The sequence below is a fragment of the Variovorax sp. W1I1 genome (assembly GCF_030815625.1).
In the GTDB taxonomy this organism is placed as follows: Bacteria; Pseudomonadota; Gammaproteobacteria; order Burkholderiales; family Burkholderiaceae_C; genus Variovorax; species Variovorax paradoxus_C.
Map to the genome: position 1 here is coordinate 2,980,191 of NZ_JAUSWZ010000001.1, position 56,724 is coordinate 3,036,914.

55 protein-coding genes and 1 pseudogene (2 of these 56 running past the window's edge) are annotated in these 56,724 nt (G+C 65.7%); 24 read left to right on the top strand and 32 right to left on the bottom strand.

Features of this window, described 5'->3' with window-relative positions:
* The 8 genes in view from QFZ83_RS13895 to QFZ83_RS13930 are tightly spaced (at most 16 nt apart) and all read right to left on the bottom strand, a layout consistent with a single transcriptional unit that may run on beyond the window.
* On the bottom strand, positions 1-142 hold the beginning of the coding sequence (locus QFZ83_RS13895) for a class I SAM-dependent methyltransferase (RefSeq protein ID WP_013541646.1). It extends 614 nt beyond the left edge of the window; the window shows 142 of its 756 coding nt (coding positions 1-142); the start codon lies at positions 140-142; its stop codon lies beyond the left edge, outside the window.
* 8 nt (positions 143-150) lie between these two features.
* Positions 151-993, bottom strand: a complete 843-nt coding sequence (locus QFZ83_RS13900) for a polysaccharide deacetylase family protein (protein ID WP_307507331.1) — start codon at positions 991-993, stop codon at positions 151-153.
* Positions 993-3,395 carry an MMPL family transporter gene (locus tag QFZ83_RS13905; protein WP_307507334.1) on the bottom strand — a complete coding sequence of 801 codons (2,403 nt, stop codon included), beginning with the start codon at positions 3,393-3,395 and terminating at the stop codon, positions 993-995. The genes QFZ83_RS13900 and QFZ83_RS13905 overlap by 1 nt, the downstream gene beginning before the upstream one ends.
* The gene (locus tag QFZ83_RS13910; RefSeq protein WP_307507337.1) at positions 3,392-4,018 is read right to left on the bottom strand and encodes a LolA-related protein; all 627 of its coding nucleotides are present in this window, start codon (positions 4,016-4,018) and stop codon (positions 3,392-3,394) included. The genes QFZ83_RS13905 and QFZ83_RS13910 overlap by 4 nt, the downstream gene beginning before the upstream one ends.
* Positions 3,990-4,994 (bottom strand): acyl-CoA synthetase, encoded by a 1,005-nt coding sequence (locus tag QFZ83_RS13915; RefSeq protein ID WP_307507339.1) that lies wholly within the window; start codon positions 4,992-4,994, stop codon positions 3,990-3,992. Before QFZ83_RS13915 ends, QFZ83_RS13910 begins: the two co-directional genes overlap by 29 nt.
* Positions 4,994-6,703 carry an AMP-binding protein gene (locus QFZ83_RS13920; RefSeq protein ID WP_307507342.1) on the bottom strand — a complete coding sequence of 570 codons (1,710 nt, stop codon included), beginning with the start codon at positions 6,701-6,703 and terminating at the stop codon, positions 4,994-4,996. The genes QFZ83_RS13915 and QFZ83_RS13920 overlap by 1 nt, the downstream gene beginning before the upstream one ends.
* A 16-nt stretch (positions 6,704-6,719) precedes the next feature.
* Entirely contained in the window at positions 6,720-7,364 is a 645-nt protein-coding gene (locus QFZ83_RS13925; RefSeq protein WP_041942929.1) for a membrane protein, read from the bottom strand.
* 5 nt (positions 7,365-7,369) lie between these two features.
* A complete protein-coding gene (locus QFZ83_RS13930) occupies positions 7,370-7,681 on the bottom strand; it encodes a phosphopantetheine-binding protein (protein ID WP_013541653.1) in 312 nt (103 codons plus the stop codon).
* A gap of 126 nt (positions 7,682-7,807) precedes the next feature.
* Here QFZ83_RS13930 and QFZ83_RS13935 point away from each other — a divergent pair.
* Positions 7,808-9,326 (top strand): annotated as a pseudogene (locus QFZ83_RS13935) (helicase HerA-like C-terminal domain-containing protein).
* Between the two features lie 15 nt (positions 9,327-9,341).
* Here the strand turns inward: QFZ83_RS13935 and QFZ83_RS13940 are convergent.
* Together QFZ83_RS13940 and QFZ83_RS13945 are read right to left on the bottom strand one after the other, a co-directional pair.
* Positions 9,342-9,983, bottom strand: a complete 642-nt coding sequence (locus QFZ83_RS13940) for a DUF1109 domain-containing protein (RefSeq protein WP_307507345.1) — start codon at positions 9,981-9,983, stop codon at positions 9,342-9,344.
* Positions 9,980-10,537, bottom strand: a complete 558-nt coding sequence (locus tag QFZ83_RS13945; RefSeq protein WP_307512708.1) for a sigma-70 family RNA polymerase sigma factor — start codon at positions 10,535-10,537, stop codon at positions 9,980-9,982. The genes QFZ83_RS13940 and QFZ83_RS13945 overlap by 4 nt, the downstream gene beginning before the upstream one ends.
* 145 nt (positions 10,538-10,682) lie before the next feature.
* On the opposite strand from QFZ83_RS13945, the gene QFZ83_RS13950 reads away from it, so the two are divergent.
* The 14 genes from QFZ83_RS13950 (at position 10,683) to QFZ83_RS14015 (ending at position 23,768) form a co-directional block, all read left to right on the top strand.
* A complete protein-coding gene (locus QFZ83_RS13950; protein WP_307507348.1) occupies positions 10,683-11,102 on the top strand; it encodes a hypothetical protein in 420 nt (139 codons plus the stop codon).
* A 25-nt stretch (positions 11,103-11,127) separates the two neighbouring features.
* Positions 11,128-11,595 (top strand): DUF6152 family protein, encoded by a 468-nt coding sequence (locus QFZ83_RS13955; RefSeq protein WP_307507351.1) that lies wholly within the window; start codon positions 11,128-11,130, stop codon positions 11,593-11,595.
* Positions 11,596-11,675: 80 nt separating this feature from the next.
* A complete protein-coding gene (locus QFZ83_RS13960; protein ID WP_307507352.1) occupies positions 11,676-13,025 on the top strand; it encodes a GTP cyclohydrolase II in 1,350 nt (449 codons plus the stop codon).
* Positions 13,022-14,443, top strand: coding sequence for a URC4/urg3 family protein (locus QFZ83_RS13965; RefSeq protein WP_307507355.1), 1,422 nt, complete (start codon positions 13,022-13,024; stop codon positions 14,441-14,443). Before QFZ83_RS13960 ends, QFZ83_RS13965 begins: the two co-directional genes overlap by 4 nt.
* 41 nt (positions 14,444-14,484) lie before the next feature.
* Positions 14,485-15,114: a uracil phosphoribosyltransferase gene (gene upp / locus QFZ83_RS13970; protein ID WP_013541661.1), complete on the top strand. Its 630-nt coding sequence runs from the start codon at positions 14,485-14,487 to the stop codon at positions 15,112-15,114.
* 190 nt (positions 15,115-15,304) lie between these two features.
* Positions 15,305-16,306, top strand: a complete 1,002-nt coding sequence (locus tag QFZ83_RS13975) for a BMP family protein (RefSeq protein WP_307507358.1) — start codon at positions 15,305-15,307, stop codon at positions 16,304-16,306.
* 8 nt (positions 16,307-16,314) lie between these two features.
* Positions 16,315-17,265, top strand: a complete 951-nt coding sequence (locus QFZ83_RS13980) for a 5'-methylthioadenosine/S-adenosylhomocysteine nucleosidase (protein ID WP_307507361.1) — start codon at positions 16,315-16,317, stop codon at positions 17,263-17,265.
* Positions 17,262-17,987: an alpha/beta fold hydrolase gene (locus QFZ83_RS13985; protein ID WP_307507364.1), complete on the top strand. Its 726-nt coding sequence runs from the start codon at positions 17,262-17,264 to the stop codon at positions 17,985-17,987. The genes QFZ83_RS13980 and QFZ83_RS13985 overlap by 4 nt, the downstream gene beginning before the upstream one ends.
* On the top strand, positions 17,984-19,558 hold the full coding sequence (locus QFZ83_RS13990) for an ABC transporter ATP-binding protein (protein WP_307507367.1): 1,575 nt from the start codon (positions 17,984-17,986) through the stop codon (positions 19,556-19,558). The genes QFZ83_RS13985 and QFZ83_RS13990 overlap by 4 nt, the downstream gene beginning before the upstream one ends.
* Complete coding sequence (locus tag QFZ83_RS13995) at positions 19,558-20,622, top strand: ABC transporter permease (RefSeq protein WP_307512711.1); 1,065 nt, start codon at positions 19,558-19,560, stop codon at positions 20,620-20,622. Before QFZ83_RS13990 ends, QFZ83_RS13995 begins: the two co-directional genes overlap by 1 nt.
* On the top strand, positions 20,623-21,546 hold the full coding sequence (locus QFZ83_RS14000) for an ABC transporter permease (protein WP_307507370.1): 924 nt from the start codon (positions 20,623-20,625) through the stop codon (positions 21,544-21,546).
* A gap of 1 nt (position 21,547) precedes the next feature.
* Positions 21,548-22,000, top strand: coding sequence for a hypothetical protein (locus tag QFZ83_RS14005; RefSeq protein WP_307507373.1), 453 nt, complete (start codon positions 21,548-21,550; stop codon positions 21,998-22,000).
* 26 nt (positions 22,001-22,026) lie between these two features.
* On the top strand, positions 22,027-23,307 hold the full coding sequence (locus QFZ83_RS14010; protein ID WP_307507376.1) for an amidohydrolase family protein: 1,281 nt from the start codon (positions 22,027-22,029) through the stop codon (positions 23,305-23,307).
* Positions 23,308-23,363: 56 nt separating this feature from the next.
* The gene (locus tag QFZ83_RS14015) at positions 23,364-23,768 is read left to right on the top strand and encodes a GFA family protein (RefSeq protein WP_307507379.1); all 405 of its coding nucleotides are present in this window, start codon (positions 23,364-23,366) and stop codon (positions 23,766-23,768) included.
* Between the two features lie 3 nt (positions 23,769-23,771).
* Here the strand turns inward: QFZ83_RS14015 and QFZ83_RS14020 are convergent, their stop codons facing one another.
* The 20 genes from QFZ83_RS14020 to icd form a co-directional block, all read right to left on the bottom strand.
* Positions 23,772-24,311: a GNAT family N-acetyltransferase gene (locus tag QFZ83_RS14020; RefSeq protein WP_307507382.1), complete on the bottom strand. Its 540-nt coding sequence runs from the start codon at positions 24,309-24,311 to the stop codon at positions 23,772-23,774.
* Positions 24,312-24,321: 10 nt separating this feature from the next.
* A complete protein-coding gene (locus tag QFZ83_RS14025) occupies positions 24,322-24,762 on the bottom strand; it encodes a DUF3574 domain-containing protein (protein ID WP_306879656.1) in 441 nt (146 codons plus the stop codon).
* 4 nt (positions 24,763-24,766) lie between these two features.
* The gene (sbcB, locus tag QFZ83_RS14030) at positions 24,767-26,206 is read right to left on the bottom strand and encodes an exodeoxyribonuclease I (protein WP_307507384.1); all 1,440 of its coding nucleotides are present in this window, start codon (positions 26,204-26,206) and stop codon (positions 24,767-24,769) included.
* A complete protein-coding gene (cls, locus tag QFZ83_RS14035; protein ID WP_307507387.1) occupies positions 26,207-27,652 on the bottom strand; it encodes a cardiolipin synthase in 1,446 nt (481 codons plus the stop codon).
* Between the two features lie 114 nt (positions 27,653-27,766).
* On the bottom strand, positions 27,767-30,088 hold the full coding sequence (gene clpA, locus QFZ83_RS14040) for an ATP-dependent Clp protease ATP-binding subunit ClpA (RefSeq protein ID WP_013541677.1): 2,322 nt from the start codon (positions 30,086-30,088) through the stop codon (positions 27,767-27,769).
* A 67-nt stretch (positions 30,089-30,155) separates the two neighbouring features.
* On the bottom strand, positions 30,156-30,515 hold the full coding sequence (clpS, locus tag QFZ83_RS14045) for an ATP-dependent Clp protease adapter ClpS (RefSeq protein WP_013541678.1): 360 nt from the start codon (positions 30,513-30,515) through the stop codon (positions 30,156-30,158).
* A 134-nt stretch (positions 30,516-30,649) separates the two neighbouring features.
* The gene (locus QFZ83_RS14050) at positions 30,650-31,252 is read right to left on the bottom strand and encodes a hypothetical protein (protein WP_307507390.1); all 603 of its coding nucleotides are present in this window, start codon (positions 31,250-31,252) and stop codon (positions 30,650-30,652) included.
* A gap of 11 nt (positions 31,253-31,263) precedes the next feature.
* Positions 31,264-32,250: an ImpA family type VI secretion system protein gene (locus QFZ83_RS14055; RefSeq protein WP_307507393.1), complete on the bottom strand. Its 987-nt coding sequence runs from the start codon at positions 32,248-32,250 to the stop codon at positions 31,264-31,266.
* A gap of 19 nt (positions 32,251-32,269) precedes the next feature.
* Positions 32,270-33,373 (bottom strand): type VI secretion system baseplate subunit TssG, encoded by a 1,104-nt coding sequence (gene tssG, locus QFZ83_RS14060; RefSeq protein WP_307507395.1) that lies wholly within the window; start codon positions 33,371-33,373, stop codon positions 32,270-32,272.
* A 32-nt stretch (positions 33,374-33,405) separates the two neighbouring features.
* Positions 33,406-34,380, bottom strand: coding sequence for a TagK domain-containing protein (locus QFZ83_RS14065; RefSeq protein WP_307507399.1), 975 nt, complete (start codon positions 34,378-34,380; stop codon positions 33,406-33,408).
* A 119-nt stretch (positions 34,381-34,499) separates the two neighbouring features.
* Entirely contained in the window at positions 34,500-35,216 is a 717-nt protein-coding gene (locus tag QFZ83_RS14070; RefSeq protein ID WP_307507401.1) for a TagF domain-containing protein, read from the bottom strand.
* A 12-nt stretch (positions 35,217-35,228) separates the two neighbouring features.
* Complete coding sequence (tssM, locus tag QFZ83_RS14075) at positions 35,229-39,227, bottom strand: type VI secretion system membrane subunit TssM (RefSeq protein WP_307507403.1); 3,999 nt, start codon at positions 39,225-39,227, stop codon at positions 35,229-35,231.
* Between the two features lie 20 nt (positions 39,228-39,247).
* Positions 39,248-40,612 carry a type VI secretion system protein TssL, long form gene (gene tssL / locus QFZ83_RS14080; protein ID WP_307507408.1) on the bottom strand — a complete coding sequence of 455 codons (1,365 nt, stop codon included), beginning with the start codon at positions 40,610-40,612 and terminating at the stop codon, positions 39,248-39,250.
* On the bottom strand, positions 40,609-41,964 hold the full coding sequence (tssK, locus tag QFZ83_RS14085; protein ID WP_307512713.1) for a type VI secretion system baseplate subunit TssK: 1,356 nt from the start codon (positions 41,962-41,964) through the stop codon (positions 40,609-40,611). Before tssK ends, tssL begins: the two co-directional genes overlap by 4 nt.
* Before the next feature lie 32 nt (positions 41,965-41,996).
* Positions 41,997-42,596, bottom strand: a complete 600-nt coding sequence (gene tssJ, locus QFZ83_RS14090) for a type VI secretion system lipoprotein TssJ (protein WP_307507411.1) — start codon at positions 42,594-42,596, stop codon at positions 41,997-41,999.
* 79 nt (positions 42,597-42,675) lie between these two features.
* Entirely contained in the window at positions 42,676-43,161 is a 486-nt protein-coding gene (locus QFZ83_RS14095) for a type VI secretion system tube protein Hcp (protein ID WP_307507414.1), read from the bottom strand.
* 135 nt (positions 43,162-43,296) lie between these two features.
* Positions 43,297-44,799 carry a type VI secretion system contractile sheath large subunit gene (tssC, locus tag QFZ83_RS14100; RefSeq protein WP_307507417.1) on the bottom strand — a complete coding sequence of 501 codons (1,503 nt, stop codon included), beginning with the start codon at positions 44,797-44,799 and terminating at the stop codon, positions 43,297-43,299.
* A 21-nt stretch (positions 44,800-44,820) separates the two neighbouring features.
* Positions 44,821-45,366, bottom strand: a complete 546-nt coding sequence (tssB, locus tag QFZ83_RS14105) for a type VI secretion system contractile sheath small subunit (RefSeq protein WP_307507421.1) — start codon at positions 45,364-45,366, stop codon at positions 44,821-44,823.
* A gap of 58 nt (positions 45,367-45,424) precedes the next feature.
* A complete protein-coding gene (tssH, locus tag QFZ83_RS14110; protein WP_307507424.1) occupies positions 45,425-48,124 on the bottom strand; it encodes a type VI secretion system ATPase TssH in 2,700 nt (899 codons plus the stop codon).
* A 363-nt stretch (positions 48,125-48,487) separates the two neighbouring features.
* A complete protein-coding gene (gene icd / locus QFZ83_RS14115) occupies positions 48,488-49,747 on the bottom strand; it encodes an NADP-dependent isocitrate dehydrogenase (protein WP_013541691.1) in 1,260 nt (419 codons plus the stop codon).
* Between the two features lie 219 nt (positions 49,748-49,966).
* Here icd and QFZ83_RS14120 point away from each other — a divergent pair, with 219 nt between their 5' ends.
* From QFZ83_RS14120 to QFZ83_RS14130, 3 genes are all read left to right on the top strand, one after another.
* The gene (locus QFZ83_RS14120) at positions 49,967-50,290 is read left to right on the top strand and encodes a cell envelope biogenesis protein TolA (RefSeq protein ID WP_306876652.1); all 324 of its coding nucleotides are present in this window, start codon (positions 49,967-49,969) and stop codon (positions 50,288-50,290) included.
* 151 nt (positions 50,291-50,441) lie between these two features.
* Complete coding sequence (locus tag QFZ83_RS14125; RefSeq protein ID WP_041942932.1) at positions 50,442-50,630, top strand: hypothetical protein; 189 nt, start codon at positions 50,442-50,444, stop codon at positions 50,628-50,630.
* 94 nt (positions 50,631-50,724) lie between these two features.
* Entirely contained in the window at positions 50,725-51,195 is a 471-nt protein-coding gene (locus tag QFZ83_RS14130) for a DUF192 domain-containing protein (RefSeq protein ID WP_306876654.1), read from the top strand.
* Between the two features lie 69 nt (positions 51,196-51,264).
* Here QFZ83_RS14130 and QFZ83_RS14135 read toward each other — a convergent pair whose 3' ends face one another.
* Positions 51,265-51,846 (bottom strand): superoxide dismutase, encoded by a 582-nt coding sequence (locus QFZ83_RS14135; protein WP_013541695.1) that lies wholly within the window; start codon positions 51,844-51,846, stop codon positions 51,265-51,267.
* Between the two features lie 39 nt (positions 51,847-51,885).
* The gene (gene xseA, locus QFZ83_RS14140) at positions 51,886-53,214 is read right to left on the bottom strand and encodes an exodeoxyribonuclease VII large subunit (RefSeq protein ID WP_306878043.1); all 1,329 of its coding nucleotides are present in this window, start codon (positions 53,212-53,214) and stop codon (positions 51,886-51,888) included.
* A gap of 313 nt (positions 53,215-53,527) precedes the next feature.
* Here xseA and QFZ83_RS14145 point away from each other — a divergent pair, with 313 nt between their 5' ends.
* The 6 genes from QFZ83_RS14145 to adk all read left to right on the top strand — a co-directional run.
* Positions 53,528-54,160 carry a MotA/TolQ/ExbB proton channel family protein gene (locus QFZ83_RS14145; protein WP_013541697.1) on the top strand — a complete coding sequence of 211 codons (633 nt, stop codon included), beginning with the start codon at positions 53,528-53,530 and terminating at the stop codon, positions 54,158-54,160.
* A gap of 11 nt (positions 54,161-54,171) precedes the next feature.
* Positions 54,172-54,597, top strand: a complete 426-nt coding sequence (locus QFZ83_RS14150; RefSeq protein ID WP_041943708.1) for a biopolymer transporter ExbD — start codon at positions 54,172-54,174, stop codon at positions 54,595-54,597.
* A complete protein-coding gene (gene lpxK, locus QFZ83_RS14155; protein WP_307507429.1) occupies positions 54,598-55,617 on the top strand; it encodes a tetraacyldisaccharide 4'-kinase in 1,020 nt (339 codons plus the stop codon).
* Positions 55,598-55,780 carry a Trm112 family protein gene (locus QFZ83_RS14160; protein ID WP_013541700.1) on the top strand — a complete coding sequence of 61 codons (183 nt, stop codon included), beginning with the start codon at positions 55,598-55,600 and terminating at the stop codon, positions 55,778-55,780. The genes lpxK and QFZ83_RS14160 overlap by 20 nt, the downstream gene beginning before the upstream one ends.
* Positions 55,781-55,788: 8 nt before the next feature.
* Positions 55,789-56,562 (top strand): 3-deoxy-manno-octulosonate cytidylyltransferase, encoded by a 774-nt coding sequence (gene kdsB / locus QFZ83_RS14165; RefSeq protein ID WP_307512715.1) that lies wholly within the window; start codon positions 55,789-55,791, stop codon positions 56,560-56,562.
* 124 nt (positions 56,563-56,686) lie between these two features.
* Positions 56,687-56,724: the 5' end (the start) of an adenylate kinase gene (adk, locus tag QFZ83_RS14170; protein WP_306876662.1), read on the top strand. It continues 619 nt past the right edge of the window; only the first 38 of its 657 coding nucleotides appear in the window; its start codon is at positions 56,687-56,689; the stop codon falls past the right edge of the window.

The following is a 56,724-nucleotide window of genomic DNA, read 5'->3' on the forward strand; positions in this document are numbered from 1 at the left end:
GTTCGAGCAGGCCACGGAACACCGGGTCGCGCCCCAGCTTCCCGCGTGCGAACTGCCAGGCGAAGGTGCCGCCCTTCTTGTAGGGAACGGTCGCGGCTTCGTGCAACTCGCGCCATGCGTTGTCGGTCGACAGCGACGACATCACGGCACTCACAGCTTCATCCCTTCAGGCAGGGTCACGGCGCGCAATCCATCGGCGCGCAGGCGTTCGAGCAACAAGGGCAATACCTCCAGCAAAACGGGTTTTCCTTCGGCGGTGCGCGCGGCGTTGCCGTCGTGCAGCAACAGGATGTCGCGGGCCTGCAGGTTGCGGGCGAGGCGCGCCATCACCTTGGCGGGGTCGCCTTCGCGCGTGTCGAAACCGCGCCGCGTCCAGCTCACGAGCGAAAGGCCCAGGCGGTGCAGCACGGGTTCGAGAAAGGGATTCCGCAGCCCGGCGGGCGCGCGGAAACAGGTCGGGCGCTGGCCGGTGACCTCGGTCAGGATGTCCTGCGCCCGTGCGATCTCGCTCGCGAAGCCACGCGGTCCGAGGAACGAGAAGTTGTGCCGGTGCTGCGCCGTGTGGTTCTGGATGCTGTGGCCGCGCGCCACGATCTCGCGCGCCAGTTCCGGATGCGCCAGCACACGCTCGGCGATGCAGAAGAAGGTGGCGCGCTGGCCGTGCGCGTCCAGCAGGTCGAGCACGCGCGGTGTGACTTCGGGCTCGGGCCCGTCGTCGATGGTGATCGCCACTTCGCGCCGGGCCGCCGCCGCTTCGGGCAGCCGCGTGACGTTGGGCCCCAGCAGGTTGCTGCGCGGCGTGAGGCCGGCGCCGGTGATCAAGGCGTGGTTGAGCACGATCGCGCCGACTGCCCAGGGCCAGGCGCCCGGCACCAGCACGCCCGCGCCGATGGCGGCCACATGCAAGGCCGCGCTGGCGCGCATGGCCGGCGGCCAGGGCCAGGATTCGGAAGCGGTGACGGCTGCGGAAGACATGGCGGCGGATTTTCCCATCAGGTACGCCGCACGGACGGCGCCACACGCCGGGCAAACGCCGCCGACAGCAGCAGCGCCAGCAACGCCCCCGGGGCCACCACGCGACCGATCGACGACAGTGCCGGGATATCCGATATCGCGATCAAGCCAAATGAAACCACCGTCGTGAGGTTCGCCAGCATCAGCGAGGCCAGCGTGTCTTCATCCGCCCGCCCTGTCGTGCGCAGCTGGTCGAAGAACAGCGCGTAGTTCGAACCCACCGCCACGATCAGCAGCAGCCCCACCAAATGGAGGATGCCGAGCGCAGCCTGCGCCAGCGCCATGCCGCCGAGCGTGAGCATCACCGCGAACACCAGCGGCTGGCACACGGCCAGAAGGCGGCGCCACGACCGCAGGTAGATGCCCAGAAGCACCACGACCGCCAGCGCGCCGAGCAGCACCTGCACGAAGGCTTCGTGCAGATAACGCTGGTAGAGGCTCGCGAGTTCGCGGCCGACATCGACCACCTGCACGTCGGTCGTGCCCGCGAGCGCGGCTTCGAGCCGGCCCTGGTCGAATTTCGTTCCGGGATGCAGCACCAGCAGCGTCGCCCATCCGCCACCCGGGCGCTGGTACATCAGCGTGTTCAGCACCGAGCCGAGCGGCCCGCCAGCCAAGTCAGCGCGCTGCACGGGCGATTGCTTGCGCGCAGCCTCGACGTCGGCCAAGAACGGCCCGAGCCGCGAAGCCGGCAGCGGCAGGCCCTTCGTCGCTTCGGCCAGGCTGGCTTGCAGCGTGGCCGCATCGGGCAGGCTCGCGATGCGCGCACGCTGCGTGGCCGCGCTGGGCAGCACGCGCGTGACGGCCTCGTAGCCGACGAGTTCGCCTGTGTCGACCAGCGCATCGAGCTTCGCCGCCGCCGCTTCGGTGTTCTGCAGCGCCGCCTGGTCGTCATCGCCGTAGGCCACGACCAGCACGCCGCCATCGCTCGCGCCGATGTCGTTGCGCAGCATCTCGTCGAGCTGCTGGGCCGACTTGGGCACCGGACTCATCGCGCCCAGGTCGGCGCGCCAGAGGTGCCCGCCCTGCCACAGCACCAGCCCCAGCGCAGCCACGCCGAGTGCGGCCAGCGGCCAGCGCAGGCGCGGCAGGCCGCGCACCAGCATGCCGGCGAGCTGTGCCATGTACTTGCGCATGCCCATGCCGGTCGCACCGTCGGGTGCGAGCATCGGCAGCACATAGCGCGTGGCCAGCGCGGCGGAGACCAGCCCAGCGATGGAGAACACGCCCAATTGCGCGAGCCCGGGGAAGCCCGAAAACACCAGCGCCGCGAAGCCGCACACCGACGTCAGCAACCCGAGTCGCACGGTGGGCCAGTTCAGGTCGCGCCAGCGCTGCCAGCCGGTGCCGGCCACGTTGGCGCCGCGCGCCTGGATCAGGTAATAGATGGCGTAGTCCACCGTCTCGCCGATCAGCGTGCTGCCGAACCCCAGCGTGAGGCCGTGCACCGAGCCGAACACCAGGCTCACGCTCGCGGTGCCGATCACCACGCCCGTCGCCACCGGCAGGAAGGCGATGAGGAGCGCGCGCGGCGAGGCGAAGGCCAGCAGCAGCAAGACGCCCATCACGATGCCGCCGACGATCGCGAGATGAATGGCTTCGGTCTTGATCTTGTCGCGGCTCATGACCGAGAACACCGGCGGACCGCTCAGCAGCAGCTTGGGCCTGGCCTCGCCCATCTCGCGCGTGGCGGCGTCGAACGCAGCATGCACCTTCGCGATGGCCACGGCCTGGGCGTCGAGGTCGCTGCCGGCGGCGCGCGTGGTGGCGATCATCAGCGCGCGCGGCGCGGTGCGCGACATCCATACGCCGTCTTCGCTGCGCGGCGAGCTCGCCGGCACCAGTTCCATGGCGATGCGCTGGGTCTCGCCGGTCGGATCGCGGTCGAGAAATGGCTTGATCACGTTGCCGGCCGGCGTGCCCAGCATCGACAGCGTCTCGTTGATCGCGTCGCGCAGGCCCTCGGCCGTGAAGTGCCCCGGCACGGCCGCGGGCGAGAGTTGATAGCGGTGCTGGAACACCCAGGTGCCCGCCTCGCTCCAGTCGCCGACGTCGCCGTTCTGGATCAGGTCGAAGAGCTGGCTTTCGCGCATGACCTTCGCCGTGGCACGCGAGGCCGCGGCGCGCTGCTCGGCGCTGCCGCCCTCGATGCCCAGCATCAGCGTGCGCGAGGCGACGCCGCTTTGCAGTTGCTCGATCAGCACGCGCTGGCGCAGGTCCGGGCTCTTGGGCAGGAAGGCCGAGAGATCGGCGCCGATCTGCGTGCGCGCAATGACGACGGCACCGCACAAGAGCACCAGCAGCCACGCGATCAACACGACGGCCCTCTGCCGCCAGCCCGGCGGGCCGCCGGCCTGCGGCGCCGCATTCACGGTGGTCACGGTGTGGTGCGTCCGGCCGCGCCGGACGGGGCCGCGGGCGCGTTCGGCGAGATGGTCATGACCGAGCGATCACCGCCGATGAACTCCATCTCCAGCCCCAGCACGTCGCTCGCGCGGCCGCTGATGCGGATGCTGCGCACCTGCGCGGCCAGGCGGCTGTCCATGGGCGTGAGGTCGAGCGTCCACTTGCCCGGCGCGCCCGTCACCGTGCTTTTGAAATAGCGCTGCAGCGTGGCGCCGTCGCCGCTCAGCGTGCCGCGCATGGCTTCGACCAGGCCGAGCAGCTCGGGCATGCTGTCCAGCGCCAGCGTGCGGTTGCGCCCGCCGCGCGAGAGCGTGAGCGTGTTGCCGTCGACGGCCATGGTCTCGGTGCGCGGCGACAGCGTGCGGCGCACGAGCTTGTCGGGCGCCTCGAAGCTCAGCGTGCCGCTCGCATCGAGCGGGCCTTCCAGGCCGTGCACGAAGCGTTGTTCGGTGAAGCGGGCCTCGCCGCTCTTCTGCTTGGCCAGGAGGCCCATCAGCTCGGGCAGGTCGAACGCCCACGCCGGCGCGGCACAGAAAGCCACCGCCAGCACCAACACCTTGCAAAGCCGGTCAAGCCGCATCTTCGAGCCAGAAATCATGAAAGTTGAACCAGTTGTACGGATAAGCGCGGCACAGCGCCTCCAGGCGTGCGGCGTAGGCCTCGACCGCGGCGCGGATGCGCCGCTCGCGGTCCGCGGCGTCGACAGCCGGCTCGGCAAAGTCGGCCAGCGGATCGAAACGGACATCGTAGCGAGCGCCGCCGCCATAGAGGCCGGCCATGAAGAACACCTTGCGGCGCAGCAACGCTGCCAGGCGGAACGGCCCGTCGTTGAAGGAGGCCGGCTGGCCAAGGAACGGCAGCACGATGCTGTTGCCGCGATGGTGCGAGGGCTGGTCTTCGCTGCCCGGCAGCGTGCGGTCGGCCAGCATGCCGCCCAGGCCGCCGTCGTCGAGCCAGTCGCGCAGCGCGAGCATCGAATTCGGCCGGCCGAGCGCGATCACGTGGGGCCGCATCTCGGGCACCGCGATGTGGTTGAGGATGGCCGTGATGCGCTGTGCGTTGTCGGGGTACATCAGCATCGCGAGGCGCAGGCCCTGTTGCTGCGTGCGGTGCTTGCAGGCCCCCATCACCTCGAAGCTGCCCACGTGCGCACCGAGCAGAAAGGCGCCCCGCCCTTCGGCCGCTTCGGTTTCGAGCGGTTCGTTGCCTTCGATCGTGATCTTGAAAAGATCCATGCGGCCGCGCAGGAAATACACCCGGTCGAGCACCGTCGAGGAGAACGCGTGCAGCAGCCGGTAGCCGTCGATCCAGCCCGCATGCGGGCCGATGGCCCGGAACAAATAGCGCTTGATCTGCCGGCGCGGCGCGGGCGCGAACAACAGGAAGTAAAGACTGATCGGCGGCAGCAGCAGCCGCGTGATGTGGCGCCCGCACACCAGCGCCATGAAGCAGATGAAGCGCAGCGCCAGCATGTTGCTGCGCTCGGGCGCCTGGGTCCAGCCGCCCTTCTGCGTGGTCTGCGCAGACTGGGCAGCCTCGTTGAGGGCGCGCGTTTCGGCGTCGGTGTGCTTCATCACGCGGACTCTTGCACGGCAGTCCAACGGCCGGTGACAGCCACCACGCCGTCGCAGCGCACGTCGAAGCGCACGCCGCGGCCGGCACCGGCTTCCGGTTGCAGTTCGATGGAGAGCGTGCTGCCGGGCCGCACCGGCGCCAGGAACTTGGCCGCAGCGAGCGTAGGACTCACCCCAAGGCGCGCGACCAGCGCCGGCACGCGCTGGATCGCTTCCATGACCTCGGCCAGCACCAGCGCGCCGGGCAGCAGCGGCTGGCCGGGGAAATGGCCGGCGAAAGAAGGATGGTCGACGGGCACGGTGTGGGCGATCTTCACCGGCGTGTCGTCTTCCGCGAGCTGCGCCAGCGCGAATTCGCGCAGCGCCCTGACCGTGAGCTTGCCGGTCCCTTCGCGCGGAAAAGACTTCACCTGCACCACGCGCCGCGGCACGAACACCGGCTCGAGGCGCTGGCGCAGCGCGGCGATGATCTCGCCCGCCGCCAGCGTGGGTGCCACCACGAAGGCCACCGGACGCACCACGCCGTCGGCCACCTCGTCGGGCAGCCAGAACGCGCCGTCGTCGATGCCGGGAATGCTGTTCAGGTGGTAGTTCAGGTGCGCGAGAGAACTGCGCCGGCCCGCCACATGGATCAGGTCATTGGCGCGGCCGAACAGGCGAAAACGCCGGTCGTCCAGGAGCTCGAGCACGTCCGCCATGGGCGTCGGCTCGGGAATGAAGTCGCCCTCGAAGATGAAGCGCTCGGGCCCGTCGCCCTCGCCCGGCTCCGCACGCACGCGGATCTGGCCGAAGTTTTCCCAGATCTCGCTTTCGGTCGTGCGGCGCGTGGCGACCTGGCCCGACTCGGTGCTGCCGTAGATTTCGAGCAGCACCGCGCCCATGGCCTGTTCGGCCTGCAGTGCGAGCTGCGGCGACAGCGGCGCGGTGGCCGAGAGGATCAGGTCCACCGGCGGCAGGTCGATGCCCGACAGCAGCAGTGTCTTCAGATGGAACGGCGTGGTCACCAGCGCGCGCGGGCGCGGCACCGAAGCCAGCGTCTGCGCCACGTCGGCCGGGAAAAAGGGCCGTCCGCTTTCGAACATGGCACCGCCCAGCATCGCGAGCAACACCGACGATTCGAGGCCGTAGCTGTGCTGCACCGGCACGGTCGCAACCAGCGTCAGGCCTTCGAGCGACGGACGGCCGAGGACGCGGCTGAGCCGCTCGACCGCGACGGCCACGTCGCCCACCAGCGTGCGCCAATTCTTGGCATGCGGTTGCGGCGCGCCGGTGGAGCCCGAGGTGAGCAGGCTGGCCGCGTGCATCGCGCCGTCGAATGCGGGCACCGTCGCGTCCGCGTCGCCTTCGAGGCTGGAGCGGTCCTCGATCAGCACGCGCTGCATGCCGGGCGTCTGCTGCTTCGTGTCGTCGGTGAGCGCGAAAAGGCGGGTGCCGTGGCTTTCGACCAGGCGCGCCAGCGTGTCGGGGCGCGCGTCGGGCGGCAGCAAGCTCGCGTGGCCGCGCATCAGCGCGGCACCCAGGCTCACCGCGAAGGCGTAGCGGTCGACGCACAGGTTGACTGCGGGGCCTTCGGCCGGCAGCACCGGCGCGAAGCGAGCCACGTCGGCCAGGAACTGGCGAGTGCTCACGGGCACGCCCGCGCGCCAGGCCAGAGGGGCGTCGGGGTCGCGGTCCGCGAGCAGGGGCAGGAAGGGGTTGTCTGTCGTCACGCGGGCTGCGCCTGTGTCACCGGGGGCCGGCGCCATTGTCGATCGTCGAAGTGCCGTAGAAGGCACGCACCGCATCGACAAGCCGGGTGCGCTCGAACTCGGGATGCAGCCTGTAGCGCACCAGGTGCTCGCCGACGAACAACAGGGCCACCGACACCGGCGACAGCACATTGGCCAGCAGCGACCAGGCCGAGAACGGCATCGTCAGGTAGACCACGATCGACGACACGACCACCACCGCGAAATACACGGTCCAGACCTGTGTGAGATGTGTCGTGTAGGACAGCATGTGCCCCTTGAGCGGATGCACGCGCTGCGCGAATTGCGTGATCAGCGGCAGCCCGCGGCCGCGCAGCGTGGAGCCGAACCAGCCGCAGAGCGCGCCGTTGATGCCGACGTGCTGCAGCACATAGAGACGGTTCGGATCGCCCGCTTCACCCAGGAAGACCAGCGAGAAGCCGCCGATGCCCAATGCCATTGCGGCCGCAAAGCCCCAGCGGCCGAACCAGCTGGCGGCGAAACCCATGGCCGCAAGCCACAGCGGGCCGAGCAACACCACCACCGCCCACGGCTCGGTGGCGTGGAACAAGGTCATCCAGTGGGAAAGGCCGGCATAGGCCACTCCCACCATCAGCAGGAGCGCTATTCGCCATCGTGACATGGGATTCAGGGAGCGGCGCGGTGCTGGGCGACGTGCGTCGCGAGCGTGCGCAGCGACTGGAAGATCTGCTGGTTGCGTTCGTCGTCCGAACGCAGCTGGAAGCCATAGCGCCGCGAGACTTCGAGCGCGACTTCGAGGATGTCGATGGAGTCAAGGCCCAAACCTTCGCCGTACAGCGGCTCGGTGGGAACGATGTCCTCGGGCGCAACCTCGAGATTGAGGGCGTTCACGAGCAGCACGGCGAGTTCTTTTTCGATCGGCGACTGTTCTGACGCATCGCCAGTGGCGGGAATGGGGGGCTGAGCAGTCGATGACAAAAAAACCTCCTGAAAACTTTTTCCTGAACCTATCGTGCGGCCGTGGATTATAGGAGTGCGGCCCAGGGCCTGTTCACCCTGTGCGAGGGCCCTAGACTACCCGCTTCGATACGACCGGAGCCTCTCATGGCAGACCCCCTTCTGATCGCCCGCCACGACAGCATCGAGTGCGCCCTCCTCCCCAGTCTTGCCAACCGCCACGGTCTCATCACCGGTGCCACCGGCACCGGCAAGACAGTCACCCTCCAGACCATCGCCGAGAAGCTCTCCAGCATCGGTGTTCCGGTGTTCATGGCCGACGTCAAGGGCGACCTGACCGGCATCAGCCAGAAAGGCACCATCGGCGACAAGCTGGCCGCCACGCTGAAGGAACGCGGCATCGACGTGCCCGAGCCCTCCGCCTGCCCCGTGACGCTGTGGGACGTGTTCGGCGAACAGGGCCACCCTGTGCGCGCCACCGTCTCCGACATGGGCCCGCTGCTGCTGGGCCGCATGCTCGACGTGAACGAAACCCAGGCCGGCGTGCTGAACCTGGTGTTCAAGATCGCCGACGACAACGGCATGCTGCTGCTCGACCTGAAGGACCTGCGCGCCATGCTGCAGTACGTGGGCGAGAACGCCAGCCAGTTCACCACCCAGTACGGCAACATCAGCGCCGCCAGCGTGGGCGCCATCCAGCGCGGCCTGCTGCAGATCGAAACCCAGGGCGGCGACAAGTTCTTCGGCGAGCCGATGCTCAACATCGCCGATTTCATGCAGACCGTGGGTGGCAAGGGCGTGGTCAACGTGCTGGCGGCCGACAAGCTGATGAATTCGCCGCGCCTGTACGCGACCTTCTTGCTCTGGATGCTGTCGGAACTGTTCGAGCAACTGCCCGAAATCGGCGACCCCGACCAGCCCAAGCTCGCCTTCTTCTTCGACGAGGCGCACCTGCTCTTCAACGAGGCGCCCAAGGCGCTGGTGGAGCGCATCGAACTCGTGGTGCGGCTCGTGCGCTCCAAGGGCGTGGGCGTGTATTTCGTCACCCAGAACCCGCTGGACATTCCCGACGCGGTGCTGGCCCAGCTCGGCAACCGCGTGCAGCATGCGCTGCGCGCCTTCACCCCGCGCGACCAGAAGGCCGTGAAAGGCAGCCGCCAGCACCATGCGCCAGAAGCCCGGCCTCGACATCGAAACCGCCATCACCGAACTCGCTGTCGGCGAGGCGCTCGTGAGCTTCCTCGATGAAAAGGGCCGCCCGAGCGTGACCGAGCGCGTGTTCGTGCTGCCGCCCGGCAGCCAGCTCGGGCCGATCACGCCCGACCAGCGCAAGGCATTGATCGCCAACTCGCTCGTTGCCGGTGTGTACGAGAAGACGGTGGACCGCGAATCGGCCTACGAAAAGCTCAAGGGCCGCGCCGAGTCCGCGCCCGACGCGTCCGCGGCCAAGGGCCCAGCCGGCAAGGCCGGCACCGAGGAAGCGGGCTCCGGCATGGGCGGCATGCTCAACGACATGATCTTCGGCAGCACCGGCCCGCGCGGCGGCAAGCGCGACGGCCTGGTGCAGACCATGGCCAAGTCGGCGGTGCGCACCATGGGCACGTCGGTGGGCAAGGAGATTTTGCGGGGCGTGCTCGGCGGCATCTTCGGCAGCAAGAAGCGCTGAAGCCCGCGGGCAGGCTTACCAGCGCAACAGGCGCGGCCCGAGCGCAGCGCCGACCAGCACCGGCACGGCAATGCCGCTCACATACCAGACCGCCAGGAACGGCGCGGTGAGCTCCATGCAGTGCAGCGCATAGACCGCGGCTCCGACACCGCCCGCAAGCGCACCCGCCGCGGCGCCCGCCAGCGCAGGCTGCGTGGGCGCGAGCCCCTTGAGCGCCACCAGCGTGGCCGCGAAAACCGGCAGTGCCATCAGCCCAATGCTGAGCGCGCAGATGCGCCACGACTGCCCCATGAGCGACGGCATCTTGTCCTCGGCCGGCAGGGTGAACCAGGCGATGACAGCCAGTGTCCAGACGCCGAGCACCGGCAGCACCGCACCAAGCCAGGCATGCCGCACCGCAACACCCGGCCGCGCAAGCCGCTGCACCATCACGAAGCCGGCCGCCGCAATGCACAGCGGAAACAGCACCTTGACCCAGAACATCGGCCAGAACATGGCCTGCACCAGATCGCGCCTGGGGCCGTACTCGGCGAACAGGATCACGAACGACAGCGGCATGCCGACCAGCAGCGCCAGCCACAGCCGCCGGCTCGTCGCGCGGCGCGGCACCGCGACGGGACCGTTCGCGAGCATCGCGACCAGGTCGTCGGTCTTCATGCGGCAGCGCTCCACTCATGGCCGAAGCGCGCGGCCAGCGCCTTGAGTCCGCGGTGGATGCCGACCTTCACCGCCGACTCCGACATGCCCGTGAGGCTCGCGGTCTCGGCGACCGAGAGGCCCTCGATCTTCACGTGCACGATCGGCAGGCGCTGGCGCTCGGGCAGCGTCTCGAGCAGGCCGCCCAGGTCGCGCCTCGCGTCGCTGGCCTCGGTGGCCGACTCGGCGAACACGGCGAGGTCGTCGTCCAGCGGGTCATGCAGGTCTTCTCGGACCGACTTGGCGCGCAAGAGGTCGATCATCTTGTAGCGCGCAATCGCGTGCACCCAGGCCGTCAGCGGCTGGTCGCTCTGGTAGGTGTGGCGCTGGTTGTGCATGGCGAGCAGGCATTCCTGGACAAGGTCTTCCACTTCATCGGGCCAGCCAAAGAGGCGCTTGCCCAGAAAGGCGCGCAGGTGCGCGCTGAGTTTCTGCAGGAATTCGCGGTAGGCGTTCGCATCGCCATCGAGCCCCCGAAGGAACAGGCTCCGCAGCGCCGCTTCCGCGTCGCCCATCTGCATCCTGCTGCTTATAGGGGTTCGTGCCATCGGGCTGGCTGGTTACAGCCGGGTCGAAAAATAGTGCGTTGGATTGTGCCGCGACACGCAAAGTGCCCGCGCCCGCAGGCCCTTCGCCCGCACCTTGGGCTAAGCTGCGCCGATGTTCCGCGGACTCGTCTCGCATCCCTGGGCCTACCCGGCGCTGGAGGTGGTGCATATCGTCGGCATCGCGCTGCTGTTCGGCGGGCTGCTGGTATTCGAGTTGCGCGCGCTCGGCATGGGCCGCGAGCTGCCCGCGCCGTTGCTGGCACGTCTCACGCTCCGCCCCGCGCTCGTCGGCTTCGGGCTGTGCGCGGCCACCGGGCTCACTATGTTCTCGGGCCAGCCGGACGAACTGCTCGCGAACAACGCCTTTCGCATCAAGATGCTCCTGATCGCCCTGGCCGGCGCCAATGCCGCGCTCTTTCATTTCCGCAGCGGCGTCGCGACCGTCGACCGCTTCGGCAAGGCGCAATGCCTTCTGTCCTTGGGGTTTTGGCTCGCTGTCATCATCTGCGGGCGCTGGATCGCCTACCTCTGAACCGACTGAACCGAAGGAGACCGAGATGATGCAAAGACGCCTCTTCACTGCCGCCTCGTTGGGCCTTGCCCTGCCCGCCTGGGCGCACCACGGATGGAGCAGCTTCGACCAGGAGCGTCCGCTCTATCTGGAGGGCCGCGCGACCAAGGTGCTGTGGCGCAACCCGCACGGCGAACTGGAGCTCGAACTGCCCGACAACCCGGCGCTGCCCGCTGACCTGAAGCAACGCGCCTTGCCCAAACAGACGACGTCCGTCGACGGCCCCGGACTCCTGGCCAAGGCGCAATTGCCGACGCGGCGCGACCGCAAATGGCAGATCGAGCTGGCGCCTCTCACGCGCCTGCAGGCCTGGGGCGTGGAAGAGATCAAGCCCGGCACCCAGGTGGGCGTGCTCGGCTTCACTTTCACCGGCGAGAAAGGCGATGCGGTGCTGCGCGCCGAATACCTGTTCGTCGACGGGAAGGCCTACGGACTTCGCTCCTCGCCGGCCTGAATGCCGCCGCCGGGGCATGGTCCGCCCCGGCTTGCCAGCCGCACAAGTGATCGGTACATTGCATTTTTTGAAGGCCTGCAATGTCTGTAGATAGCACCCAGATCCCTTCCGCACTTCCGGCCGGCGCCACGCCCCTTTCGCCGCTCTCGCCGCTTTCCCCCGTCTCGCCGCTCGTACCGCTGCACCCCTCCTCGTCGACCGGGCACATCCGCCTGACCTCGCATGCCGGCGGCTTCGGTGCATTGCCCATTCAATGGGGCGCGGCCACCGCCACCGAGCGCGGCCCCGTCGTCGGCACGACCACCAAGCGCGCGCATCGCAACGTCATCGGCACGCACAGCGGCTCCTACAGCGTGTACCGCGCGCTCGCGGTGGCGTCGGGTGCCTTGAAGCGCGAGCACAAGGCCGACCTCACCAACACCGCGCCCACCGACGTGATCGGCCCGTACCCGCAGTGGGGCGAGCCGGGCCGCATCGTCTCGCTCGACCCCTGGGGCGCGCTGGTGGCCGATGTGTTCTCCACCGAGTTGGCCGCGGGCTACGACATCCGCCCGACCATCGCGATCACCAAGGCGCACGTGATCCTGCCCGAGGTGATCGAGGCGCTGCAGAGCGGCCGCCTGAAGGCCGATGGCCACTTCCTTACTGCGGGCGGCGCTGCGATGGTGACCAAGGCGGCCATCGAGCCCGTGTGGTACCTCCCCGAGGTGGCGCGCCGCTTCGGCTGCTCCGAGACCGACCTGCGCCGCACGCTCTTCGAGGAAACCGGCGGCATGTACCCCGAGCTCGTCACGCGCTCCGACCTCGAAGTGTTCCTGCCGCCCATCGGCGGGCAGACCATCTACATCTTCGGCAACCCGCGCGACCTGGCCAACCCCGAGGTGGAACTCACCGCGCGCATCCACGACGAGTGCAACGGCTCCGACGTGTTCGGCTCCGACATCTGCACCTGCCGCCCCTACCTCACGCACGCCATCGAAGAGTGCATCCAGGGCGCGCAGCGCGGCGGCGTGGGGCTCATCGCCTACTCGCGCAAGGAAGGCCGCGCGCTCGGCGAAGTGACCAAGTTCCTGGTCTACAACGCCCGCAAGCGCCAGGTGGGCGGCGACACGGCCGACCAGTACTTCGCGCGCACCGAGTGCGTGGCCGGCGTGCAGGACATGCGCTTTCAGGAGCTGATGCCCGACGTCTTCCACTGGCTCGGCATCAAGAAGATCCATCGGCTCGTGTCGATGAGCAACATGAAGTTCGACGCGATCACCGGCTCGGGCATCGAGATCGGCGAGCGCGTGAACATTCCCGATGAACTGATCCCGGCGGACGCCCGCGTCGAGATGGACGCCAAGATGGCCGCCGGCTACTTCACGCCCGGCCCGGTGCCGGACGCCGAGGAACTCAAGAAGGCCAAGGGCCGGGGATTGAGCGAATGAGCAGCAGCAACAGAAACAGCAACGACAAATTTCCGAACATGCCCGCCGATGGCTCGGGCAGCCTCGCGCCCGGCGGTGAGGGCACGGTCGATCCGTCCATCGAATTCGCCGTGGACACGGCCCACCCGGCCGGCGCGGCCTCGCTGCTGCGCACCACGGCCGCCATCCGGGAGCGCGCGGCTGCGCTGCTGGCACGCGCGCGGCGCGGTGAATCGCAGTGGTTTCGCATCGGCAGCGACGACGCGCTCGAAGACGCGGCGCGCACCGTCGCCGAGGTCACGCGCGAGCGCTACCCGTGGGACACCATCCCGTATCACAGCCGCTGGCGCCACTTCGAGGCTGGCGGCATCGACCGGCTGAAGCAGTTGGACGAGCTGCTGGGCAAAGGCATCGACGCCCGGCAGCGCGCCCGCGCGCACATCGACCTCGTGCTGGTGAGCGTGCTGCTCGATGCCGGCGCCGGCCCCGACTGGCACTACACCGAGCCCGCCACGGGCGAGCGCTACACCCGCTCCGAAGGGTTGGGCGTGGCGAGCTTCCACGCATTCACGAGCGGGCTTTTCTCGTCCGACCCCGACCATCCGCTGCAGGCCGACGCGGCCGGCCTCAAGGGCCTCGTGACCGACCGGCTGGGCGATGCCTTCCAGGTGAGCGACGTCAATCCGCTGGTGGGCCTCGCGGGCCGGGCGATTCTCTTGCGCCGGCTCGGCGAGGCGATGAGCGAACAGCCCGAGACCTTCGGCGAAGACGGCCGGCCTGCCGGCATGTTCGATGCGCTGGTCGCGCCTTTCGGCGCCGCCTCGCCGCCCACGGCCGAGATCACCGCGCACCAGATCCTGTCGCTGCTGCTCGAATCGCTCTCGCGCATCTGGCCCTCGGCCAATGCGGTGGACAGCATCGCCATCGACGGCAGCGACAACGCCGGCGGCATCCCCTCGGGCGACCCGGCGCTGGCGCTCGGCGACTGCTGGCGCCACAGCGCGGTGCGCGGCCCTGGCCTCACCAACGGCTGGATGCCGTTTCACAAGCTCTCGCAGTGGCTCACCTATTCGCTGCTCGAGCCTTTCGAATGGGCGGGCGTGAAGGTGCGCCAGCTCGATGCGCTCACCGCCCTGCCCGAGTACCGAAATGGGGGCCTCCTGATCGACAGCGGCGTGATCGTGCCGAAGGACCCGGCCTTCCTCACCCGCCGCTGGAAAGCGGGCGACGAATTCATCGTCGAGTGGCGCGCACTCACCGTGGCGCTGCTCGACGAGGTGGCGCCGCGCGTGCGCAAGGTGCTCGACCGCACCGAGGAAGAGCTGCCGCTCGCCTGCGTGCTCGAGGGCGGCACCTGGGCGGCGGGCCGTTCACTGGCACAGCGCTTGCGAGACGGAGCGCCACCGCTCCTGATCGAGAGCGACGGCACCGTCTTTTAGACTCGCGGGTTCACTTCAGCAGCAACGGCATAAAAAATCCAATGAGCAACGTCCACCTCGTCGACCACCCCCTCGTCCAGCACAAGCTCACGCTGATGCGCCGCAAGGACGCGTCCACCAACAGCTTTCGCCGGCTCCTCAATGAAATCAGCATGCTCATGGCCTACGAGGTCACGCGCGACATGCCGATGCAGGACATCGAGGTCGAAACCCCGCTGGAGACCATGCAGGCCAAGGTCATCGACGGCAAGAAGCTGGTGCTGGTGTCGATCCTGCGTGCCGGCACCGGCATCCTGGACGGCATGCTGACGGTGGTGCCCGGCGCGCGCGTCGGCCATATCGGCCTGTACCGCGACCCGAAGACGCTCACCGCCGTCGAGTACTACTTCAAGATGCCCGGCGAAATGGAGAACCGCGACGTGATCGTGGTCGACCCGATGCTGGCCACCGGCAACTCGGCCGTGGCTGCGGTCGAGCGGCTGAAGGAACTGAACCCGAAGTCGATCAAGTTCGTGTGCCTGCTGACCTGCCCCGAAGGCGTGGCGACGATGCAGAAGGCGCACCCGGATGTGCCGATCTACACGGCGGCGATCGACCGCGAACTCAACAGCCACGGGTACATCCTGCCCGGCCTCGGCGACGCGGGCGACCGCATCTTCGGCACGAAATAAAGCTCGCCCCCAGAAAAATAGGGCTCGCCCCCAGGCTGCGCGGCACTTCGTGTCCGCTTCTCCTTCCCCCTACCGGGGGCAACACCAGCGGCCCGGCAAAGCCGGTTCCGCGGTGTTTCGCGAAGGACCCGGCGGCCGGGTGGGCACGGAGGTTGCAGCACTTGAATTTTTTACGACCGAGGAGAAGACCGTGACAGCACGCCGTCAGTTGATCATTCGTTCCGCCGCCATTGCCGCGGCACTCGCGGCCGGTGCGCCGGGCATCGCGCTTGCGCAGGCCAAGCTCAAGGTGGCGGCGGTGTACACCGTGCCGTTCGAGCAGCAATGGGTGGGCCGCATCCACAAGGCGCTCAAGGCCGCCGAGGCACGCGGGGAGATCGAATACAAGGCCACCGAGAACGTGAGCAACGCCGACTACGAGCGCGTGATGCGCGAGTACGCGACCGGCGGCAACCAGCTGATTTTGGGCGAGGTGTTCGGCGTGGAAGCGGCGGCACGCAAGGTCGCGAAGGACTTCCCCAAGGTCGCCTTTCTGATGGGTTCGTCGCTCAAGCCGCAGGCGCCCAATTTCAGCGTGTTCGACAACTACATCCAGGAGCCGGCGTACCTGAGCGGCATGGTGGCTGGCGGCATGACCAAGAGCAACCGCATCGGCATGGTCGGCGGTTTTCCGATTCCCGAAGTCAATCGCCTGATGAACGCCTTCATGGCGGGCGCCAAGGAAACGAACCCGAAGGTGGAGTTCAGCGTGAGCTTCATCAACAGCTGGTTCGACCCGCCCAAGGCCAAGGAAGCGGCCTTCGCGATGATCGACAAGGGGGCCGACGTGATGTACGCCGAGCGCTTCGGCGTCTCGGATGCCGCCAAGGAAAAGGGCAAGCTCGCCATCGGCAACGTGATCGACACGCAGAGCCAGTACCCCGACACCGTGGTCGCCTCGGCCCTGTGGAACTTCGAGCCCTCGGCCGACCGCGCGATCAAGCTCGTGAAGGAAGGCAAGTTCGCAGCCGAAGACTACGGCGTCTATTCGCAGATGAAGCACAAGGGCTCCGAACTCGCCCCGCTCGGCACGTTCGAGAAGAAGGTGCCGGCCGACATCGTCGCGAAGGTGAAGGCCAGGCAGGCCGACATCCTCTCGGGCAAGTTCACTGTGAAGGTGGATGACGGCCAACCCAAGTCGACGGCAAAGTGAGCAAACGAATGACGACGATGCGCTGGCGCACCCTTCTCGCGGCCGGCGCGCTGGCCCTCGGGCTCTCGGGCTGCGTCGGTGTCTACAAGGGCACCGGCGTCAGCATCAACAGCAGCACCCGGCTGGACGACACGCCGCGCATCGCGGTGATCTCGGCCTTCGAACCCGAGCTCAAGCTGCTGCTCGCGCGCCTGCAGGGGCCTGCCAAGCACAGCGTGAACGGCGTCGAGTTCACCACCGGCACGCTCGAAGGCAAGCCGGTCGTGCTGTTCCTCTCGGGCATCAGCATGACGAACGCGACGATGAACACGCAGCTCGTGCTCAACCGCTTTCGCGTCACCAGCATCGTGTTCAGCGGCATCGCGGGCGGCGTGAATCCGTCGCTGCACGTCGGCGACGTGACGGTGCCCGCGCAGTGGGGCCAGTACCTCGAGGTGCTGATGGCACGCGAAACCGCGCCCGGCAAGTACACCGCGCCGCCCTTCATCAAGGACGCCACCTTCCCCAACTTCGGCATGGTGCATCCGCGTCCGGTCGAAGTCCGCTCGGCCGCGAAGCCGGAGATCGAGCGCAAGTTCTGGTTCGAGGTCGACCCGAAGATGCTCGAGGTGGCCCGCAGCATCCGCACCGTCGACCTGGCGAACTGCAGCGCCGGTAAGTGCCTCGCGCGCAAGCCGCAACTGGTGATCGGCGGCAACGGCGTCTCGGGCCAGGCCTTCATGGACAACAGGGCCTTCCGCGAATACACCTTCAAGACCTTCCAGGCCAATGTGCTCGACATGGAAACCGCAGCCGTGGGCATGGTGGCCTACAGCAACGGCGTGCCCTACATCGCCTTCCGCTCGCTCAGCGACCTCGCGGGCGGCGGCAGCGGCGAGAACGAGATGGGCACCTTCATGGGCATCGCGGCCGACAACTCGGCCAAGGTGATGCTGGCGTTCCTGGCTGCCTGGAAGTGACGGTGGCGCCCGTGCGCCTTGTGCTGCTGCCGGGCATGGATGGAACGGGCGATCTCTTCGCGCCACTGAAAGAGGCCATGGGACCGCAGGCTGTCATCGACATCGTGCGCTACCCCGGCCGGCAGCCGCTGGGCTACGGCGAGTTGGAGCCGCTGGTTCGCGCACAACTGCCGACGCAGGCGCCCTTCGTGCTGCTCGGCGAATCCTTTTCCGGACCGCTGGCCATCTCGATCGCGGCGTCGCGCCCGCCCGGCCTTCTGGGACTGATCCTGTGCTGCAGCTTCGCGCGCCGGCCCGGGCCCGGCCTTGCGCTGATGCGGGCAGGCCTGCTCGACCTGTCGATGCATCTGCTGCATTCGAAGCTGATGCGCGCGCCGATGCGGCACCTCCTGCTCGGGCGCTCCGCGTCGCCGCGTCTTTCGGACATGCTTGAAGACTCGCTCAGGAAGGTATCGGTCGCCGTCATGACCCGCCGCATGAAAGAAGTGCAGCGCGTGGATGTGCGCGACAAGCTGTCATTGGTGCGTGTGCCTGCGATGTATCTCCAGGCCCTGCAGGACCGCGTCGTGCCTGGGCGGGCGGCCACGCTCATCCAGCAACGGCTCTCGATGCTGCGCATCGTGAAGCTCGAGGGACCGCACGGGCTGCTGCAGTCTTCGCCCACCGCATCCGCCCGTGCCATCGAGAATTTCTGCCGCGACCTGCAATCCATTTCTCCATGACGCCCTCCACCGTCCTCCGCCTCCAAGGCATCACCAAGCGCTTCGGCACCCTCGTCGCCAACGACGCCATCTCCCTCGACCTGCAATCCGGCGAAGTGCTCGCGCTGCTCGGCGAGAACGGCGCGGGCAAGTCGACGCTGATGTCCATCTTGTTCGGCCACTACGTCGCCGATGAAGGCGGCATCGAGGTGTTCGGCGCGCCGTTGTCGCCGGGCAACCCCAAGGCCGCGCTCGCGGCGGGCGTGGGCATGGTGCATCAGCACTTCACGCTGGCCGACAATCTGAGCGTGCTCGACAACGTGTTGATGGGCACCGAGCCGCTGTGGCGCCCGGTGTCGCGCCGTGCCGCAGCGCGTGCCCGGCTGCTCGACGTGGCGCAGCGCTTCGGCCTGCCGGTACAGCCCGACGCGAAGATCGGCAAACTCTCGGTCGGCGAGCGGCAGCGCGTGGAAATCCTCAAGGCGCTGTATCGCGGCGCACGCATCCTGATCCTGGACGAGCCGACCGCCGTGCTCACGCCTCAGGAGAGCGAGGCGCTTTTCGCCACGCTCGCGCAGATGGTGGCGCAGGGCCTGTCGGTGATCTTCATCAGCCACAAGCTGGGCGAAGTGCTGCGCGTGTCGCACCGCATCGCGGTGCTGCGCGGCGGCAAGCTCGTGGCCGAGGCGCGCACGGCCGACACCACGCAGGCGCAGCTCGCACTGTGGATGGTCGGCCATGCGGTCGAGGCGCCACAGCGCCGGCCCGCCAAGACGGTGGGCGATGCGGTCTGCGTGCTCGACCATGTGAGCACCGCATCGGCCAAGGACGGCGGGCAGGACCGGCTGCGCGAGGTGTCGCTGACGCTGCGTGCCGGCGAAATCACCGCCATCGCGGGGGTGTCGGGCAACGGGCAGGTCGCGCTGGCCGAACTGCTGTGCGGGACGCGGCGCGCCGTTTCAGGCACCGCCCAGTTGATGGGCCGCGCGCTGCCGCCCTCGCCCGCCCGATTGGTGCAGCGCGGCGTGGCGCGCATCCCCGAAGACCGGCATGCGGTCGGCGTGGTGGGCGATCTGCCGGTGTGGGAGAACGCGGTGTCGGAGCGATTGCGCAGCCCGGTGTTCTCGCGCTGGTCGATGTTCGTGCGGCGTGCGGCTGCGCAGTTGCATGCACGGCGCATCGAAAAGGCATTCGACGTGCGCGGCGCGGGCCTGATGGCGCCGGCCCGGTCACTCTCCGGTGGAAACATGCAGAAGTTGATCCTGGGGCGCGCGCTGCTCGCGCCCGAGCAGGTGGAAGACGCCGACAACAAGAAGTACCCGAACCGCGCCCCGCGCCTGATCGTTGCGCACCAGCCGACATGGGGCCTGGACATCGGCGCGGTTGCCTATGTGCAGCAGCAGCTCATTGCCGCGCGCGATGCCGGCGCGGCGGTGCTGGTGATCTCCGACGACCTCGACGAAGTGCTGACGCTCGGCGACCGCGTGGCGGTGATGCACGGCGGCCACCTCGGCGAAGCGCGCCCCGCCGCAGCATGGACGCGCGAAGCCATCGGCCTCGCGATGGCGGGCGCCACGAAAGGCGCGCCATGATGCGGCTCGAACGACGCCATGAAACCTCCCGCGCCGCGCTGGTGCTCGCGCCCATCGGCGCGGTCGTCTTCACCATGATCGTGAGCGCATTGCTCGTGCTCTGGGCCGGCGCGCCGGTCGGCCGCACCTACGCGCTGCTGCTGCAGGGCGGCTTCGGCTCGGTGTTCGCATGGAGCGAGACGCTGACCCGCGCGATCCCGCTGATCCTCACCGGCCTCGCCGCAACGGTCGCCTTCAAGGCGCGGCTCTTCAACATCGGCGCCGAGGGGCAGCTCTTCGCCGGCGCCCTTGCCGCTGTGGCGGTGGGCGGCATGCATGGCGGCACGGGCTTCGAACTCTCGCCCTGGGTGCTCTTCCCGCTGATGATGCTGGCCGCCGCCGTGGCGGGCGCCCTGCTGCTGCTCGGCCCGGCGCTCATGAAGAACAAGCTCGGCGTTGATGAAGTGGTGACCACGCTCCTGATCAACTTCATCGTGCTGCTCGGCGTCTCCGCGCTGCTCGACGGACCGATGAAAGACCCGACCGCCATGGGCTGGCCGCAGAGCGTGTCGCTGCAGTCCGACCTCGAACTGGGCAAGCTCATCGCCCAGACGCGCGTGCACACCGGGCTGCTCTGGGCGGTGTCGCTTGCGGTGATCGTGTGGGCGATCTTCAAGTACACGGTGCTGGGTTTCGACATCCGTGCGGTGGGTGCGAATGCGCGCGCCGCCGCGTTCGCCGGCGTGCCCGTCACACGCACCGTGGTGATGGTGGCGCTGCTCTCAGGCGCTCTGGCCGGGCTGGCCGGGGCCATCGAGGTGGCGGGCCGCACCAGCTACGTCACGCTCGACATGTCACCGGGCTACGGCTACACCGGCATCGTGATCGCAATGCTCGCCGGCCTGCACCCGCTGGGCGTGATCGCCGCGGGTGTGTTCGTGGCCGGCGTGCTGGTCGGCGCCGACACCATGAGCCGCGCGGTGGGCGTGCCGACCTACATCGCCGACGTGATCGTCGCGGCCTCGCTGATCGCGGTGCTGGTGGCAACGCTGCTGACGCAATACCGCGTGCGGATGACGAAATAAATGACCGACCTTCTCGACATCCTCGCCAACCCCACCTTCTGGGTCGCGGTGCTGCGCATCGCCACGCCGCTCATCCTCGGCACGCTGGGCGTGCTGCTGTGCGAACGCGCGGGCGTGCTCAACCTGGGCATCGAAGGGATCATGGTCGCGGGCGCCTTCACCGGATGGCTTGCGGTGTATGCCGGTGCGCCGCTGTGGGTCGGCGTCGGCGTGGCGGCGCTCACGGGCATGGTGTTCGGTTTGCTTCATGCCTTTCTTACCGTGGGCCTTGCGCTCTCGCAGCACGTCTCGGGCCTCGGTATCACGCTGCTCGCGACCGCGCTCAGCTACTTCGGCTACCGCGTGAGCTTTCCGAAAGTGAACACACCGCCGACCATCACGCCCTTCGCACCGATGGACTGGCTGCCCGTGCCCATCCTCAATGCGCAGACCGCGCTCACGCTGTTCGCCCTCCTGCTGGTGCCGGCGGTCGGCTGGGTGCTGTACCGCACGCCGCTCGGCCTGGCGCTGCGCATGGTCGGCGAGAACCCGCAGGCGGCCGAGAGCCAGGGCGTGTCGGTCGCGGCCACGCGCACTGGCGCCATCGTCGCGGGCTCGGCGCTGATGGGCATGGCGGGCTCGTTCCTCACGCTCTCGGCCTTCAACGCTTTCTTCTTCAACATGGTGAACGGCCGCGGCTGGATTTGCGTGGCACTGGTGGTGTTCGCCTCATGGCGGCCCGGCAAAGCACTGCTCGGCGCGCTGCTGTTCGCCTTCTTCGACGCGCTGCAACTGCGGCTGCAACAATCGGGCGACGCCGTGCTGCCCTACCAGCTCTACCTGATGCTGCCGTACCTGTTGTCGATCCTCGCGCTGGTGCTGGTGGCGCGCAAGGCCAGCTATCCGCAGGCGCTCATGAAGCCGTATCGCAAAGGGGAACGTTGAGATGATGAAGACGACCGCTGCAACCTTGCTCGCCGCACTGCTTGCGCTCGGCAGCACGGGGGCGCAAGCACTCGGCAGCGACTACAGCTACGACACCTTCAAGACGCCCGATGCGGTCAGCTGGGTGCAGCTGTGCGGCACCTGGGGGAAAGACCACCAGGGCACCTACCGCGTGGTCCACGCGGACCAGTACGCGCAGTCTTTCCTCTATGTGCAGTGGATGACGCGCGATGCCAACGGCGGCCTGCACGCCGAGCACACAGTCGCCATCGCCGAACTCGACAACGACCACGCCGAGATCGCGCTCACCGACCTCACCTGCCGCGCCTCGCCGCGCGGCATCGTGGTGACGGCAAAGGCGTCGTCCGGGCATGACGACAAGCTGCGGCGAGTGACGATCGAGGTCGGGCCTGCGGCGGGCCAGTACCGTTATCGGGCGCAGCGCACGCGTTGAACCCAGACAGTCCAGGAACTCCCACGATGCTCGACCTCCTCATCACCAACGCCACCCTCCCCGACGGCCGCACCGGCATGTCGATCGCCGTGCAGGACGGCCGAATCGCCGAGGTCACCGAGGGCTTGGACGCCCCAGCGCACGAGAAGCTCGATGCGCAAGGCCTGCTCCTCGCGCCCCACTTCGTCGACCCGCACTTCCACATGGACGCCACGCTGAGCTACGGCCTGCCGCGCGTCAACGAAAGCGGCACGCTGCTCGAAGGCATTGCGTTGTGGGGCGAACTCAAGCCGCTGCTCACCGCCGATGCATTGATCGAACGCGCACTGGCGTATTGCGACTGGGCCGTAGCGAAGGGCCTGCTGGCCATCCGCACGCATGTGGACACGAGCGATGCGAGCCTGCTCGCCGTCGATGCGCTGCTGGAGGTCAAGCGCCAGGTCGCCCCCTACATCGATCTGCAGCTGGTCGCCTTTCCGCAAGACGGTGTGCTGCGTTCCGAAGGCGGTGTCGAGAACCTCACGCGCGCGCTCGACAAGGGCGTGGACGTGGTCGGCGGCATTCCTCATTTCGAACGCACCATGGCCGACGGCGCCGCCAGCGTGAAGCTGCTGTGCGAGCTGGCCGCCGAGCGCGGCAAGCTGGTCGACATGCACTGCGACGAATCGGACGACCCGCTCTCGCGCCACATCGAGACGCTGGCCTTCGAGGCGCAGCGCCTGGGCCTGCAGGGCCGCGTGACCGGCTCGCACTGCACCTCGATGCATTCGATGGACAACTACTACGTGAGCAAGCTGCTGCCGCTCATCGCGCAGAGCGGTGTCGCGGTCATCGCCAATCCGCTCATCAACATCACGCTGCAGGGCCGCCACGACACCTACCCCAAGCGCCGCGGCATGACGCGCGTGCCCGAGCTGATGGCCGCCGGCGTGAACGTCGCGTTCGGCCACGACTGCGTGATGGACCCCTGGTATGGCATGGGCTCGGGCGACATGCTCGAAGTGGCGCACATGGGCCTGCACGTCGCGCAGATGACGAGCCAGGCCGGCATCCGCCAATGCTTCGAGGCGGTGACGACGAACGCCGCGCGCGTGATGCACCTGGAGGGCTATGGCATCGCCGCGGGCTGCGATGCGAGCTTCGTGCTGCTGCAGGCGCGCGACGCGGTCGAGGCGATCCGGCTGCGCGCAACGCGGCTCAAGGTGTTCCGCAAGGGCAAGCTGCTGGCGGAGACGCCGGCGGCCACGGCCACGCTGCATCTGCCGGGCCGGGCACAGGCCAGCAGCTGGATGATTTCCAAGGCATAGGACACGCGGGCCTGCGTGCGTCGGTTGGTAGAAAAGCCATCTCCGGGGAGAACGACATGAAAGTCCACGGCGCCTGCCATTGCGGCCAGATCACCTACGAGGCCGAAGTCGATCCCGACAGGGTCAGCCTTTGCAACTGCGCCGATTGCCAGGTGCTTTCGGGCACCGCCTACCGCGTCTCGGCGCCCGTGCCGGCCGAGAACTTCCACCTGCTGACCGGCCAGCCGAAGGTCTACGTCAAGACCGCCGAAAGCGGCGTACGCCGCCGGCAGAGCTTCTGCGAGAACTGCGGAACGCCGATTGCATCGAGCCCGGACGTCGATCCGCCCGTCAGTTACTCGCTGCGCATCGGCAGCATGGCGGAGCGGGACCAACTGCCACCGCGCAGGCAGCAGTGGTGCAGGTCGGCGCTCGGCTGGTCGCAGGACATCAGCGGCCTGCCGGCCAAGCCGACCCAATAAGGCTCACCCTCGCCCAGCGCCTTCGAGATCGCACCACATGTGCACCTTCGCAAGCAAGGCACCGTCGACGGCGATGGCCAACGGCTCGATGCCGAAGACCTGGAAACCACAGCGCTCGTACAGCGCCTGCGCAGCCGCATTGCCTTCTGTCACCGTGAGCTGCACCAAGCGCAGCCCGCCGTGTGCACGCGCATGGTCGAGCACGGCCTGCACCAGCCGGCGGCCGAAGCCCGCGCGGCGCGCCGAAGCCATCACCGACATGCCGAACAGCGTGGCCTTGTGGCGCGCCCGCTCACGGTCTTCGAAACTCAGGCCGACGGCGCCCACCAGCACGCCGTTGTCGTCGAACGCGCCGTAGACCACGCTCGCCGCACCCGCCTCCGCGCCCAGGCGCTTCTCCCACCAGCCAAGCGGCAGGCCCTGGCGCTCACCGACGGTGGAAGTGAAGGCACTGGGATGCGTCGCGTAAGCATCGAGCATCACGGCGCGGTACGCCACAGCGTCCGCGGCGGTCAGCCGGCGGACGACGTTGCGGTCCTTCACGGCGTGTTCTTCAGAAGCGGACACAGACGGATTGCCTTTCCTGCAGCACCGCCTCCTGGCCGAAGTTCTTGCGGTACGTGTCGATGATGCCGGCGATGGCCGCGTCGTCCTTTGCACTGCGCGGATGCAGCAGCACCACCAGTTTCGAAGGTTCGCGCACCACGCCACCCGAGGCACCGCGCCATTGGCCGACGGCGTCGAGCACGGTCAGGCCCTGCGGGAATGCCGGGGTCACAGTGGTGTCGAGAAAGCCGGCCCATTGCGCATCCGAGACCTGGCCGCCGGCCGGTATCGCCCGTCCGAAGAAGAGCGTGTCGCGCTCGAAGGCTTCGAAGCCGGTGTCGCAGGGCTTGCCGGCCATCGGCGCGGAAGGCAGAGCGCTGCAGCCCGCCAGCGCGGTCACCATGAGCGCGATCAGCGTCAGGCGAACACGGAAAGCCGCGTATGCCATGAGATCAGGCCTCGGGTGCGATCGCCTCGGCGTATTCATAGAGCGCGCCGAGGATCTCTTCGCCGCGTTCGTCCGCCGTTTCTGACAGCGCATCCACTTCGCTGAACAGTTGCTCGATGGTGCGCGCCCCGCCCTCGCCGTGGAACAGGCGCGCCACGCGCAGCGCCTCCCAGCGTTCGGTCTCTTCGGGCGCGAGCGATTCGGGCCAGTTGCGAGCGCGGTAGCGGAACACGATCTCTTCGAGGCGGCCGTCGTCGAAACCGGTGCGGTCCTTGGCCAGCTCGCCGGCGGAAAGACCACGCAACTGATTCAGACGCCGGCGGTCGGCGTTGCCGACGAAGCCGCCGTAGAGGTCTTCATCGACATCTGGCGTGGCCTCCTTCGGCCGCGCGTACACCTGCGACCAGATCGCACTCATGTCGGGCAGGTCGCGCGCGATGGCGGCGTGGCGCATGGCGGTGTCGAGGTCGATGCCCCAGCGCTCGGCCATCGGTGGTGCGAGCGTGCGCAGGTTGCCGACCACCATCGGCGACTTGTTGAGATGGATGCCCTTCACAGGCAGGCGCACCACGCCTTCGGGCAGGTCGGCGGTGCGGGTGAAGAGCCGCAGGCGCAGCGTTTCGACATCGAGGTCGCGCAGCTCGCTCGGATCGTGGGCGAGGTCCCAGGCGAGCAGTTCGTTCTTGTTGGTGGGGTGGCTCGCGAGCGGCCACATCACGGCGATACAGCCGCGCTCCACTGAGAACATGCCGGAGACATGCAGGAAAGGCTTCGCGGTTTCACGCATCGCGGGCAAGCCGAGTTCGCTCGCCACGCGATCCTTCTTGTGCAGGCCGAAAGCGAAATCGAACAGCTTGGGCTGCTTGTCGCGAATCAGCCGCGCCAGTGCGATGGTCGCGCGCACGTCGGAAAGCGCATCGTGCGCCGACTCGTGCAGCAGGCCGTTGGCGCGGGCGAGGTCTTCGAGCTTGAAGCTGGGCTTGCCGTCTTCCTTCTTCGGCCACTCGATGCCTTCGGGACGCAGCGCGTAGGTCAGGCGCACCACATCGAGCAGGTCCCAGCGGCCGCAGTCGTTCTGCCACTCGCGCGCGTACGGATCGATCAGGTTGCGCCAGAAGAGAAAGCGCGTCACCTCGTCGTCGAAGCGGATCGTGTTGTAGCCCACGCCGATGGTGCCGGGCTGCGAGAACGCACGCTCGATCTGCGCGGCGAAATCGTGCTCGGGAATGCCGCGCTCCAGGCACACCTGGGGCGTGATGCCGGTGATGAGGCAGGCTTCGGGGCTGGGCAGGTAGTCCGGCGCTGGCTTGCAATAGATCATCAGCGGCTCGCCGATTTCGTTCAGCTCGGCATCGGTGCGGATGGCGGCGAACTGCGAGGGACGGTCACGACGCGGCACGGCGCCGAAGGTTTCGTAGTCGTGCCAGAGAAAGGTGTGGTTCATTCAGAGCAAGGGTGAAAACAAGCGCGCAATGGAATCGCCGAGGCGACGCCAGAAATTCTGTGGCCGGTTGGCGCGCACCGCGCCGGAACTGTGCAGATCGGTCTCGAACTGCGCCGCAAGCGGCTTGGTCAGTGCGGGGCCATAGACCACCGCGCTGACCTCGAAGTTGAGCCGGAAGCTGCGGTTGTCGAAATTGGCGGTGCCGATCATCGCGCAATGGTCGTCCACCACCAAGGTCTTGGAGTGCAGCATCCGCGCCTTGTACTCCCAGACCTTGACGCCCGCGGCGATCAGCTCGTCGAAGTACGAGCGCGCGGCGGCGCTCACGATGGCCGAGTCGCTGCGGCGCGGCACGAGCAGGCGCACGTCGACACCGCGCAGCGCGGCACTCGTCAGCGCCATCATCGCTGGCTCGCCGGGCACGAAGTAAGGCGTGGTGAGCCAGGCACGGTGCGTGGCCGAATGGATCGCCTCGACGTGCATGCGGTGGATGGGCTCGAGCATGTTGTCGGGGCCGCTCGTCACGATCTGCACCGGGATGTCGCCGGCATCGAGTTGCGGCAGCATCGCGGCCATCGCGTCGTCCATGCCGCGCGGGTCTTCGCCGGTGGCATAGGTCCAGTCTTCGAGGAAGGTGGTCTGCAGCCAGCGCACCGCGCTGCCCTCTATGCGCAGATGCACGTCGTGATAGGCGTCGGGGTTGGTGCGCTTGTCTTCCTCGTCGGTAATGTTCACGCCGCCCGTGAAGCCCACGCGGCCGTCGCACACCACGATCTTGCGGTGAGTGCGGTAGTTGGTCACCGGACGCAGGCGCCGGCCGATCTTGGTGTCGTGGAACAGCGCGACCTTCACGCCCGCCTGGTGCAGCGGCGCCATGAACTGGCGGCCGATGCGCTTGGAGCCCAACGCATCGAGCAAGAGGCGGACGGCGACGCCCTCTTTCGCGCGCTCGACAAGGAGGTCTCGCAGCGCGGTACCGATCTTGTCGGGCTCGAAGATGTAGTACTCGAGGTGGATGTGGTTCTTCGCCGCGCGCACGGCCTCGAAGATCGCATCGAAGGTGCGTGCACCGCCCGAGAGCAATTCAACATCGGACGCGCTCGACACCGGCAACCCGCAGGCCGCGGTGCCCAGCCGCGCCATCTGCTGCAGCGCCGGCGGTGCGTTGTCCGCCGCATCGCGCAACCGGGCGAGATCAGCCTGCGCGGACGCGCCTGCACGGCTGCGCAACCGCTTGATGCGCTGTTTGCGCAGGCGCTGCGGCCCGAGGAAGTAGTAGATGACGAAGCCCGCGAACGGCAGCAGCGCGAGCGACAGGATCCAGCTCATCGTGGACACCGGCGCGCGCTTCTGCATCACGATCCAGATCGACAGCACGGCGATGTAGCCGCTCCACGCGAGGGAGAGGCCGGTTTTCCATTCGGGGCTGAGGACGGGAAGGATCAAGGTGACGAAGACGGGTGGATGGATTCGGCCGCCCAAAGAAAAAGGCCGGCAGCGCGATGCTACCGGCCTTTGCGGGCGGTTCCGCGGCCTCATAGGCCGCGGAATGCCGGGCTCTCAGCCCGTGGCGGCCTCTTCGGCTTCAGGCTTGGACTTGCCTTCCTTCTTCGGCAGCGGCTGGATGTCCAGCAGCACTTCGTCCTTGTCGTCGAGGTCGACTTCGAGGCGACCACCGTCGGTCAGGCGACCGAACAGCAGCTCGTCGGCCAGTGCACGACGGATCGTGTCCTGGATCAGACGCTGCATCGGACGCGCGCCCATCAGCGGATCGAAGCCCTTCTTCGCCAGGTGCTTGCGCAGCTTGTCGCTGAAGGTGACTTCCACCTTCTTCTCGGCCAGTTGCGTTTCGAGCTGCAGCAGGAACTTGTCGACCACGCGCAGGATGATGTTCTCGTCCAGCGCCTTGAAGTTGACGATGGCGTCCAGCCGGTTGCGGAACTCGGGCGAGAACAGGCGCTTGATGTCGCCCATTTCGTCGCCCGCCTGACGCGGGTTGGTGAAGCCGATGGTCGCCTTGTTCATGGTCTCGGCACCCGCATTCGTCGTCATGATGATGATGACGTTGCGGAAGTCGGCCTTGCGTCCGTTGTTGTCCGTCAGCGTGCCATGGTCCATCACCTGCAGCAGCACGTTGAAGATGTCCGGATGCGCCTTCTCGATTTCGTCGAGCAGCAGCACCGAATGCGGCTTCTTCGTGACAGCCTCGGTCAACAGACCGCCCTGGTCGAAACCGACGTAGCCCGGAGGCGCGCCGATCAGGCGGCTCACCGCGTGACGCTCCATGTACTCCGACATGTCGAAGCGGATCAGCTCGATGCCCATGATGTAGGCAAGCTGCTTGGCCGCTTCGGTCTTGCCGACGCCCGTGGGACCGGAGAACAGGAACGAGCCGATCGGCTTGTCGCCCTTGCCCAGGCCCGAGCGCGCCATCTTGACCGCGGAGGCAAGCACTTCGAGTGCCTTGTCCTGACCGAACACCACGCTCTTCAGGTCGCGCTCGATCGTCTGCAGCTTGCTGCGGTCGTCGTTGCTGACGTTGGCCGGGGGAATGCGCGCGATCTTCGCCACGATTTCCTCGACCTCGGTCTTGCTGATGGTCTTCTTGCGCTTGCTCGGCGGCAGGATGCGCTGGGCGGCACCGGCTTCGTCGATGACGTCGATTGCCTTGTCGGGCAGGTGACGGTCATTGATGTACTTGGCGCTGAGCTCGGCCGCAGCCTGCAGGGCCGCCACCGCGTACTTCACGCCATGGTGTTCCTCGAAGCGCGACTTCAGGCCCTTGAGGATGTCGACGGTTTCCTGCACCGACGGCTCGACCACGTCGACCTTCTGGAAACGGCGCGACAGGGCCGCATCCTTCTCGAAGATCCCGCGGTATTCGGTGAACGTGGTCGCACCGATGCACTTGAGCTGGCCGCTCGAGAGCGCGGGCTTCAGCAGATTCGATGCATCGAGCGTGCCACCCGAAGCTGCACCCGCACCGATCAGCGTGTGGATTTCGTCGATGAAGAGCACGGCGTTCGGCTTGTCCTTCAGCGACTTGAGCACACCCTTCAGGCGCTGCTCGAAATCGCCGCGGTACTTGGTGCCGGCCAGCAATGCGCCCATGTCGAGCGAGTAGACCTGCGCCTCGGCAAGGATCTCGGGCACGTCACCCTGGGTGATGCGCCATGCCAGGCCTTCCGCAATCGCGGTCTTGCCCACACCGGCCTCGCCCACGAGCAGCGGGTTGTTCTTGCGCCGGCGGCACAGAATCTGGATGACGCGCTCGACCTCGTATTCGCGGCCGATCAGCGGATCGATCTTGCCGTCCTTGGCGAGCTGGTTGAGGTTTTGGGTGAACTGCTCGAGCGGCGATGCCTTCTCGTTGCGCTCGCCACCGCCCTCTTCGCCTTCGCCCTGCGGCGCTTCGCCGCTGCCCTTGACGGCTTCCGGCGGATCGCTCTTCTTGATGCCGTGGGCAATGAAGTTCACCACGTCGAGGCGGGTCACGCCCTGCTGGTGGAGGTAATAGACGGCATGCGAGTCCTTCTCACCGAAGATCGCGACCAGCACGTTGGCGCCGGTGACTTCCTTCTTGCCGTTGCCGGTGGACTGCACATGCATGATGGCGCGCTGGATCACGCGCTGGAAACCCAGCGTGGGCTGGGTGTCTACATCGTCGGTACCCGCCACTTGCGGCGTGTTGTCCTTGATGAAGTTGGTGAGCGACGCCCGAAGGTCGTCGACGTTCGCCGAGCAGGCGCGCAGAACCTCTGCGGCGCTCGGGTTGTCCAGCAAAGCGAGCAGCAGATGCTCCACGGTGATGAACTCGTGGCGCTGCTGCCGGGCCTCGACGAAGGCCATGTGCAAGCTGACTTCCAGTTCCTGGGCAATCATGTGATTTCCTTTTGCCTTGCTGTAAATAAGTTCTCAGATGGGTTGGAGCTTGCGCAATTCAACAGGTTCACGCAACTGGCTCACTGACACATTGCAGCGGGTGCCCAGCCTGCTGCGCGGCCTCCATGACCTGATTCACTTTAGTGGCTGCCATGTCGCGGGAATAAACCCCACAGACACCGCGGCCATCGAGGTGGATCTTCAACATGATCTGCGTCGCGGTTTCGCGGTCTTTGCTGAAGTACTCCTGCAGCACCACGATCACGAACTCCATGGGGGTGTAGTCATCGTTCAGCATGACCACCTGGTACATCTGGGGCGGCGCAGTTTTCTGCGGCCGGCGCTCCAGAACGACCGAATCTCCGTCATCCCCGGCCGGTTTTTGGGCCGGAGGGGTTGGGGGAGTCTTGGGAATTCTCGTTGCCATGAAAAAGATTCTATAGAGCGTGCAAGCACCGTGCCGACGCGAGAAGACTTGGTGGCGCGTATTCGACAAATCAAGAGCCTTGCGCCGCGCACGACAGCACGGGCACGAAATAAACCGGCGAATTGCCGGCCTGCTCAGATATTGCGCAGGATTGGCTTATTTGGCGCTGACATTTTTCGGCCTCGCGACCGGACCGGCGGCGGCAGATCGGGAGGCAATGCGTCGATTTCTTCGTCGGTGAGCTCTCTTTCGAGCTCCTCTGCCACGGCGACGGGCACCGGCTGCGGCCGGCGGACGCTCGTGGCTTCATGCACATCTGCAGGAGTCGGGGGCGACACAGATGCAGATCTTTTTCCCGGCTCACGACCTGTTGACTGCCCCATGTTCGGCTTGGGAGGCCTGGAAGTAACGGGCTCAAGCAGCAACGCGCGCCATTCGGCCTGCCTCTGGTCTTCCTGCTCCGCCTGCCAGCGCTTCTGTTCGCGCAGCAGTTCCCTGTGGCGCTCCGTGTGCTGCCGCCCCAGAAGCTCCAGTTCGACCCGAGCTGCCTTCTGGACCCACTGCGGCACGCATAGCAAAGCCTGCTGCAAGTCCCGCTGGACTTGCTCGCTGGCGAGTTCGAAAGCCCGTCGCTGTGCCTTCAACTGCGCGCGAGCCGTTTGCGAAAAGACCCAGGCGCCTAGACCCGCGCCGAGCGCTCCCAGGACGATGCAGGTCAACAGAAAGCAGATCTGCATCTCAAGCCTCATCAAGCACGCTCCCCCTCTGAATCCCATTTCTGCAACAGATCGAGCGGAATGGCATTGGCCACCAACGCGAAACGCTGGCCGACCAGGCGCTCGGCCTGTTTGAGCAACACCGCCACCGGGCTGCTGGGTTCGTGGTTTTCGAACCACTGGCGCGCGCTGCGAATCGCCTGAAGCACGTCGTCGCGTGGAACGAGACCGGAAACGCTCGGGCGCGGGACGCCTTCGCGAGGCGAGACGGACTCGGTACGCCGGACCACGTCGATTTCGTCGAACGGTTTCAGGAGGTCGATCAGCGCCTGGAGCGAAGGCGCGTCCCCGCCCAGTTGGCGTGCCGCCCAGTCAACGATCTGCCGGGTTGCCCGCAGTGCCTGCGACAACAGGTTCACCGGCGCATCGGCATCTCCATTCGCAGCCAGACGCAGTTGGGCGAGTTGCTGGGCGACCGATTCAGGACTTGGCGCGTCGGCCAGGCGCGGTACCGACCAGGCGCGCTCGATTTCGCGCACAGTCAAATGCCTCGCGGCGTTGGCCGCGACGACGATCTCCCGCACATCGCCCAGCAATCCATCGGGATCCGCCAGCGCCGCCAAGGCATTGGCGCGCACCGCCGGATCGCGCTCCCCCTCGACGACGAGCTGCGGATGCACCGCGTCGGGCCAGCGCTCCAGCACCTCCGAGAGCACAGCCAACGACTGCGCAAGCCCCGCGGCCTGCGCCACCCTCGCGCGTGCCCGGCACAGCCAGACGAACAGATTGATATCCCGGGTCCGCAGCAGCAGGCGGCGGCAATCGCGTTCGATCTCGGCCCAGTTCGGCGCTTCCGGCGTTCCGACGAACTGCCCGTATTGCGCATCGCCGCGCGGTGACATGCGCGAAAGCAGCACGGCGTACTCCGCGTCGTATTCGAGGCTGGGGCCGCAAGGATCGCTGGCGTTCAAGGGCTGGAGCTCGACGGCTGGCACGAGGGGGCTGTCAACGTAGGTCATGGATGGCGGGAGAAAAGAGTCAATGAACGGCTTGGGGGACCTGGGTGGCTTGGGTATCGCTGCGATGGCGCGAGCCGATGTATTGCTCGGGCTCGAACACCATTCCCACGGTGAAGCCGACAACTTGTGCGGCTTGGCCCTTCGAGCCGCCCAGCCATGTGGACCATCCAAGCTTTTCCGAATCGTCGAGCCGAGCGGGCGGCGTGCTGTCGTTGCGCAGGCGCAGCTCGACCTCCCAGACAAACTCGTGGCCGATGAAACCCCGCACCCATTCGACGAGCAACGGGAGATCTCGCCCGTGGGGGGTGAAGCGCAGGTACTGGTCGAGCGTCAATGGCCCGATCACCAGCCGGAACTTGTTCTGCCGATCGGCCACGACCTCTCCCGCAATCGCCCCCATCGCCATGACACTGGAAGCGCGTGCCTGGCCCAGGTGGCACTGGTCTTCGTCGTCGATGCGAATCCAATGCAGCACGAACTCCTGGAGCTGCACGGGCACCGCGAAGAAACGAGCCAGCGTGGCAGCCAATCCGTCGGGGTTGCGTGCCTCCCGGGTCAGGTGCGTCGAGGCCGCGAGGCGGGCATGCGTGGGCAACGCCGAATCACGGATTTCCAGCGGGTCATGCCCCGTGAGGCGAGCTACGTAGCGACTGAAGGCCTCGTCCTCGGCACGGTCCAGTCCCGCCGCCGCCTGGCTCTGCGCCCATGCGCGGTACATGTGCGTCAGGTAGCGGTGGTGGAAAAGGTCCAGGAAATCCGCCAATGTGCTGTCGTTGTAGTTCTCGACACGGTCGCGGATCAGCTCCGTGTAATGCAGCGGAAGTGGTCCGTTGGGACCCAGCAGGCCCAGACCGTACACGCGCACCGTGGGTACGTCCGGGTTGTTTCCCGAGCGTGGCAGCGCCGCGCCCGGAAAGGCCGGTTGCTGCTCACCCGGCAGCGCCGCGCCGGCGATTTCGCGCGGCGCGAATATCAATGCCGCCACCTGTCCCAATCGAAAGGGCTCTTGCTGCGGACGGCTGGCGAGCCCGATCGGGGGCTGCGGCGAACAAGCCGCGCCGATGCGCCTCAATACGGCAAAGAAGCCGAACTTCCAGGGCGTATCGCGCAATCGCGTGAACATTTCCTGCAGCGCGGGCTTTCCGGGAGATTGCCTCACAGAACGCCTTCGCGATCGCTGTCGTCATGGCGAGCGCCTGTTCCGGCCGAACCGATCCGGACATGGCTGTCCGGCGAGAGCTCATGGTGCTCGCGCCGCGTCAGACTCGGCAACGGGACCTTGGCCACGCGGGCAAGCTCCGGCGCGAACATGCCCAGCAGCTCCGGCGAGGGCTCTGCATCGAGAAGTCCCGATCTCGCGAGCGGTTCGAACGCCTCGATGACTTGGTCGATGCCTTCGCGCGGCAGCAGGATGTCGCGCAGCAAGGGATACGTCTCAGCCTGCCTGCTCAACTCCTCCAAGGTGGGGGCGGCCTCCGTACCGAAAGCCGCGAAGCCTTCCCAGGGCGTGCGGCCGGCGAGTTGACCGGGATCCTGGACCACGCGCACGAACTCCTCGTGCAACTCATCCAGCAGAACATCTGCAGGTCCGGCATCGAGCGATGGCCCGGCGGAAGGCGCGGTCCGCGCTTCGAATCGCGGTCTTTCGTCAAGCAGTGCAGCCAAGGTGTCCGCAGCGGGTCGAGACCTTGCACCCGCGATGTCGAGCACGCCGAAAGGGTCTGCCAGAGGATCGATTCGCCGGCCGTTGTCGCTGCCCTGGCCATTGAGGTCGCGCAGATCGAAGGTTTGTGGCGGCGCGGTCCCGATGGTCGGGTCTTCAGGCACGGCCAACTGGATCGCTTGTATTTCGAGGGCCGCTGGCATTGGTTCAGGCGCTTGTCGAGCCTCTTGCGTCCCTTGCTCCAGCACGAAGCGCAGCAGCCCCAGTTCGAGCGTATCGCCTACCGCGACAGGCACCACCGCGCCTGCCCGGACTCGCTTGCCGTTGCGCGCGCACATCAGCGTGTAGCTGCCATTGCTCAATTGCCATCCCTCCGCTTCCCCGCACCAGGCAATGCGGCACAGATTGGCGACGGCTCCTGTGCCAACGCCGTGGTGCTCGGCACACGGCTGGAGGATGTCGGCCATGCCCGCGCCGGCCGGCGGAATCGACATGGTTTCATCTCGCGACTCGCCACCGCTGTGGGTGAGGCGAAGAACCAAAGGAGCCACGTGAGTAGCGTTCCCTGCATCAGGACTGCCAACTTTCACGGCGAGGCGCTCCATAGTCTTTTCAGCTTGTGGGCCGCACCGATGAAACGGCCGTTGGCGTCCTGTTGCCAGAACGCACTTTCGGCACGGGCGCCTTGCAAACGGTGCGGCCAATCGGCCCACGGAAGATGGCGAACGCCATGCAGTTCGGCCGCGGGATCGTTGCGAGGGGCCGGGCCCGCTCGCTGATCGAGCAAAGCTTGCATCCAGCGAACGCGCTGTACGGAGAAGTCCTTTTCCAACTCGCGGCTCTCTGTGCGCAGCGCATGCAACGTGGTCTCCAGGGCATGAATATCGGCAAGTCCCATGCATGCCTGGCGAGCGACGGCGCGCGCAAGCCAGAACTGCCAATCGAGCGGCTGACAAAGCTGTGCCTCGAAATGCCGGATGGCCCGGCGCGGCAACTCCTGCTGATAGATCACCAGGGGATGAGACCGCCCTTCCCTGTCGACGGACAGCGCAATCACGCCAAGCACAAACCGTTGCCGCGCGAACGGCAAGGTGCCGGGTGGCAGCGCGAACGCCACCGGCACCGACATGGCCCTCGCGGTGGCCTCGACGTCCGCGTCAAGGCCGTGCGTCGCGAGCCATTGCGTCCACGCCTCCGCTTCACCCTGCCGCACGCCGCTGCATACGAGGTCCGTGTGGCCCCGCAGCCTGCCCCAGATTGCCGGTGGAGATGTGCGCCAGGGAGCGATCAGTCTTGCGAGCATGGAATCAAGACTTCATGCCGCGCGACCCGGGCAGCGGAAGCCCTTGAGCACATCGCTGTTGAGCGGATTGGGCTGGCTGCCCGAGTTGATGTCGATCAACGCCTTGCGACCGTCGAACGAATATTCGACGCTCAGCCGCCCTGGTGTCGCCGTGTTCACGATGCGACCCTTTTCAAGCAATCGGAACAACGCCCATGGACCACTGGCCAAAAATGTCGAGGTAGGGCCCGAGATTCGCGGATTGGCCGTGATCTCCGCCATTGCCCCGCCACGCGGCCCAGGCCAGTGAACGGTAAACGCCTGCACCGGGCCATGGATGTAGCGCTGGCCCTGCCCGTCGATGTCGATGATCAGGTCGGTGATGCTGGGTTCCAGTTCGAGCACCCGCAGGTCCATCTTCCACGCCAGCTTCTTGCCGCCCGCATCGCGGAAGAAAAGGTCGCGTATCTGCTGAGCGCGGTAGAAGGCATCGAGGTTCGGCCCGCTCTGGGCCAGCAGCTTGAGCAGTTCGCCAAGCAATGTCGGCCCCGGGGTCGCGGGGGCCAGCGCCACTCCGCCGGCTACGCCCTCCGCGCCAGCAACGGCCTGGACCGCATTCGGGTCCTTGTAGCGCCACGGGCGCACGCTGGTATCGACGTAGGAAGCCAGGTACTTGTTGAAGAACTCGTCCGCGGCGCCGCTTGCGGCGAAGACCAAGGTGAAGTCTTCGATCGATGCGTCCTGCGCGACCGCGGCCAGCGGATAGCGCCCTTCCACGCCGCGCTTGCACGGTTCGCTGACCTGCATCGCCATCAGACCCATGATGCGATCGAGCTGCTGCTGGGCCTGGTTGCGCAGGATGCCGGTGGAGCCGAGCGCCACCTTGTCGCCGCCGCTCGTGGCCAACGCGGTCAGCACCTCGCGAAACGGCGCCGGGAGTTTTCCGGCCTCCAGCTTCAGCCGCGAACCGACTTCGGAGCCTCCGGGTGGAAGGCTGCCTGCAGTCAGCGCCGTATCGGCCACGACCAACAATGTGTAGAACTCGTTGACCAGGCCCGAGATGGTCTCGAGCCTCGGCTTGGCACCGGCAGCGCCGACGTTTCCCGCACCGATATCCGGCTGGCCCGTCACCACTTCGCGCAGCGCAGCAAAGCGGTTGTCGACGATTTCCTTTTCGAGTCGCTCCTCCGCGCGAATACCGAGATTCCTGCCGATCGCGCTCGTCTGCTTGCTGAGTTCATCGGAGGCCTTGTCGAGGAACCCTTTTTCCTCCTGGGCACGCACGACCAGCGGACGCGACAGCGTGGTCTCGCGCGCCGCAGCACGCGCCAGCCGCGCCAGGGGCGAGTCGGGCGCGGCGAACTGCCGCAACACGCTCAGGTCGAACCCCAGGCTGGTGCCGGTGGTGTCGCTGCCCCCGACCGTGCGGATCGATTCGAGAAAGGCTTCCCAGTGCTGGGCGTATTCGCTCAGGTACTGGCGACGGATGTCGTCGAGGAACGGATCGTTCTGCAATTTGCGGGCAGCGGCATCGAGCACCGCTGAGGCATTGCGCCCCATCACCCATGCGTCGTCGTCAATGGCCTGCCCGACGAATTCCGGCAAGCGCTTGCTGAAGACATCGTGGTATCCGTCGTAGGTGAAGAGGCCCGGCACGCCTTTCTCGAGAGGCAGGCCGCCGGCACGGGAGAACACGGTGCCGGCTTGCGGCCCGACCGCGCGGACCAATGTGAATTCCTGGGGCGCCTCGCGCAGCATTGCCGCCTTGGCGCGTTCGTAGACGCGTTGCGTCGAGGTGTTGCTGTTCAAGAAGTCCTGCACCGCACGCACGAGCGCCTCGTTGGGCAGCGATGCCGATTGCACCGGACGCTCACCGGAGAAAAGTGCCGTGGCATGGCCTGTCATCGAAGCGCGTCCGCCGAAGGCAGCGGCACTGTCGGTGCGCTCCCAGTCCTTGAGAACCCAGTTTCGGACGTCCCGGGCACCTCCCTTCATATACCGGTCCTTGTCGTGCAGGAGCTTGTAGACGCGCAGGGTTTCATAAGCGGTCTTGGCATCGCCGTCCTTCATGCTCTGTGTCAGAACCGCCTCAATGCGCTGCAGGATGGTCGGCAGCAAGGTGTGGTCCTGCAACTGGGCATAGGTGTCGGCGGTCACTGCAAGCACTGGCGGCACGCTGTACAGGCCATAGCGGAAGCCGCTCGGCGGGCTGTCGATGTCCAGCCCTGCATAGCCGGGCAACTCGCGTGCGCCGTTCAGTACATCCGGCACGCCAGATGGCTTGAAGCTGCCGAGCAGCGCGCTCACTTGTCCGGCGAGCACATCGGTACGCTGGCTGACGGTGTCCAGGTATCGGCGGTTGTTGCCGAAACTCACGGCCAGCGCACCGGCCAGCCAGATGAAGAGCACGAGCGCCAGGGCGTGCCCCATCAGGCGCAGCAGCCGGAACCGAAACTCCCAGCGCAGATTGGGCCTCACCAAGTGGGCTTCCGGGATGATGACCTTGGTCAGCAGCTCCTGGAGAAAGAACCCTTGCTGCCCCTGCTCGGACGACGTACCCGCGGCCTGCAGGTTCGAAGATGACGACAGACCGAGGCTGCGCTGCAGTCGCTGGACCAACGTCTGTTGATCGGCGGGCACCTCCACATGGGCTTGCGCACCGCTCGTGAAGTACACGCCACGCAGCGTGTCGTGCAACTGGGTCCTGTCGAAACGCGAGACGAGAAAGATCTGGTCCAGCATCGGCACCAGCGGCACAGCCAAGGCGGCCAGTTCCTTGGGCAGTGCAAACAAGCGCTTGCGGCGCTCGACGTCGAACTCTTCGTTCAGCCGCGCGCGAAGCCCATCGGCCAGCCGGTCATTGAGCAGTGCAAGCTCCGCCTCCACCTGCGTGCGCAGGGTGTCCCGGACCTGCACACCGGGCCGCGCGGTCTTCAGGCCGCGGAATGGCAGCGTGAAGCCCCAAGCCTGCATACGCCCTTCGCTGGTGAGCGATTGAAAATATTCGCTGAATCCCCGCAACAAATCCATCTTCGTGACGACCACATACACGGGAAAGCGAATACCCAACTCCTGGCGCAGATCGGTCAGGCGGTCGTGCACCAGGCTCGCATGCTCGGCACGCTCCATCTCGGTCATGGTCAGCAGCACGCCTGCATCGAGCGCGACGATCACGCCATTGAGCGGCGCACGCGTCCGGTGATTGCGCAGCAGGCCGAGGAAAGCGCGCCACTCGACCGGATCGGTTGCGGGATTGCGCTCCTGCGTGGTGTAGCGGCCTGCTGTGTCGATGAACACGGCCTCGTTGGCAAACCACCAGTCGCAATGCAGCGTGCCCCCTTCCGACTTGAACACCACGCGCTTCGACGCATTGCCCATCTGGCGCGCCAGGGGAAACTGCAGTCCGGCGTTGAGCAGCGCCGTGGTTTTCCCCGCGCTGGCGCTGCCGATGACCATGTACCAGGGCAGCTCGTACAGATAGCGATTGCCTTCGAACAGGCGACGCAATCCGCCACTGCCGCGCAGTCCTTTGAGTTGCGCCAAGGCGCGATTGACTGCGGCCGTGACCGTCTTGATCTCTTCCTTGGCTGTCTCGTCCTTGCCCGCGTCCTTCCCGAAGCTCAGGACCTTCGCGAGCAGGTCCTCGTTGTTGCGCAAGGCCTGCCAGAAGCGATAGAGCCAGTACAACGCGTACAGCAGCAAGATCGCGCCAATGATCGCCACGCGCACCCCGACGGATGCGAGCGGCTTTACAGCACCAATATCTAGCAAGGGCCCCGCGTGCCAGAGCAACAGGCACAGCGCTGCCACCCCGACCAGGCTGTACGGCCCCGAAACGAGCCAGAGGATGCCGAGCACCAACAGCAGCACGATGAATGCCACGCGCACGCCGACCGAGGCCAGCGGACGCAGTCCATCCACGGCAAGCAAGGGACCGACGAACCAGATCGCCAGTGCCAGCAGCACCATGGCGACGAAAGCCAGCATCTGCCGGGAAAAAAGAAATGCCAGGAACTGTTTGAGGTATTGCATGAGTGACTCTCGGCCTGCCTCTAGCGCGCCGCTGGCGTTGCGGCGGTACCGCCATCGCCCTGAATGACGACGATGTCGACGCGGCGATTCCTGGCTCGCCCGGCTGCCGTTGCGCTGTCGGCCATCGGCATCGTGTCGCCGCGCCCTTCGGTACGGATGCGCGACGCCACCACGCCCTTGCCCAGCAGCACGGCGGTCACTGCTTCGGCCCGCTTCTCGCTCAAGACCTGGTTGTTGGGAAACTCGCGGGTCTTGATCGGGCGGTTGTCGGAGTGGCCGGTGACCTGTACGGAGCCCGAGACCTGGTTGATCTCGTCCGCCACCTTGTCCAGGACCGGAAGAATCTTTGCGTTCAGACGCGCCTGGCCGGGGACGAACATGTCGTCACCCCTGAACGAGACCGCGCTGCGGTGCTCGTCTTCTTCCACGCTCACGGCGCCGCGTGCGATCTCGGGGGCTAACAACTCTTTCAGGCGCAGTGGCTTGACCGCTGGCGCTGGCGGTGCGGGTGGCGGACGCATCCGGCCAATGGCGGCGATGCGTTGCTCCACGTCGGCGCTGGTCTGCAACAGCTGGTACTTGTACCAGGCGAACAGGCCGCACAAGATCAATGTCAGCAGCGACACCGTCAGCCACACCGGAATGCTGCGCAACAGGCGGAACGTACCTTCACCCACGCCCTTCCAGTGCGGGGAAAGATCGCGCGGGACTTCGCCCCGCGCCGTACCAAGCAGCGTGAAAAGCCGATGGCGAACCGTCTCCAACTGCCGACGCCCATTGGTCGCCGTGCCGAAGCGCCCCTCGAAGCCCAGCCCCAGGACTTGGTACATCAGCTCGAGCAGATCGATGTGCTCCTGCGGACTGGCGGCCAGCCGGCCGACCAGCAGGAAGAACTTGTCGCCGCCCTTCGTGTCACCGTGGAATTTCGCAGCCAGTTGCTGTCCGGCCCAGATGCCGGCTTCGCCATTCTTGCCGCCGCCCCACTCCGTGCTGTTGGCCGCCTCGTCGAGTGCGGTGCACAGCGAATAGCTGGCCGCGACCGCATGTTCGTGCCTGATCTGCGCGCTGCCGCAGAGCGATTGAAAGCTCGCGACCTCGCGCTCCAGCAGCTGATGCAGGATCGTGACGCCCTCACTGCCGAGCGTCGCCGGCATGTCGGCGAGTGCGCGCAGCAGCGGCTGCGCGGCTTCGAGCAGGGGATTCTTGGCGGCAGTGACCGCGAGCAGACGCACTTGCATCGATGGCTCGGGGGCAAGATGCACACCCTTATCCGGATCGCCCGGCCAGGAGTCGTTGGATGAAGGGTCGGCAGACGGATCGAGCCCTCTCGAGTCGTCTTGGGGCTCTTCCTGGTTGTGCATGGGATCTTCGACAAAGGGTTTCATTTCTCTCGGACGCCCCAGAGCTCAAGACGCAAACCAGGGAACTCACCCGCCACATGCAACGCCAGTCCACCGTGCTTGACCATGTGCTCCCACAACGGCCCGCGCGAGTCGATCTGAAAGTAGACAAAGCCCGCGTTGAAAGGGATCTGGCGCGGCGGCACCGGCAGCGTTTGCAGCGGAATGCCGGGCAGATGCGAGCGGATGAGTTCGCCGAGCCGATCGCTCGGCCCGACCTTGCATCGCGCCGGAAACTCGCTGGCCAGCTGATCGGGCGGTGTATGAGCCGCCACGGCGAACACGAGGCTCGAGAAGCCTTGCAGCTCCGAGGGCTCGACACTTGCCACGCGCACGCCGTTGGCGCGATTGGCGAGGGGAATGCTTTGCGCACTGCGAACCAGTACATCGTTGAGCAAGGCCTGTACATCGGCTATCAGCCCCCTGAAAGACAAACACGGATCGATGTGCCGATAGGCCGGGTGCTCGGTGGGGCGACGCGTGCTCGCCCGCACGAACGTCGCAAGCTCTCCGCTGAGAGAGCACAAGGCGGTGTACAGCACCTCCGGCGAGGTCTCTCGCACACGCAGCCAGTGCTCGAACAAGGGCTCGTAGCGATTGAGTATCTGCAGCAGCAGGAAATCGGACACTTCGGCCGATTCGCTCGACTTGCCGTCATTGCCGCTGAGCCGTGCCGCGAGCGTTTGCGCGCGGAGACGGCACAGGCCGTGCAGGTTCGTCACCCAGTCGGCCAGCAGCGGGCTCGCACCGTAGCCGGCGACGGGCGGGATCAGATACGGATCGGTGGCGATGCTCCCATCGGAACGCAGCACCGTCACCTTGGCGAGCGGAAGACCGATCCAGGCATCGGTCAGCTCCCGTTGCGGAAGCAGACGCAAGCGAAGGCGCGAAAGCTGCACCGTCTTCGGGCCTTGCCCGATGGAATTCGCGTCGCGCAACTCGGTGTCGAAAACCGAGAAGCGCGCGAGCGACGCCGCAGCAGCCATCGCGTCGTCGAAAGTCGTTTCCTCGCCATTGGGCGTGCGAATGGGCACGGCCAGATGGATGACCTGCTCCAGATGCTCCGGCTGGATGGTGAGCGGCGCGGGCGGCAGCGTCTGGCCGGGGGCGTCGAAGGGGGTGCCGTCCGAAAAAATGCCTGCGGCACTGGCAAGCACCAGCTTGCCAAGGGACAGGGACTCCGCATCGATGCTGTAGTGATTGAAGCCCCAGTAGAACGGGCTGAGCGAGGCCGTGCGCTTGTGCGCGAGGTGTTCGAGATAGCGCTCCTGCTGCTGGAACAGCTGCGGGCGCAGGAAGAGTCCTTCGCTCCAGGCGACTTTGTTGTACCAACTCATGGAATCGATCGTTGTGCGTTCAAGTCGCAGGCCTATTTGAGAGGGGTGAGCTGGATGCCCTTGGCTTGAAGGTCGATCTGCAACTTGAGCTTGTTTGCCGGCAGGACCGAGCGATACCAGGCGACTTCCGGTGCGGGATCGATCTTTTGCACCGCTCGCCAATCGGCTTGCGCGAGATCGCGGTAGCCGGCGACGACACCGATGGCCGCAAGGTCGGGGTGCGACTTGCGGCGGATGGTCTTGACATCGCCGGGCCGCAGGATGAATTCGTCTCGAACGAGCAGCTCGCTGCCGATCAGGGCCTTGTCATTTCTGGAGAGCGAAAAGTAGTCGGCGGCTTCGAAGACGCCTTCCGACTTGAGTTCGTAGATGCGCACCAGGATGGGCGCCGCCCTGCCCTTGTCGTCGGGATTGACGCCGGCCTCCGCCGTGATCGTGATGTCGAGCTTTGTCTGCTCTCGCGGGTAAGAGAACTGGGCATGCGAGGGCCGTGTCGTCCCCAGCGCGAACGCCAGAACGAGCAACGAGAGCACCATGAGAAGCCATTGCCGTGAGGCGGTTCGCCGGGGACAAGGCACATTGAATGACATGCTGAAAAGGACGTGATGCGATCCGGAGACGGGGATGGCCATATGCAGCGCAACGCACCTTCGTGCGCCACGCCGCTTGAGGCCGTAAGGCTCTGAGCTGGCTCAGGCCCTGCCGGCGTTGTCAGGACTCCTTGTTGCCCTTGATGTCGTAGCCAGCCGTGACCGCGCCACCGCTGCCGCCCTGGGCGTTCTGCACCGAGTACTCCTGCTTGATCTTTGAGAACGACAAACGAACACGCTCCTTGACACGAAGTTCGTCAGAGTTCGATCCGGAGGGTTGGACCAAGGTGATGATCACGTCACTGAACGTGAACTTGAGGTATTCGAGCGGATTGCCGCCGGCCTTGCGAACGGTGAGCTTCGCCTCCTGAACGTGCTTGCCTGTGAGGCAATACTTCATCAGGTTGGGACTCGATCGATCGACGTAGTGTTCGAACTCCAGGTCTTCGACCGTGGCCTTGCCCGCGCCGCCGCCTGAGCCGGCATGCATCGTGGATTCCTGGAAGACCTTCCAGTTGAAGGTCAGAACCTCGATTTCATTCTTGTGGTCGGAATCCTGGGATTCACCTTCGATCCCGTTGATTTTCAGAAAAATGTCTTGCGTCATAAAAACTCCCTGAACTTTGTTTTTTCAATATCTGACTGATGTGCTCCAGCACCCTTCGGGGCTTCGAGCGACTTCGCGGGGTGGCGTCTTTGCGCCACTTCATCGAACAACTCGGAATGGATGGAGGCAGGCCTGTCAGGCTGCCTCTTTGAGAGACGGCAACTTTGCGACGAGGCGCAATGAAACGGTCAAGCCTTCGAGCTGGAAGTGCGGACGCAGGAAGAACTTCGCGCTGTAGTAGCCGGGATTGCCCTCGATGTCTTCCACCACGACTTCAGCCGCCGCGAGCGGCCTGCGCGCCTTGGTTTCCTGCGAGGAGTTGGCGGGATCGGCATCGACGTAATGCATGATCCATTCGTTGAGCCAGCGCTGCATGTCCTCGCGCTCCTTGAAGGAACCGATCTTGTCGCGAACGATGCACTTGAGGTAGTGCGCGAAACGGGTGCTCGCGAACAGGTACGGCAGGCGGGCCGACAAGTTGGCATTGGCCGTCGCATCCGGGTCCATGTACTCCTGCGGCTTCTGCATCGATTGCGCACCGATGAAGGCAGCGTGATCGGTGTTCTTCCGATGCACCAGCGGAATCAGGCCTGCCTTGGCGAGCTCGGCTTCGCGGCGGTCCGAGATCGCGATCTCGGTCGGGCATTTCATGTCGAAGCCGCCGTCGTCGGTCGGGAAGGTGTGGCATGGCAGGTTTTCCACCGTGCCGCCCGACTCCACGCCGCGGATCATCGTGCACCAGCCGTAGAGCTTGAAGCTGCGGTTGATGTTGACGGCCATGGCATAGGCCGCGTTGCTCCAGACGTAGTTCCGATGATCGGCGCCTTCGGTTTCCTCCTCGAAATCAAACTCGTCGACCGGGTTGATCTTTGCGCCATAGGGCAAGCGCGCGAGAAAGCGCGGCATGGCGAGGCCGACGTAACGCGAGTCCTCGGTGTTGCGCAACGAATTCCAGGGCGCGTGCTCGAGGTTCGAGGTGATCTTCGCCAGGTCGCGCGGGTTCGCAAGCTCTTGCCACGACTCCATGCCGAGCAACGAAGGTGCCGACCCCGCGATGAATGGCGCATGCGATGCGGCCGAGATCTTGGCAATGGCGCCGAGCAGTTCGACATCGGGCGGCGTGTGGTCGAAGTAATAGTCCGCCACGAGGCAACCATAGGGCTCGCCACCGAGTTGTCCGTACTCTTCCTCGTAGATGCGCTTGAAGATCGGGCTCTGGTCCCATGCAATGCCCTTGTGGCGACGAAGCGTGCGGCGCACTTCATCCTTCGACACATCCATGAAACGGATCTTGAGCTTCTCGTCCGTTTCGGTGTTGTAGACCAGGTGGTGCATGCCGCGCCAGGCCGACTCGACCTTCTGGAACTCGTCCTTGTGCAGCACGAGGTTGATCTGCTCCGAGAGCTTTCGATCGATCTCCGCAATGATGGCCTCGATGCTGCTGTAGGCATCGTCGGTCATCGTCGCGGCATTGACGAGCGCCTGCTCGGCCAAGGTGCGGACGGCCGCCTCGACGGCGTCACGAGCCTCATCGGTCTTGGGCTTGAACTCCTTGTCCAGCAGGGACGCAAAGTCGGAAGGGTTGGCGTATTGCGCCGTGACCGGCGCGTCGAGCACGGCATCGCTTGTGGTGTTCATGTGAAGTTCCTAGGTTCGGATTCACGCCGCCGAGTCGGCAGTCGGTGCGTCGTTGTGATCTGTTGCCGCGCGGGGCTTGGGAGCTTGCGCCAGCGACTTCATGAGCGCGGGGTCCTGCAGCAGCTTGTTGAGCAGGCCTTCGGCGCCGGCCTTGCCGTCCATGTAGGTCTGGAGATTGGCAAGCTGGGTGCGCGCCTCGAGCAGCCGGCCCAATGGCTCGACCTTGCGGGCCACGGCGGCCGGCGAGAAGTCATCGATGCTCTCGAAGGTGATGTCGACCATGAGCTGGCCCTGGCCCGACAGCGTGTTGGGTACGGCGAAGGCCACGCGCGGCTGGATCGCCTTCATGCGCTCGTCGAAGTTGTCGATGTCGATGTCGAGGAACTTGCGGTCGGCCACCGGCGGCAATGTCTGGGTGGGTTTACCGGAAAGATCGGCCAGCACTCCCATGACGAAAGGCAACTCGATCTTTTTCTCCGAGCCGTAGATTTCCACGTCGTATTCGATCTGCACGCGTGGGGCCCTGTTGCGGGCGATGAATTTCTGACTGCTGTTGTTGTTTGTCACGAAAACTCCCTGATGAAAACTAAGAAATAGAGCCTTGGAAGCACTGCGCTTCGAAGCGTCAGACGTATTCGGTATGGCAGGTGACGACATCTCCTTCCTGCAAGTACGGCCCTGTTTTTCCGAGTGGCCTTGCGTCGACGGACATCCGGACGATCGTTCGCTTTTCCTGCAAGGCGTTGAGCCACTGCCGCGACAAGACCGGGAGCAGGTTCTGCTCGATGAAGCCCGTCAGTCGGCGTGCCCCGGTTTCATGCGTGCCGCATCGATCGACTATTTCGGCCACCAAACCCGAGGCGTAGTGCAATTCGATGCCGTGCTGCTTTTTCATCCGATCGACCACATGGTCCAGATGCAGCGAGACGATGCGACCCAAGGCCTCCACACCCAATGGGAGGTAAGGCACGACGGACAGGCGACCCAAAAATGCGGCCGGAAAAATCTGGCGAAGAACAGGCTGGAGCGCTTCGCGCAGGGTTTCCACTTCGGGCGGCGATGCAGGGTCTTCGCAAAGGCTCTCGATGAGTTCCGCACCGGCGTTGCTCGTCAACAGGATGGTCGTGTTCCTGAAGTCGATGCGGCGGCCTTCTCCATCCTCCATCCAGCCCTTGTCGAACACCTGGTAGAAGATTTCGTGGACGTCCGGATGTGCCTTTTCCACCTCGTCGAGCAGGATCACGCTGTAGGGCTTCCGGCGCACGGCCTCCGTCAGAACACCGCCCTCTCCGTAGCCCACGTAGCCCGGCGGCGAGCCCTTCAGTGTCGAGACGGTGTGCGGCTCCTGGAACTCGCTCATGTTGATGGTGATGAGGTTCTGCTCGCCGCCATACATGGCGTCCGCAAGTGCCAACGCGGTTTCGGTCTTTCCGACGCCTGAAGGACCGGCCAGCAGGAAGACGCCGACCGGCTTGTCCGGATCGGTCAGACGCGCCCGCGACACACGGATGCGCTCCGCGATCGCGGCAAGCGCGCGGTCCTGGCCGACGACGCGTTCGCCGAGCGTGGCTTCGAGTCTGAAGACCGCGGCAACTTCGTCTTGCACCATCCGGCCAACCGGTATTCCCGTCCAATCTGCAACGATGGCCGCGATCACCGACTCGTCGACTTGGGAAAGAACCAATGGCGTGTCCTGCTGGCGCAACAGGAGTTCTTCTTCCAGGGCATGCAGTCGCGCCGAGGGCCACTCGCCCTCGGCGCCACTCTCCCCCTCCTCCTCCCTCTTCTTTGTTCTCAGCGATTGAATCTGCTGAACCATCGCAAGCTCTTCTTGCCACCGGGCCTCGTAGGTCGAGAGTTCATGTTCGGTGGCATCGAGTCGGGCATTTGCCGCTTCGAAGCGCTTTGATCGGGCGTCACTGCCTCGCGAGATCACGCTTTCCTGAGCCAGCAAGGCGAGCTCCACGTCCAGGGCTGCGATCCGTTGGCGCAGTTGATCGACCACGACGGGCGGCGTGTGCAGCGACATGGCGACGCGTGCACAGGCCGTGTCGAGCAGGCTGATGGCCTTGTCCGGCAACTGGCGCGACGGAATGTAGCGATGGGACAGGGACACCGCCGCTCGCACCGCCTCGTCCAGTACCGTGACACCGTGATGTTCGGCAAAGACGGCGACCAGCCCGCGCACCATTTCGGCGGCCGAGGCCTCTTCTGGCTCGGAGACCTGCAGCGTCTGGAAACGACGGGTCAGCGCAGGGTCCTTCTCGATATGGCGCTTGTATTCGCTCCACGTGGTCGCGCCGATGGTGCGCAAGGTGCCGCGTGCGAGAGCAGGCTTGAGCAGATTGGCCGCATCTCCGGTACCGGCCTGTCCGCCGGCACCGATCAGGGTGTGCACCTCGTCGATGAAAAGAACGACCGGCTGACTCGACTTGCTCGCTTCTTCGAGCAGCGACTTCAGACGGGACTCGAACTCCCCCCGCATGCTGGCGCCGGCTAGCAACGCCCCCACATCGAGGCTGAGCAGGCGCGCATCGCGCAGCGATGGCGGAACCTCGCCGTTGGCGATTGCCAGCGCGAGTCCTTCGACCACGGCCGTCTTGCCCACCCCGGCCTCTCCGGTGAGCAGAGGGTTGTTCTGCCGCCGGCGCAGCAGGATGTCGACCATCGTGCGGATCTCGTGTTCGCGGCCGATCACGGGATCGATTTCGCCGCTGCGTGCGCTGTCGGTCAGGTCTCTGCAATACCGAGCCAGGGCAGATTTGCCATCTGACGAATCTGCAATCGCGCCGCTCGCTTCTCCTGGCGTTGCAGCCGGGAGGCCCAAGCCGTCGTGCGGCCCTTCGTTGTGTTCAGGGGAGCCTTCGATGAGAGAGGCGACGGTATCCGTCAATTCCTCGACCGGGAGCTTTCGGAATGCGGGCGATATACCAAGGAGCAGCCGCCGCAAATCCGGCGTTTGCACCAGTGCCGCAAGCAGCCACGCACTGCGCACCCTGCGATCGCCGAATTCGAGGCTGGAGAGAATCCAGGCGCGCTCGATGGCCGTTTCGACGTGATGGGAGAAATCGCTAAGCGATGTCGCGCCCGAAGGCAATTCCGACAATCTGGAAATCAGGTCTTTTTCGACAGCCTGAAAATCAATTTGGTAATGGCGGCAGATGCGATGCAAATCGCTGTCATTGATTTGCCAGATTTGATGAATCCAGTGCGTCAATTCGACATATGGATTTCCTCTCAGCTTGGCAAATGCTGTTGCGGCTTCAATGCCGCGAAACAGGGTGAGATTGAGCTTGCCGAACAACGCCCGTCGGGAGATCGCCATTGCAACCTATCGGTTCGCAGGTGACGTCAATTGCGCAATGAAATCACGCGGCTTTCCACTCGGCAAAGCACTGACGCCTGCTGTTTTCCTGCCCATTTCTCGCTCCCTATGCTTTTTCGAATAGGCGCGATTCTGCGTGCTTGTGCAGACCTGTGGCGGAGCACAGTTTCTACCAATAGTTAAACACCGAAAGCAGGCAATTGATCTGTGAAATTTCTCCGGGAGCAGACGATCCAGAAATTTGCAAGTAGTAATTTCTATTGAATGAAGCGGATATTCGGCCAACAAAAAAGCCCTTGAATTCCTTTCGGAAGTTCAAGGGCTCGTTGCCTGACGTCGCAAGACGTCGAAGCGCGCAGTCGATTACATGTGTTCGATCATGACCTGCCCGAAGCCCGAGCAGCTCACCTGCGTCGCGCCTTCCATCAGGCGCGCGAAGTCATAGGTCACCCGCTTGCTGGCAATCGACTTTTTCATCGCGCTGATGATCAGGTCGGCCGCTTCGATCCAGCCCATGTGGCGCAACATCATTTCGGCCGAGAGGATTTCGGAGCCGGGGTTCACGTAGTCCTTGCCGGCGTACTTGGGCGCGGTGCCGTGCGTGGCCTCGAACATCGCGACGGTGTCGCTCAGGTTCGCGCCCGGGGCGATGCCGATGCCGCCGACCTGTGCGGCCAGCGCGTCGGACACGTAGTCGCCATTGAGGTTCAGCGTGGCGATGACGCTGTACTCGGCGGGACGCAACAGGATCTGCTGCAGGAACGCATCGGCAATGCTGTCCTTGACGGTGATTTCCTTGCCCGTCTTCGGGTTCTTGAACTTCATCCATGGGCCGCCGTCGATCAGCTCGGCGCCGAACTCCTTGGCGGCCAGGTTGTAGGCCCAGTCACGGAAGCCACCTTCGGTGAACTTCATGATGTTGCCCTTGTGCACGATGGTCACGCTCGGCTTGTCGTTGTCGATGGCGTACTGGAAGGCCTTGCGCACGAGGCGCTCGGTACCTTCGATCGACACGGGCTTCACGCCGATGCCGGACGTGTTGGGGAAACGGATCTTCTTAACGCCAAGCTCGTCCTGCAGGAACTTGATGAGCTTCTTGGCCTTGTCGCTTTCCGCTTCGAATTCGATGCCGGCATAGATGTCTTCCGAGTTCTCACGGAAGATGACCATGTTGGTCTTGTGCGGCTCGCGCACTGGACTGGGGACGCCTTCGAAATACTGGATGGGGCGCAGGCACACGTAGAGGTCGAGTTCCTGGCGCAGCGCAACGTTCAGCGAGCGAATGCCACCGCCGACGGGCGTGGTGAGCGGGCCTTTGATGGAGACGACGTAGTCGCGCACCGCGTGCAGGGTTTCCTCGGGGAGCCAGACGTCGGGGCCATACACCTTGGTCGACTTCTCGCCGGCATAGACCTCCATCCAGTGGATCTTCTTCTTGCCGCCATAGGCCTTGGCCACTGCGGCGTCCACCACCTTGAGCATCACCGGCGTGATGTCCAGCCCCGTACCGTCGCCTTCGATGAAGGGGATGATCGGTTGATCGGGCACATTCAGCGAGTTGTCCGCATTGACCGTGATCTTCTGGCCTTCGGCCGGGACTTTGATGTGCTGATAGCTGGGCATGAGGTCGAAGGCTCCGGGAGTGATGTAATTTTGAGGAGGTGTCAGCGAATTCAGACAGCGAGGGGGTTCCGCTGTACAACCGGCTAACAAATCGCTGTACATTTTAGACGCTGCCCATCAGCTGGCGTTTGTCAACCATGGGGCCATTGGGCTCGTTACTGGCTGACCTTCTGCTCGCCGGGAGGCGTTTCCAACCAATTCTCGATAGAGGAATCTTCAATGAGCAAAATTCTCGCAGTCATGATCGCTGGTCTGTTCGCAGCTGGCGCCTATGCCCAAAACCCGGCCGGCACCACGCCCGAACAAGGGAACGCAACCAACAGCAAGTCGCAAGCACGCGCCGAAGCCAAGAAGGATGCCAAGCCCGCTGGTCAAGTGGCCGCTCCCGCTGGCGACATCGCCAAGACGCCTGAAGGCGGCAACGTCGGTGGCGACAAGGCTGCAGCCTCTGGCGAAAAGCGCGCCGAAACGCGCGACCAACGTCGTCGCAACAAGGACGGCAGCGTCAAGCGCAAGTCGACGCAAGGCGCTACGCCCAAGTAATTCGGCGTCCCCTGAAAAAAAAGCGCTCCTCGGAGCGCTTTTTTTTTCGCCCGCCGCAACCAAAGTGCTGTCAACCGCGTGCGATGGGCTCCGTTGAATGTGGACCTTCCACAGGGAGGTGATCCAAATCAACGATATCAAAGGATTTCTCATGAACAAGCTGCTCGCAGCCCTGGTCGCCGGTCTCTTCGCTGCCGGTGCTTTTGCTCAAACCCCCGCACCCGCGGCCGCCGCTCCGGCCGCACCTGCTGCTCACAAGGCCAAGGCCAAGCACGCAGTCAAGAAGCACAAGGTTCGCCACGTGGCCAAGGCCCACACGGCTGCCGCCAAGAAGGTGTAAGCTTTCAAGCTCACCCGGCAATGCCCGCATCAGCGGGCATTTTTATTGGTTACGGGCCGGGCCTTTCACAACCCCGCCCTGAAAGAGTTGTCCGATGTTTCAGCGTTTAGCCGCCCTGCTCCTGCTGTCCGCCTCGTTCGTGATGCCGACGCATGCCCAACAACAGCAGCAGCAACAACCCCAGACCGATCTTGCGCGCACGCAGTTGTCGGTCGGCCTGTACAAGATCGATACCCAGATTGCCCAGACGCCGCAGCAGCGTGAAATCGGGCTGATGTTCCGCAAGACCATGCCGCAGGCGGAGGGCATGATCTTCGTTTTCGAGCAGCCCGCCACGCAGTGCTTCTGGATGCGCAACACCCTGCTGCCGCTGACCGCCGCCTTCGTGGCGGATGATGGCCGCATCGTCAACCTGGTCGACATGCAGCCGCTGACCGAAAACTCGCATTGCTCCGAAGAACCCGTGCGCTATGTGCTCGAGATGAACCAGGGCTGGTTTGCCAAGAAGAACATCAAGAAGGGCGCCAAGCTCGGCGGCGAACTGTTCTCAGCCACCAAGCGCTGAGTTTCTGCCGCCTTCAGCCCACAAAAAAGCCGACCTGAGGGTCGGCTTTTTTTGATGCGCGAATGTGGCTCAGCCGAAGTTCTTCGCCGCAAAGTCCCAATTCACGAGCTTCGCCAGGAAGGTCTCGACGAACTTCGGGCGCAGGTTGCGGTAGTCGATGTAGTAGGCGTGTTCCCAAACGTCCACGGTCAGCAGGGCCGTGTCAGCGGTCGTCAGCGGCGTGCCGGCGGCGCCGGTGTTCACGATGTCCACCGAACCGTCGGCCTTCTTCACGAGCCACGTCCAGCCCGAACCGAAGTTGCCGACTGCCGACTTCACGAAGGCTTCCTTGAAGGCGTCGTAGCTGCCCCACTTCGCATCGATGGCCTTGGCCAGCGCGCCGGTCGGTGCACCGCCGCCTTGCGGCTTCATGCAGTTCCAGAAGAAGGTGTGGTTCCAGATCTGGGCCGCGTTGTTGTAGATGCCGCCGCTGGCCTTCTTGATGATTTCTTCCAGCGTGAGGGCTTCGAACTCGGTGCCCTTCTGCAGGTTGTTGAGGTTCACCACGTAGGCGTTGTGATGCTTGCCGTAGTGGTACTCGAGGGTTTCCTTCGAATACTCGGGTGCCAGCGCGTCGAGGGCGTACGGCAGGGGTGGGAGCACATGTTCCATGGTTTTTTCTCGTGGGTTGGTTGTGGGGAATAAAGGATTCTAGGAACTAATTTTCGAGGGCGCGTCGGACGTGTTCCCGTTGTTGCTCCCTCCATGCGTCACGGTCAGGTCAACCTCGCCATCCGCGAGCCGTGCGACGACCGCATCGCCTGCATGCAGCTTTTTCGCGCTGACGACCGCGCGGCCATCCGCATCGGTGAGCCAGGCGTAGCCGCGCTGCAGCACGAGTGCCGGATCGAGCAGACGCAGGCGCAGAGCCACCCGCTCCAGGCGTTCGCGCCGCTGCACAAGTGCGCGGTCGAATTTCGCTGGAAGATTGACCGCGATCGATCGTGGTACCTGCGCCAAGCGCTCCTGTCTTGACAGCACCGCAAAGTGCAGGCGCTGCGCATGGTGCGCCAGGCGAAGCTGCTGGCGAGCCACCAGGTTCGACGGACGGCCGAGGCGGCCTGCGGCCTGATCGAGCCGCTGCCCAAGCACGTCGAGGCGCGTGCCCAGCGCTTCGCCGAGCCGTTCATCGAGCAAGTCGAGCGCCCCAAGCCACAGGTCGCGCGGCGCGCTGACGAGTTCGGCCGCAGCGGTGGGGGTGGGCGCGCGCAAGTCCGCGCAGAAGTCGGCGATGGTGAAGTCGGTTTCGTGTCCGACACCGCTCACCACCGGCACGGGGCTCTGCACGATGGTCCGCGCCAGCGTCTCGTCGTTGAAGGCCCACAGGTCTTCGATCGAACCACCGCCTCGCACCAGCAGGATCACATCGACGGCCGGCTCCGATGTGTAGAGCGATTGCAGCGCGCGCACCAGCTCGGCGGGCGCATTTGCGCCCTGCACTGCCGCCGGGGCCAGGACCACGGGGATGTGCGGCACGCGCCGTCGCAGCGCGGTCACGACGTCGTGCAGCGCTGCCGCACCGAGTGAAGTGACGACACCCACCGCGCGCGGCATGGTGGGCAGCGCACGCTTGCGCGCCTGATCGAACAGGCCCTCGGCCTCGAGGCGCGCCTTGCGCTGCAGGAACTGCTCGAAGAGCGCGCCCTGCCCGGCACGCCTCAGGCTTTCGACGACCAGTTGGAGGTCGCCGCGCGGCTCGTACACGGCAAGACGTCCTCGCACCTCCACCTGGTCGCCATCCCGGGGCGAGAAATCGAGCAATCCGGCGGCGCGGCGGAACATCGCGCAGCGCAGTTGGCCGGACTCGTCCTTGAGCGAGAAGTAACAATGTCCACTTGAGGCGCGCGAAAAGCCCGATATCTCGCCGCGCACGCTGACCGGATTGAAGCGCGCGTCCAGCGTGTCGGCCACTGCCCGGCACAGCGCGCCGACAGCCCAGATGCGCGGCCCGGGCGCGGAATTCGTTTCACGCAAGTTCACAAAGCGCACGAATGGCCGAAAGCCACTCTTCCACAACAGGCCTGACTTCCCCCGCCCCAAGTCCCCCATGCGGGGCAGGCGCACGGTTTCTCGTGCAAGTGGTTGATTTCATTCAAAAAAGTACTGCTCAAAATTCAATCGATCTAGCGGAAAGGCCCATCCATGCGGGTTCAGACGAGTTGCGAAGCAGGTTAATCACAAAGTTATCCACAGAATCTGTGCGTCCTTGCTGACACGCAAACAAGCCGCATGCCGATGGTGGGCTCGGTGGATAATCGCCGCGCATTTGCAGTCTACGGGCCGGAGGATTTTCTTGTTTTCCATCATTGTTGCCGCGGGTTGGCCTATTTGGCCGCTGCTCGCTTGTTCGGTTATTGCGCTCGCGCTGGTTATAGAACGTTTCACGAGTCTGAAAACCGTGAAGGTGCTTCCGCCAAAATTGCTCGACGAAACCATCACTGTCTCGCGCGGAGCCATTCCCGGCCCGGACGTCGTCACGAAACTCGAACGCAACTCGATGCTCGGCCAGGTGCTGGCTGCGGGTCTTCGGGCGCTCAACGCCAATCCGCGCTGCACCGAAGACGATCTTCGCGCCGCCATGGAAGCGTCGGGCCGCACCATCGCTCACAAGCTGGAGCGCTACCTGCCGGCGTTGGCCACCATCGCCTCCGCTGCGCCGCTGCTCGGCCTGCTGGGTACGGTGATCGGCATGATCGAGATCTTCGGTTCGCAGTCGCCCGTCAACGGCGCGGTCGGCTCGGGGAACCCGGCGCAGTTGGCGCACGGCATCTCGATCGCGCTCTACAACACGGCGTTCGGGCTGATCGTGGCGATTCCCACGCTGATCTTCTGGCGCTACTTCCGCAGCCGTGTCGACGAATACCTGCTGAACCTCGAACTCTCGGGTGAGCGCTTTGCACGCCACCTGAACGCGCTGCGCAAATGACCCGCGCCCGCATGCAGTTTCGCCACGGCGCGCGCGACGAGCCGGAGATCAACCTGATCCCGTTCATCGACGTGCTGCTGGTCATTCTGATTTTCCTGATGCTGTCGACCACCTACAGCAAGTTCACCGAGATGCAGTTGCGGCTGCCGACGGCGGACGTGGACGCGCAGCGCGACTATCCAAAAGAAGTGATCGTCACGGTCTCCGCCGACGGCCGCTATACGGTCAACAAGGCCGCCGTTGCAGACCGCAACGTGAGCACCGTGGCCGCAGCGCTCGGCGCCGCGGCCACCGGCGGCAAGGAAAGCGTGGTGATCATCAGCGCCGACGCAAGCAGCCCGCACCAGGCCGTGGTCACGGTGATGGAAGCCGCGCGCCGCGCCGGCCTGATGCAGATCACCTTCGCCGCACAGTCGACGGCGCAAGCCGGGCACTGAGTGCCGTCGCAGGGCCGCAGCAGCACGGGCGCAGCCTCGCGGCTGCAGGACGCCTGGCTGCGCCGCGGCCTGCTGGCCTGCCTGCTGTGGCCGCTGTCGTTGCTCTACGGCGCGATCTTTGCGCTGCGCAGCTGGCTCTATAGCCTCGGATGGCTGCGGGCCGGACGCGTGCCTGTTCCTGTGATCGTCGTCGGCAACGTGATTGCGGGCGGTGCGGGCAAGACGCCTGTCGTGATGGCTGTCGTCCGGCATCTGCGGGCTCGTGGGCTTCAGGTCGGCGTGGTGTCGCGCGGCTACGGCCGCCGTACCGACGATTGCCGCGAAGTGCTCGAAGGGAGCGATCCCCACGATGTCGGCGACGAGCCAGCGCTGATCCACCATGCCACTAACGCCCCGGTTTTCGTCGCACGACGACGCATCGAAGCTGCACGCGCCCTGCTGGAGCGATATCCAGCCATGCAAGTGATCGTGAGCGACGACGGGCTGCAACACCTCGCGCTGGCACGCGACATCGAAATCTGCGTGTTCGACAACCGCGGCATCGGCAACGGCTGGCTGTTGCCCGCAGGCCTGTTGCGCGAGCCTTGGCCACGTCGTTGCGACTTGGTGCTTCACAGCGGCGAGAGGCCTGCTTTTTCGGGTGGCTACACCGCCACGCGCAGTCTTGCGCAGGATGCGGTTGCAAGCGATGGACAGCGCGTTCCTCTGGAAGCGCTCACGGGCAAGCCGCTGATCGCGCTGGCAGCCATCGCGCGGCCCGAGGGGTTCTTCGACATGCTGCGTGCACGCGGTCTCACGCTCACCGAAACCATCGCACTGCCCGATCACCATGACTTCGATGCTTGGCAGCGCCCGTCCGGCAGCGAATACACCCTGCTGTGCACCGAGAAAGATGCGGTCAAGCTGTGGCGCAAAGCGCCCGATGCGCTGGCCGTGCCGCTGCACTTCGAACCCGCCCCGGAATTCTTCGCCGCGCTCGACGCAAAGCTATCATCGCCCGATGGATACCAAGCTGCTTGAACTGCTCGTCTGCCCTGTCACCAAGGGCCCCCTGACCTGGAACGCCGAGAAGCAGGAGCTGTGCTCCCGCAGCGCCCGCCTCGCCTACCCGGTGCGCGACGGCATCCCGGTGCTGCTCGAGAACGAGGCGCGCACGTTGTCCGACGAAGAGCTGGGTCTGTGACCGGCTCCGTGAGCTTCACCGTTCTGGTGCCGGCACGCCTCGCCTCCACGCGGCTGCCCAACAAACCACTTGCCGATATCGCGGGCCTGCCGATGGTGGTGCGTGTTGCGCAACGCGCGAGCCAGTCCGGCGCATCGCGCGTTGTTGTGGCCGGAGACGATGCGTCCATCGTTTCGGCCTGCAAGGCGCACGGCGTCGAAGCCATCCTCACTCGCCAGGACCATCCGAGCGGCACCGACCGGCTGGCTGAAGCGTGCGAGCAACTGGGCCTCGATGGCGACGAGATCGTCGTCAACGTACAAGGCGACGAGCCGCTCATCGACCCGGAGCTGATCGACGCCGTGGCGGCGGCGCTGGCCCTTCATCCCGAGGCCGCGATGAGTACAGCGGCCCACGAGATCGACTCGATCAGCGACTTCATGAACCCGAACGTGGTGAAGGCGGTGCTCGACGCCCAGGGCAACGCGCTCTACTTCAGCCGCGCGCCGATCCCCTGGTGGCGCGATGGCTCGGTTGGGGGTGCGGCACCAACCGCGCTGCCTTTGCCTGCGCCGCTGCGCCACATCGGCATCTATGGCTATCGCGCCGGCTTCGTGCGGAAATTTCCGTCGCTGCCGCCAGCGCCGGTCGAAGCCACCGAAGCACTCGAGCAATTGCGCGCTCTCTGGCATGGGCATCGCATCGCGGTGCATGTGAGCCATGTCGCGCCCGGGCCGGGCATCGACACCCCTGAGGATCTGGCGCGCGTGCGTGCCGTCTTTGCTGCCGGGTCCGCCTCCTAAGACGTGCGCCGCGGAGGGAATTCCCTATGGGGACGCATGCTATCCTCGACGTGAAATCCGCCTCGCCCAGCCCTCGGGCCGTCGCTTGGCGTGACACAAAATCTAAGAACCGTCCGAGGACACCATGAGACTAATTTTGCTGGGCGCGCCCGGGGCGGGCAA

Bases quoted from the DNA above. Each gene is read 5' to 3' on its own strand.
- QFZ83_RS13915 (WP_307507339.1), bottom strand. From the start codon at position 4,994: ATGAAGCACACCGACGCCGAAACGCGCGCCCTCAACGAGGCTGCCCAG.
- tssM (WP_307507403.1), bottom strand. From the start codon at position 39,227: ATGCAATACCTCAAACAGTTCCTGGCATTTCTTTTTTCCCGGCAGATG.
- tssL (WP_307507408.1), bottom strand. From the start codon at position 40,612: ATGAAACCCTTTGTCGAAGATCCCATGCACAACCAGGAAGAGCCCCAA.
- tssH (WP_307507424.1), bottom strand. From the start codon at position 48,124: ATGGCGATCTCCCGACGGGCGTTGTTCGGCAAGCTCAATCTCACCCTG.
- QFZ83_RS13910 (WP_307507337.1), bottom strand. From the start codon at position 4,018: ATGATTTCTGGCTCGAAGATGCGGCTTGACCGGCTTTGCAAGGTGTTG.
- QFZ83_RS14095 (WP_307507414.1), bottom strand. From the start codon at position 43,161: ATGACGCAAGACATTTTTCTGAAAATCAACGGGATCGAAGGTGAATCC.
- clpS (WP_013541678.1), bottom strand. From the start codon at position 30,515: ATGGCAACGAGAATTCCCAAGACTCCCCCAACCCCTCCGGCCCAAAAA.
- QFZ83_RS13990 (WP_307507367.1), top strand. From the start codon at position 17,984: ATGACGCCCTCCACCGTCCTCCGCCTCCAAGGCATCACCAAGCGCTTC.
- QFZ83_RS13965 (WP_307507355.1), top strand. From the start codon at position 13,022: ATGAGCAGCAGCAACAGAAACAGCAACGACAAATTTCCGAACATGCCC.
- QFZ83_RS14125 (WP_041942932.1), top strand. From the start codon at position 50,442: ATGAACAAGCTGCTCGCAGCCCTGGTCGCCGGTCTCTTCGCTGCCGGT.
- tssG (WP_307507395.1), bottom strand. From the start codon at position 33,373: ATGTTCACGCGATTGCGCGATACGCCCTGGAAGTTCGGCTTCTTTGCC.
- QFZ83_RS14120 (WP_306876652.1), top strand. From the start codon at position 49,967: ATGAGCAAAATTCTCGCAGTCATGATCGCTGGTCTGTTCGCAGCTGGC.
- QFZ83_RS13950 (WP_307507348.1), top strand. From the start codon at position 10,683: ATGTTCCGCGGACTCGTCTCGCATCCCTGGGCCTACCCGGCGCTGGAG.
- QFZ83_RS14130 (WP_306876654.1), top strand. From the start codon at position 50,725: ATGTTTCAGCGTTTAGCCGCCCTGCTCCTGCTGTCCGCCTCGTTCGTG.
- QFZ83_RS14070 (WP_307507401.1), bottom strand. From the start codon at position 35,216: ATGCTCGCAAGACTGATCGCTCCCTGGCGCACATCTCCACCGGCAATC.
- QFZ83_RS14025 (WP_306879656.1), bottom strand. From the start codon at position 24,762: ATGGCATACGCGGCTTTCCGTGTTCGCCTGACGCTGATCGCGCTCATG.
- QFZ83_RS13995 (WP_307512711.1), top strand. From the start codon at position 19,558: ATGCGGCTCGAACGACGCCATGAAACCTCCCGCGCCGCGCTGGTGCTC.
- QFZ83_RS14065 (WP_307507399.1), bottom strand. From the start codon at position 34,380: ATGGCCGACATCCTCCAGCCGTGTGCCGAGCACCACGGCGTTGGCACA.
- QFZ83_RS14050 (WP_307507390.1), bottom strand. From the start codon at position 31,252: ATGCAGATCTGCTTTCTGTTGACCTGCATCGTCCTGGGAGCGCTCGGC.
- QFZ83_RS13925 (WP_041942929.1), bottom strand. From the start codon at position 7,364: ATGTCACGATGGCGAATAGCGCTCCTGCTGATGGTGGGAGTGGCCTAT.
- tssJ (WP_307507411.1), bottom strand. From the start codon at position 42,596: ATGGCCATCCCCGTCTCCGGATCGCATCACGTCCTTTTCAGCATGTCA.
- icd (WP_013541691.1), bottom strand. From the start codon at position 49,747: ATGCCCAGCTATCAGCACATCAAAGTCCCGGCCGAAGGCCAGAAGATC.
- tssK (WP_307512713.1), bottom strand. From the start codon at position 41,964: ATGAGTTGGTACAACAAAGTCGCCTGGAGCGAAGGACTCTTCCTGCGC.
- QFZ83_RS13960 (WP_307507352.1), top strand. From the start codon at position 11,676: ATGTCTGTAGATAGCACCCAGATCCCTTCCGCACTTCCGGCCGGCGCC.
- QFZ83_RS14005 (WP_307507373.1), top strand. From the start codon at position 21,548: ATGATGAAGACGACCGCTGCAACCTTGCTCGCCGCACTGCTTGCGCTC.
- QFZ83_RS14150 (WP_041943708.1), top strand. From the start codon at position 54,172: ATGCAGTTTCGCCACGGCGCGCGCGACGAGCCGGAGATCAACCTGATC.
- QFZ83_RS13940 (WP_307507345.1), bottom strand. From the start codon at position 9,983: ATGAAGACCGACGACCTGGTCGCGATGCTCGCGAACGGTCCCGTCGCG.
- sbcB (WP_307507384.1), bottom strand. From the start codon at position 26,206: ATGAACCACACCTTTCTCTGGCACGACTACGAAACCTTCGGCGCCGTG.
- tssC (WP_307507417.1), bottom strand. From the start codon at position 44,799: ATGAACACCACAAGCGATGCCGTGCTCGACGCGCCGGTCACGGCGCAA.
- upp (WP_013541661.1), top strand. From the start codon at position 14,485: ATGAGCAACGTCCACCTCGTCGACCACCCCCTCGTCCAGCACAAGCTC.
- QFZ83_RS13980 (WP_307507361.1), top strand. From the start codon at position 16,315: ATGACGACGATGCGCTGGCGCACCCTTCTCGCGGCCGGCGCGCTGGCC.
- QFZ83_RS14010 (WP_307507376.1), top strand. From the start codon at position 22,027: ATGCTCGACCTCCTCATCACCAACGCCACCCTCCCCGACGGCCGCACC.
- QFZ83_RS14015 (WP_307507379.1), top strand. From the start codon at position 23,364: ATGAAAGTCCACGGCGCCTGCCATTGCGGCCAGATCACCTACGAGGCC.
- QFZ83_RS13945 (WP_307512708.1), bottom strand. From the start codon at position 10,537: ATGGGCGACGCGGAAGCGGCGCTGCGGAGCCTGTTCCTTCGGGGGCTC.
- QFZ83_RS13955 (WP_307507351.1), top strand. From the start codon at position 11,128: ATGATGCAAAGACGCCTCTTCACTGCCGCCTCGTTGGGCCTTGCCCTG.
- clpA (WP_013541677.1), bottom strand. From the start codon at position 30,088: ATGATTGCCCAGGAACTGGAAGTCAGCTTGCACATGGCCTTCGTCGAG.
- QFZ83_RS14055 (WP_307507393.1), bottom strand. From the start codon at position 32,250: ATGACCTACGTTGACAGCCCCCTCGTGCCAGCCGTCGAGCTCCAGCCC.
- QFZ83_RS14160 (WP_013541700.1), top strand. From the start codon at position 55,598: ATGGATACCAAGCTGCTTGAACTGCTCGTCTGCCCTGTCACCAAGGGC.
- QFZ83_RS13900 (WP_307507331.1), bottom strand. From the start codon at position 993: ATGGGAAAATCCGCCGCCATGTCTTCCGCAGCCGTCACCGCTTCCGAA.
- QFZ83_RS14135 (WP_013541695.1), bottom strand. From the start codon at position 51,846: ATGGAACATGTGCTCCCACCCCTGCCGTACGCCCTCGACGCGCTGGCA.
- QFZ83_RS14000 (WP_307507370.1), top strand. From the start codon at position 20,623: ATGACCGACCTTCTCGACATCCTCGCCAACCCCACCTTCTGGGTCGCG.